Source organism: uncultured Amphritea sp. (assembly GCF_937127095.1).
GTDB lineage: Bacteria > Pseudomonadota > Gammaproteobacteria > Pseudomonadales > Balneatricaceae > Amphritea.
The window spans coordinates 1-56,297 of the sequence record NZ_CAKZLP010000041.1 but is presented as its reverse complement, the minus strand read 5'-3'; the positions used below and the strand labels follow the sequence as shown (position 1 = coordinate 56,297).

Sequence of the window (56,297 nt, the reverse complement as noted above, 5' to 3'; positions counted from 1 at the left end):
CGTAGAATCTCTCGCCAATCAGCATTTCAATACCGTACTGATTAACTATTACCGCGACGGCAAAGACAGTATGGGCTGGCACAGCGACGACGAGCCCGAGCTGGGCAGAAACCCGGTGATCGCCTCCCTGAGCCTGGGCCAACCACGCCGTTTTCTGCTGCGCCACCGCGTTGATAAAGCGATTCCGCAACAGGAACTCTTGCTCAATAGCGGCTCCCTGCTGATAATGGCAGGCCAGTTACAACATTACTGGCACCACAGCGTGCCCAAAACCAGTCGGCCACTGGAGGGACGGATCAACCTGACCTTCCGGCATACACTCACCACCGATACTTAGATGGAATAACCGATGAACGCCGTTATAGAGCTACTCAACAGCCACCGATCAATCCGCAAATTCACCGATCAGCCGATTCCACAAGAAACTGTGAATACCCTGGTGCAAGCCGGACAGGCTGCCGCCACTTCCAGCTTCATTCAGGCCTGTACCGTTATTCAGGTGAATGATCAGGACAAGCGTAATCAACTGGTCGAGTGCTCCGGTGGTCAGGCTTATGTTGGCGAAGCACCCGTATTTCTAGTGTTCTGTGCCGATATGCAGCGCAACAAGCTCGCCTGCGAAATGAACGACGCCGAGATCAACTCTGGCTTCACAGAACAGTTTATCACCGCTACCGTTGATGTCGGACTGTTCGCTCAAAACCTGACTATCGCCGCTGAATCGCTCGGCTTAGGCATCGTCTATATCGGCGGCATCCGCAACCAGATCGCCCGGGTATCAGAACTGCTGGAGCTGCCAGAACTGGTCTACCCGGTCTTCGGTCTCTGTCTCGGCTATCCGGATCAGAACCCGGAAGTGAAACCCCGTCTGCCGGTCGAAGTCATCCTGAAACAGGACAGCTATAGCGACAGTGGCGATAAAGAAACCATCGCTGAATACGATAAATCTGTGCGTGAATACTACCAAAGCCGTACCGGCGGCAATAAAGAGATGACCTGGAGCGAACAGATGTCCGGCATGCTGGTAAAAGAAGCGCGGCCGCATATGTTGTCTTTTCTTCAAGAGCGGGGGTTTTTATTGAAGTAATGAGGGGCGGGTAGGACTTAGTTTTTAAGCGGCCAGTGGCTAGAACGCGGCTGCGCCGCTCGCTAGACGTCACTTCGTGACTTGCTAGAAAAAGCATGGGCATGGGGGTCGGGTGTACGTTTAGGTACGGTCCTAAAATAACGCTTCAATAACGGGCCGGAAAAACGCGTAGCGTTTTGGAGGTCCAAGTCAGCTTGTTGGCGGTCATTGATTGATTTGTTATCTGCTCATTCTCCTTCAGTGAGAATTACATTTACGTCTGCGCAAGACTGACGTAACTCCTTCCATGGGCGGTATTCTTCCGAGTTATACCACTCTTTAAATTGTTCGATGCTTGGAAACTCATGAACAACCATAAGGTTACTTTCCCAGCAGCCTTCCAATATTTCTCCAGAGTCACCTTTGACTAAGAACTTGCCACCAAATTTTTCAATAGTTGGAATATGACCAGCGACATACTCATTGAATTTCTCATGGTCTCTAATGCGTAAAATGTTAACTATGTTGTAAGCTTTCTTCATGTCTAAACCTGCTTAAACTATTGACATAGTCGTGGTAGAGCGCCCCGTTACCGAGGCGACCCCACACAGATCCGAACGTACAGAATTACCGCATCCGGCTCTTCAATAATATCCTTGCCCGTGTAAAACACAGACCCTCAGTACCAGTCCACGGCTATCAATCTTTTACTCACTCGCATGGGCTGGATTCCAAAATATCTAAACATCTCGTTCATCCCTGACCACCTGTAACTTTTTGGCCACTTCGCCTGTTTAACCACAGAGGACATGAAGCACGCAGTGAAAAAACTGGTCCAGTTAAGCTAGCTGGATCAATGACTCTGACCCCGTTGATTTCACCGTTGATTTCAGTCCAGCACAAGTGCTCTCATTCGAGCTCACCTCGCTCTTTACTAATAGCATTTGCTAGCATTTTGTCTGGCGGAGGAAGCATTCGTTGATACTCAAGTGCTTTGAGAACCCCGTACATTAATTGTGGATGAAGATAGTTAACTTGATAGATACGACCTTTTTCTGCCTTCGGTTTGATCAGTCCCTTTTCAAGCATAGCGCTAAGCAATCTTGATCTGTATGCAGAGGCAAGCTTGAGGTCTGAGGTATCGCCCGTTTTGAAACTTTCCAGATGATAGACACATTTCAGAATCTTATGATCATTCTGCTCAATTTTCCCTTGTTCATAGGCACCGTTGATTGCCGCTAGTAGGATATTTTTTTTCACAAATTCAAAATCCATAAGATTTGTAACTTTTTTGAATTCTTTAACAATTCCACCCAAGACGTATACAAGCCACTCCTCTTTAGCAGGATCGTTTGATAGATCGTCACAGGCAGACAATCGAGCATTGTATGCTGATCTATCTCCACAAAAGATGGAAGATGGAGTTAGTAACCCTGCGACGCTAAAGTTAGCTTTGATTAACATAGCATGAGTAAGTAATCGTCCAACTCGACCATTTCCGTTATTGAATGGATGAATCCAAGCAAAAAGTTGATGCGCCTGTCCGATCTTTATCGCATCATATTTTTTACCATGGTCAGCTTCGATAAACTCAAATAGACGCAGCATGTATTTGGCATTATCTGGAAAAACTGGCGGGTAGTGATATTTCCCTGCTGTTTCGCTCCCTACGCGTCTGATCCCTTCTTCCTTGATGAATGAGTATTGCCCTGGATGCATATCGCCGTCACCGCCAGCTTGTACGGGCGTCAGTCCATCCACAACAATTTCATGAAGTTGGCAGATGAGATCACCGTCTATATCTCCTTCATTCTCAAGATGCTTCATCGTATGCGTCAAGGCCTTCTCATAATTGAAAATTTCCTTGATAGGCTCTTTCACGAAATCACCGGATTGCCTGGCTTGTGCATACTCAACTATCTCGGTTGTGTTTCCCTCTAGTCTAAGTGACATCAAGCTTTCTGCAGAATGAAGAATGTCTTTCAGCTGGAAAAAAAGCCAGTCAGGTGTAGTGCTATGAGGCCTATAAGCCCTAAGCTCTTCAAGCTCGAAGCACAAATCAACAACAGGGCTATCGTAAGAAACAGGCCAAAGGCTGAATGAATTGATATTGGAACTCATAAAAAAAACCACTAAATGACATTATCTGAATCAGGAAAGTGACATAGGAATGCGATAAAATCAATGTTTTCGGTATATTAAGGCCTGTTATCTCTTTGAATTATATGTAACGGGGATGATGATATAGCTTGCTATTATATGACATTGGCGTGGAGGGTTAATTGATATAGAAGATCCTTCCATGAGGAAATAAATCCTTTAGGAAGAGAAATCTACAGAGCTACACTATGGGATACCCTTCTCGCTACGCTATGAAGGTATGTTACAGCTAATTATAGAGACCTTTGGCACTATATCTCCAGACACTATAATTCTGGGGATTCGATAGGCCAATATTCACATTCATTCTATATATCAGCAGGTTAACAAGAATTACGAGAGACATATTACAGAATTATAGTGCCTGTAAAGGCTGCGTCCCTGCCATAAACTTGCCTCAATCATAATATCCACATTCTGTTAAATCAAAGCGTTAGTTCAATGTTTACCTTGTTCAAGGGAAAGGGGGCCCCTGAATGGGAGAATTGAGATATAACAACCCCAGTACTGTTGTATATAAAGGCCAAAAATCTGAGGGAATTCTCCACAGCGAATAACGGGAATATGTGCGGCTATCAAAGAAGCACTTTCTCTGTGACCCCGGTGTTCTTAGCATGCCCTTTGGGTACTGTGGTGAATATTTAATGGTTCGAGCGAGGTTGAACGCTGAGAAGAGATAGCAGTAATCCAATCCCCAGAGGGCATGCTAACGCCACTCCCACATAAGAAACTGTCATTTGCTTTTTCGAGCTACGAGCTACGAGAAACCTTAATTCAACTTCCTTTTTTCCGCCCGGTTGCTGATGTAGTTGCCGATTAACATCACTAATGCGCCGATTAAAACAGCCCACTCCAGCGGTTCGCCATAAAACAGAAAGCCCACCGCGGCGATCAGGGGCAGTCTTAGAAAATCCATCGAGACGACAACGGTGGCATCAATCAATTTCATGGCTCGGGTTAAGCAGTAATGGGCGCTCATGGCGGTTAATCCGACCAACAGAATCCAGGGCCAGGCGTCAAGGGATGGCGTTTTCCAATCATACAATGCCGGGATCAGCCCTAACGGTAGTTGGATTACCGTCATGTAAAACAGGATGCAAAGCGGAGTGTCGATATGGGCCAGCTGTTTGGTTTTAATATGGGAGATCGCGTAACAGATCGCACCGCCTAACACCGCCAGAGCGGCGGGGTTCATCACTTCCAGACCCGGACGCAAGATGATCAACATACCGACAATGCCCAATCCAATAGCGATCATCCGGGGGACGGTTAATTTCTCACCTAAAAAGAACACGGCCAGTAAAGCGGTCCACACCGGCACGGTAAACTCAATCGCAAATACCTGCGCCAGCGGAATGAATGCCAGGCCGTAAAACCAACCAAACTGACCGCCATAATGCGCCAGATTTCTAAACAAATGCTTTGATATCGCCGGGGTACGGACTTGCTGCCAGCCATTGCGCTGTAATAAACAGGCGATCACGAATAAACCGATAACACTGCGAAAGAACAGGATCTGAAAGGTGTTGAGTTCGTCTGATAGTTCACGCCCGGCGATGGCCATGGTCATAAATGAAAGAAGAGCTCCGACCATCCATAATGCGGCTATTGATGCAGGATTTTTATTATTGTCCAACGTCTGCGATCCTTGATCGATGCTTATTTACCCGCGTAGTGGATCACGAAGGTTCACTCACGGTCAACAGCTACCAATCAGCGAAGGCTCACCAGAATGCCTCTTGGCAGCTCACTGGTGCTACCTGGTGGCTCAGGCCAGAATCCATTAGTAAAAGTCTCAACGCCTGACGCAAAAAAGAGATAGGTAAAGGTTTCACCACAGAGGTCACAGAGTAGAGATATTCATCAGATTGTCTCTATGCTCTTCGTGTACCCGGTGGTAAGTCTGTTTTAGATTGTGAAAGAAGCTTCAGAATAGAACTAAACCAATAGCTATCATGAGGAATCCTTGCCCAGTAAAACGCGATAAACCTTAAAGCCAGCAGGAATATCACAAGAGTTCCACGGTTTAGGCAGCCTGATCAATCATTGGTGCAGGTATCCAAAGCCCATGGATAGCATTCCAATACCAGTTATTGAGAGATGAGATCTCTTCAACGCTATCGCAGGATGACAGGATTTCATAGTAGCTATCAGCCAGCGACTGTGTTCTTTCCAATAATTCAGTTAAGTTCATGCTAGTGGGTATGCTCATAGTTACCTCCAGCGCAGTACTATTGCGCAACAAAAAATCAAGAAACCTACTTTGCTAAAAACTAAACCCGAATAGCCAAAACACCATTCGATTATTATCTTTGGTAAAACCTTGAGAGATCTATATGGCCTGCTCATTAGCATCATACAAACAACCAGACTGTATAATTTATATACAACAACGCAAACAAAGTCACGACCTTTATGCTGCAGTGCAGCATAAATATCAAATGTAAAGGCTATCTATTTGAAATATAGATACTTTAATTATTTTGATAGAAATTCAGCGCTACACTCATGTTCTTCATCATTGAAAAAACAACTATAGATACGCCCCGAAAACGGCTTTAGAGGCGCATTAGGCTCAGGTGGATAAGCCATAAATAACAAGGAGATAGGGGGAATTAAAAAGGAGGAAACCTTAATAAATTATCAGGCTTTGCCTGACCCTGCGGGCCGTCGCTACGCTCCGTTGTATCGCTTTGTTCGGCTCGAACCCCCAGCTAACAGGATCTGAACCGACCCTTGCCCCCCATTTTAACCATTTGGGTATCAATATCCGCGTTTGCCACAAAGCTGACAGGAAAGAAGAACGGCTAATCGTTTTATGCTTTTTCCAGCAAGGAAAACAAAGTTTTCCGTCTAGTAACTAACGAGTAGTGCAGCTGCGGTTTGCTTTTGTCGAGCAGCGGTCTGAGCTCATTGCGGCCCCTCCTTCCCCATTGTGGTTAGTATGATCCAGACTCAGCCTGCTGTTTTTGGTAACTTTAAGTTTTCACAGATTAAATTTTCGCGCCATCACCCCCGATTCCAAGAAATAACAGGGTGTACAGGTCTCTGTACAAGGGTACGCGCGTCTTTTGCTGATTTTTCAAAGGGTGGTAACAATTATGAAGTTTGCATACGTCAACCCGTTTTTAAAATCCATGGTGAATGTTCTGTCGACCATGGCCAATATCGAGTGTTCAGCGGGAAAAGCCTATCTTAAAAGCTCCACCAGTGCCGAGGGACATGTGACCGGTATTATGGGGTTAGCCGGGCCTCATGCAAAAGGCTCTTTTGCCGTCTCTTTCACTCAGTCAGTGATTCTGGATATTACCGAGCGGATGCTGGGAGAAACCCTGACGACCATCGATGAGACCGTCACCGATATGGTGGGGGAGTTAACCAATATGTCGGCTGGGGGAGCTGTAGCACAGCTGTCACAAAACGGCCATGAACTGAATATGGCAACCCCGGTGGTTGTCAGCGGCGAATCGCACCATATCAATCATTCCTCTTCAGGACCGATTATTGTGGTTCCATTTTCGACGAATGCAGGGGATTTTTTTGTGGAAATATCCTTTGTAACGACTGAATAGCTCAACAAAAGAGCTCATCAGACAGTCACATCAAAAGAGTAGCGCAGCAACTGGCTAATAAAGAGTTAGCGCTGTCGCGATCTCCTGTCTCGAATGGATATTTGTGAGAAATCTTTCAGAGCTTTTCTGACCAGCTATCAATCCATTCAGCGGCCGCTTCTTCCGCGTCCGGCGTTTCACAACTATCAATAAACAGTGCCTGACCAACGGGTTTCGCGCCCAGGTCATGCATCAGTTCGTTCATCTGCTTCCCCCCTTCGGCAAACGACTCATAGGAGCTGTCTCCCAGAGCGATCAGACCGAAACGAACGGCGGAAAAATCCGGGCTACGATCTCTGAGCTGGTCATACAGGGGTTGAAGATTCGCGGGAATTTCGCCCTGCCCGATGGTCGCGGTACAGATCAGAATCACTTCAGGATTATCGGTCACCTGCGCGTAAGTGGGTTCATTCAGTAATGTTGCACGATGGCCCAGTCGGCTCAGTTGGTCGGTACAATCATCCGCTATCAGACTGGCATTACCATAGGTCGAACCCACTACCACTAAAATATCAGCCATCTATCCCCACCCTGTTTTTCTACAAATTCAGCTTAAAGTCACAAACCGGCAGTATAGTAATGAAAACTAACCAGCGGTTGAACGTTAATTTTTCTAAATTCACCGTTTACCCAACTATTTCTGTCAACTATCTTTAATAGGACAGTACCAAAAGGGGAATAGAACATGCCAAACAACCATATGGCTCTGCTGCTAAAAAAGCTGGAAGAGCAATCGACGGAAAAATGTAAGTTGGTTGAGTGCAACTTTGCGATCACCGAAGAGGATCAGTCTAAAGTACAGGCACTCGCAGAGCTGTTTCATATGTCTGAAGAGGAGCTGGTTGCAGACCTGTTGCACTCGGCCCTGCTCGAGATTGAAGAGAGGATGCCCTACCGTGAAGGCCCGAAGGTGATTCGTGTTGAAGAGGGAGACCCGGTGTATGAAGATATAGGCCCGATGCCCCGCTACATGGCGATTAAAAACCGCCTTAGCCAGACCACTAAATGCGCCTGACAAAGGGGTTGATCATCTCTGCTGTTAATCTCTGCTGAGAAGCTAAAAACCGGGGAATCTGTGAAAAAACAGCGGGACGGTTATCCCGCTGCGGTTACGATTCAGTTGCGGCTATGTTCCAGCGCATTGGAACTCTCAGACGGATTATAACGTCTTCAGATAAGCGATCAGGTAATCCTGCTCTGCGACGTCGCTAATGGCAACGTGACGCATCCGGGTGCCGGGCACCAGTTTGGTGTTATCTGCAACCCACTGACGCAGGTTATCTTCTGTCCAGGTGATACCGGACTTTTGCAGCGCTTCAGAATAGGCAAAACGAGGCAAAGAGGCTGCTTCACGACCCACCACCCCGGTCAGGCTAGGGCCAAAAGCGTTTTTGCTACTGTCAACAGAGTGACACGCCTGGCAGCGTTTAAACACTTCTGCACCGGCTGCAGCCATGGCAGCTTCATCTGCCTGTACAGGCGCGGCCATCACGCCAGCCAGTGCGGCTGCCGATAGCAACTTCAACATTACTTTTTTCATTATCAGGTACTCTCATCGTAATTTATACGGGTCTCGAAAGTATACTGACTGACAGGCTTGGGGAATTTACTACTTGAGTACCCTTTTATATCGACTGATGACCTAAATCAATACAGCAGATAGAAGCAAAAAAACGCGGCAAGCCGCGTTTTTTTTATGCAGACAACAAGATCATCAAACCTGTTCGGCGATGATCTGCTTCCACTTGGCAGGGCCGGTGTTATGCACAGAGATGCCGTTGCTATCAACCGCAACGGTGACCGGCATATCCTTCACTTCAAACTCGTAGATCGCTTCCATACCCATCTCCGGGAATGCCAGCACCTTCGCGTTAGTAATTGCTTTGGATACCAGATACGCAGCACCACCGACAGCCATCAGGTAAACCGCTTTGTTATCACGGATAGCATCGATAGCGATAGGACCACGTTCTGACTTACCGATCATACCGAGCAGGCCGGTACTTTCGATAACCTGACGGGTGAATTTATCCATCCGGGTTGCAGTGGTCGGACCGGCAGGCCCGACAACTTCGTCACGCACCGGGTCAACCGGGCCAACGTAATAGATAAAGCGGCCTTTCAGATCAACCGGCAGTGTTTCACCGTTATCCAGCATCTCAACCATCTTCTTATGGGCGGCATCACGGCCGGTAAGCACCTTACCGCTCAGCAGGACTGTTTCACCCGGCTCCCAGCTCAACACATCTTCAGGTGTCACGGTATCCAGATCAACACGACGGGTATTTGAACCCACTTCGAAGGTCACCTCTGGCCACTGATCCAGGCTTGGTGGTGTCAGTACAGCAGGACCGTTACCATTCAGCTTGAAATGAGTGTGACGGGTTGCCGCGCAATTAGGGATCATACACACGGGCAGTGATGCCGCGTGCGTCGGGTAATCCATAATCTTCACATCCAGCACGGTGGTCAGACCACCCAAACCCTGTGCGCCGATACCCAGTGCGTTAACCGCATCCATAATTTCCAGACGCAGCTCTTCAACACGGTTCTGTGGGCCACGCTCACGCAGTTCATGAATATCGATCGGGTCCATCAGGGACTCTTTTGCCATCACCGCTGCTTTTTCAGCCGTACCACCAATACCTATACCCAGCATACCCGGTGGACACCAGCCAGCACCCATCGTGGGTACCGTCTTCACAACCCAGTCAACAATGCTGTCGGACGGGTTGAGCATCACCATCTTCGATTTGTTCTCAGAACCGCCGCCTTTCGCAGCAACATGTACTTCGACTTCATCACCTTCAACGATTTCGTAGTGAATCACCGCCGGAGTATTGTCTTTGGTGTTCTGACGTTTACCCGCAGGGTCTGCCAGAATAGAGGCGCGCAGTACGTTGTCCGGATGGGTGTAAGCCCGGCGAACACCTTCGTTCACCATATCGGTAACGCTCATCTTCGCGTCCCAGGTGACGTTCATACCGACTTTCAGAAATACCGTGACAATACCGGTATCCTGACAGATTGGACGCTTGCCTTCGGCACACATACGGGAGTTAATCAGGATCTGAGCCATAGCGTCTTTTGCCGCTGGGTTCTGTTCCTTCAGATAGGCTTCATGCACACCCTGGATAAAATCGATCGGGTGGTAGTAGGAGATAAACTGCAGCGAATCTGCAATGCTGCTGATCAAATCGTCTTGGCGAATTACGCTCATTATTGACTCCGCAATGTCAGGCTTTTGTCATCGGTTGAGGGCTATCTGCGAAACCCTTAACGTTACTCAGTAAAGCTTTATGAATAGCTGTTCGGTAAAGTTGCTGCAGAATTATACACTAATTTAATCCCCAGGCGTTGTCCGGCATTAGTATAAAGAACAGCACCAGCGCCACTGTGCAGCACCGCTACAGCGCAGTGAATTTAATCCCATCAGAGGCTCAGGCAGTACAGCAGCCCAAACAGCATGAAAAACCGACCACTGGCCGGGGGTAGTGATGCCCTGCCCGCAGCGCCCTGCTGCTGTTTATACAGCCACCAGATCAGCGGCATACTCGCCAACCACCAGCCCCCGGAGATAACCCCGGTAAACCAGAGAGCCGCAGCAACCGCCATCACCAATAACAGTAACAGGAGATACAGTTTGCGGGCCTTGTCGAGACCGATACGCACGGTCAGGGTGCGTATCCCGGCATCCCGGTCGCTATCAATATCGCGTATCTCATTCGCCAGCAATAGCAAAGAGCTGATCAGACTGACCGGCACCGCACGCCAGAAGACCGGCCAGCTCAGCTCACCCACCAGAATATAATAACTACCGCAGACCATCAGCACGCCCATCAACCAGAACACCAGCACCACCGCCAGCCCCCGGCGCTTGAAGTTGACCGGCTCGACGGTGTAACCCAGTGCCCCGGCCAGCCCCACCATCAATAACACCAACAGCCCCAGCCCGGCATGACTGATCAGATAGATGCCGATCGCCGCCGCCAATAAAAAACAGCACAACCCGAGTCTGAAGTTACGAATCACCCGATCCCGCACAACAGGGCTTTTAAGGCGTTGCAGATCCGCATGATCATTAATCAGATTGACTCCGGCCTGCAGCAGCACTGCCGCAACAATAATCATCAACGCGATGCTATAACTAAAGCCCGGTAGCTCAAATGCACTGACAATACCCACCAGACAGGTGATCAGCGCCACCGCAAAGGAGAAAGGGCGCAGTGCCCGGCCAAGGGAATATTTATCCTGTTGCATCAGCACCCACTGTACTCATCTACCAAAAACTCTTTATCGAGATAAAAAAGACATAAAAAAAGGTATCTCAGGATACCTTTTTCTCAATTATTATCAATTAGTTACCACTTTCAAACGCCGGAGCATTTGGCAGATCGCGCATCAGCAGGGCATATTCCAGATCAACATCAATATCCAGCGGCAGGCGAACTTTATGGCCTGACCCGGGGGCACAGTCTTTGGTTTCGCCCTGGAGGTTTTCCAGATGCTCCAGCTTAAACTTGCGGTTGCCGGAAGGTGTCATCAGCTCAAGGGTATCACCTACCATAAAACGGTTTTTCACTTCGATATCGAGGGTGCCTCTTTGCGTATCGCGGCCAATCACCTCACCGACAAACTGCTGGTGCACGCCGACGGAGTTGCCGGTCTCATAGTTCTGGTACTCGTCATGTACATGACGGCGATAGAACCCTTCGGTATAGCCACGGTTGGCCAGATTTTCCAGCGTGTCCATCAGTTGCATATCAAACGGACGCCCCGCCACCGCATCATCAATCGCCTTACGATAGGCCTGAGCGGTACGCGCTACATAGTAGTGTGACTTCGTCCGTCCTTCGATCTTCAGTGAGTGAATGCCCATCTCTGTAAGACGGTGAACATGCTGAATCGCCCGCAGGTCTTTCGAGTTCATGATATAGGTGCCATGCTCATCTTCGTAAGCCGGCATATATTCGCCCGGACGGGTTTCCTCCTGCAGCAGATACATCCTGCTGGTCGGTTCACCCTCGCCCAGTGCGGGCTGAACAGGCTCTTCATTCAGGTCAAAATTCTCATTCGGATCAAAGTTCTGTACCGGAATCAGATCCCCATTGTCGCCCTGAGTCGCTTCATGGGCGTCATATTTCCAGCGACAGGAATTGGTGCAGGTTCCCTGATTCGGATCACGGTGATTGATATAGCCGGATAGCAGGCAGCGGCCAGAGTATGCAATACACAGCGAACCATGAACAAACACTTCCAGTTCAATTTCCGGACACTTCTCACGGATCTCGGCAATCTCGTCCAGTGACAACTCACGGGACATAATAATCCGTTCAATACCCGCCTGATGCCAGAATTTAACGCTGGCCCAGTTCATCGTATTGGACTGTACCGACAGATGGATCGGCACATCCGGCCAGTTCTCTTTAACCATCAGGATAAGCCCGGGGTCCGACATAATCAGCGCATCAGGCCCCATCTCAATAACCGGTCGAAGATCATCAATATAGGTTTTCAGTTTACTGTTGTGGGGCATGATATTGCTCGCCACATACAGCTTTTTACCCTGCGCATGGGCGATGTTGATCCCCTCATGCAGATTTTCCAGATTAAAGTCGTTGTTACGCACCCGCAGGCTATAACGTGGCTGACCGGCGTATACGGCATCGGCACCATAGGCAAATGCGTATTTCATATTGCGCAGCGTTCCCGCTGGTGAAAGAAGTTCTGGTTTAAACATTATTCACAACATTGAAAAGTTAGGTTCTGCAGTTGGCTCAGGCCATATCCTGCAAGGGAATGTTAAACAGCGGCGTATAGATAGAGCCACGCTCGCCTGGTTTACTCTGGAACAGGATCACCGAATCAGCCAGGCTGAAGAGATCCAGCGTCGGCCACTCATCGGGGGGGACAAACTGATTTCTGACAGGCAGCCGTCCCAGCGTAATATGCGGTTGAAAATTTTCCTCTTTAAACTCAATACCCGCTTCCAAAGCGATCTCCATCATCGCCCGGTTGAGACTGTTCAGCTCTTCATCTTCCTGGCTCATCGCCGCAACTACCGAGAATTTTTTACTCACCGGGTAATATTGAGCCGTATTGATCCGCACCTGAAATGAACGCACTTCAGCCAACTTATTGCGGGCGATCTCTTCCAGCTGGTCAACCTGCTCCAGTGAAATATCGCCCAGAAAGCAGAGCGTCAAATGATAAGATTCTGCATCAACCCAATCGACCTCTATCTGCTTATCATACTGACACAGGGTATCAGCGTAATCAGCCAACCATCGAGCCACAGAACCCGGCAGGGCCAGCGCAAAAAACGCACGAATATCCATTAAAGCGTTGTCTACCTCGTCAAAAAAGACTGACTATTCTGCCCGTCCGGGGGTTTGATCGCAATCACTAACCTGTATAAAAAAGCGGCAATTTTCCACTCAGGCATGCTGACGCACTTTTTCCTGCACCGGTAACGCCTGGATGCGACCAACCCAGCGGTCTATCGCCGGATAGTCAGAATAGTCGAAACCGGCCACTTTAGGCCAGGAGATAACCGTCGCACCATGTAGATCAGCGACCGTCAGCTTACCACCTACCAGGTAGTCTTTATCCTGCAGATGGGTTTCAAGTACCGGTAAGAAGCGATTCAGAAGCTGGCGCTGCGCATCAATCAGCTGCTGATCAGGTTTACCTTCGGCGTACTTGACCGCCAGCAGCATATCCAGAGCAGGCACTTCGATCTGATTACTGATAAACAGACTCCAGCGATACAGGTCAGCCTCCTGTTCGAGCGTATCCACCCACAACAGACCATCACCATATTTACGCGCCAGATAAAACAGAATCGCCTGACTCTCCCACAGCACCAAATCGCCATCCACCAAGGTGGGTAACTTACCGGTTGGGTTCAACTCCCGGTATTCAGACGTCTGAGTTGGCTCGCTTCGCGGCGCCATCGGGATATTTTCATACGCCACCCCCAGTGCCTCAAGGGCACACATCACCATGTTGGCACGGGAATAGACACCGCCATAAACTTTTATCATCGCACGTTCCTTCAGGTTGCGTTTTTATCTTGGCTGAAGCTGCTCTACTTTCAACTGCAGGTTATTCAGTTTCTGACGTATCTGTAACAACTCATTATTCATCAGCAAACGAGAGCCATCGATCGCCTTAACCGCCTGCTCGTTCACCTTGACCCGACGCTCCAGTCCTGCGGCCAGACCCTGATCCCCTTTCAGCGAGATCACCTGTTCAGCCAGTAACGCCATTTTCTTTTTCTGGTCTGCCTGCTGCAGCTCAACCGATTCGGTTAACGCCTGAAATTCCGTACTCAGTGCTGAGGCGCTCTGGCGAATAGCGGCCACCTGTTTGCTGTTATCGCTGCCTTTCGCCTCAGCCGTTTTCAACTGTTTATCCAGTTTAGCCAGATCCCCGGTCATCCCCTCAAGGGCCTTAGCCTGCGTATCGAGCCGGGCTGAAGCATCGCTCAACAGTTTTTCCAACTCAGCAATTCTCGGTGTATTACGCTGATGTGCGACCACCCAAAGCTTGCCATTCTCGGTATTTAATTTAGTGACTTCAGCATCAAGCCGGGTAATGGCTGAATCAAACTTACCCACATCAGCATCCAGCTTTTCAAATTTCTGCAGGGCTGCGGAGGCCTGCCGTTGCACCTGATTTTGCAACGTTTCACCTGTCTGAGCAGCGCTGTTACCGGCCACCAGAAACAGTTTCTGCAGTTCAACAATCTTCTCATCAACCGTCTGCCGCTCAACTTCGAGGGCTTGCAACTGCTGATGCTGCATAAAGTTCCAGTACGCCAGCCCCGCCACTGCTGCCGCCAATAACAATATGATCAGATAGCTCAACCCATTCCCACCAGAACGTTTCGTTTGCTCTGCGACAACCTGAGGGCGACTGGCAGCAGCGTTCTTGGGTGGCTCAGGCTGCGCCTTATCACCGGGAAGTTTGATGTTCGGCTCCCGCTCTGCCGGACCAAAGCTCGGAAGCTCCAGATCTTTATCCTGATCACGCATTTAAATTTCTCTGTCAGTTCAATATTTCAGTTCAGAACTGCCGATATTACACCATCTGACAGTTTTTTTGCCAAAAGAAAAGCCCCGTGCAGAACACGGGGCTTTCCAGGTAGCATATAGCTTAAGAGCAGATGATTACATCATGCCGCCCATACCACCCATACCACCCATACCACCCATGCCGCCCATATCAGGGCCGCCTTCAGATGGAAGGTCAGCAATCATCGCTTCAGTGGTGATCATCAGACCAGCAACAGAAGCCGCAGCCTGCAGCGCAGAACGGGTTACTTTAGCCGGATCAAGAATACCCATCTCGATCATGTCGCCGTATTCACCGGTCGCAGCGTTGTAGCCAAAGTTACCTTCACCTTTTTCACGGATGTTAGCAACGATAACGGAACCCTCTTCACCGGCATTACCGACGATCTGACGCAGAGGCGCTTCAAGGGCACGGAATGCCAACTCGATACCGACAGTCTGATCATGGTTGTCGCCTTGCAGCGCGCCCACTTTGTCCATGGCGCGGATCAGTGCAACACCACCGCCAGGAACCACACCCTCTTCAACCGCAGCACGGGTTGCATGCAGGGCGTCTTCAACGCGGGCTTTTTTCTCTTTCATCTCAACTTCGGTAGCAGCACCGACTTTGATCACTGCAACACCGCCTGCCAGCTTAGCAACGCGCTCCTGCAGTTTCTCACGGTCGTAATCAGATGAAGTCTCTTCAATCTGCGCACGAATCTGAGATACGCGGGATTCAATCGCCGTGTGTTCACCAATACCATCCACAACAGTGGTGTTTTCTTTGGTGATAGTGACACGCTTAGCCTGACCCAGCTGATCCAGAGTAGCGGTCTCCAGACTCAGACCCACCTCTTCAGAGATAACCGTACCGCCAGTCAAGATAGCCAGGTCTTCCAGCATCGCCTTACGACGATCACCAAAACCAGGTGCCTTAACCGCAGCAACCTTAACGATACCGCGCATGTTGTTCACTACCAGCGTCGCCAGGGCTTCGCCTTCAACATCTTCAGCAATGATCAACAGTGGGCGGGAAGTTTTAGCAACCTGTTCCAGAATCGGCAGAAGATCACGGATGCTGGAAACTTTTTTATCAACGATCAGCATGTACGGAGTTTCAAGCTCAACGCTCATGTTTTCCTGGTTGTTGATGAAGTAAGGAGACAGGTAGCCGCGATCAAACTGCATACCTTCAACCACGTCCAGTTCATTTTCCAGACCTGAACCTTCTTCAACCGTGATAACACCCTCTTTACCCACTTTCTCCATCGCTTCAGCGATGATGTCACCGATCTGAGTGTCAGAGTTAGCAGAGATAGTACCTACCTGAGCGATCGCCTTGCTATCTGCACAAGGAACGGCCATCAGCTTAAGCTGCTCGACAACAGCCGCAGCGGCTTTATCAATACCGCGCTTCAGGTCCATTGGATTCATACCCGCAGCAACAGACTTCAGGCCTTCATTCACAATAGCCTGCGCCAGAACAGTTGCAGTGGTAGTACCGTCACCGGCGACATCATTGGCCTGGGAAGCAACTTCCTTAACCATCTGTGCGCCCATGTTTTCGAACTTATCTTTCAGTTCAATCTCTTTTGCAACTGATACACCGTCTTTAGTGACAGTAGGAGCGCCGAATGCTTTATCCAGCACAACGTTACGACCTTTTGGTCCCAGCGTTGTCTTAACTGCATCAGCCAGAATATTTACACCTGCCAGCATACGTACGCGGGCATCGTTACCAAACAATACTTCTTTAGCCATTTTTAAAAATCCTGTGTCTAAAAAAATTCAATCAGAAATTCTTACCAGAGAGTCTTACTCAGCTCTCCAGCACACCGTAAATATCGCTTTCATTCATGATCAGTAGCTCTTCACCATCAATTTTAATGGTATTAGAACCGGCATACTGACCAAACAGTACAGTGTCGCCAACCTTAACAGCCAGAGCCAGAACGTCACCGGTGCTGGTAATACGACCAGTACCTACAGCAAGCACTTCACCCTGGTTAGGCTTTTCAGCAGCAGAACCTGGCAGCAAAATACCACTGGCAGTAGCGGCTTCTTCTTCTTTACGGCGAACAACGACACGGTCGTGAAGCGGACGAATTTTCATTGAATCTCTCTCCTGATCCGTTGATCAAAAAAAGTCAGTTTTGTTTTATAAAGTGCAGTCACTGACAGCGACTGCAAATCCTTGGATGACACACTAAGTGGGGGCGCTGAAAGACATTTCAACACCCGGACAAAATTATTTTTTAATCTTCCCGGCGGAAATCACCGTCAATAATATCGCCACTGTGTTTAGGATCGCCGTGGCGGGGGGGCTGCTGATGATTCAGCGTATCATCACTTTCCGCACCGCCCTGGCGCTGCGACATAGCCACTATTGTAAAGCGACTCATCAGCAACCGGGCAAAACGTTGGCGGGTAAAGGGAATAAGGCAGAGAAATCCGATCACATCGGTGACAAACCCGGGCGTCAGCAGCAAAGCGCCACCCACCGCCAGCACGATCCCCTCAACCATCTCATTGCCGGGAATCTGGCCTTCATTCATCCGTTGCTGAGCCCTGGCCAGAGTCGATAGCCCCTGATAGCGCAGCATATTCACACCAATAAACGCCGATAACAGCACCAGCCCAACGGTATACCAGGCCCCTATCGCCTGACCCACGTTAATCAAAACGGTTATCTCAATAACCGGGATGACAATAAATAGCAGTAAGAGAAAGCGCATAATGCTCCAATCCTGTGTCAGACACCTACATCCGTCAGCACAGCTAAAAAATAGTCACTCACGACGAAGTTTCTCGACACAATGAGCAAAACAGAAAAAACACTGAACATTCAACATAGTTAGGGACTCTTTCTCTTTTTTCAACCCCACAAAAACAACTCGCTATCGCAGCATTACGACTAAATAACTATAAAAAATCACCAATAACAGCGCACAATTTATTACTTAACAATCATACACTTAAGCAAAAAAGGACACAGCATTGACATTATAAGTCATTGTTTATTATGAATATTAAGCAATAGCCCTATTAGGCAGTAGACTTTTACGCAGAAGCGTTATAAGTTCTTACGCACAGCATTTTGCAATGCACAAATACGGCTATAATAAGAACGAAAATAAAATATAGAAGATAAGGTAGTAAAAACTGATGGAACTGAAAGATAAAGTAATCGTTATTACCGGCGGCGGTCGTGGTCTGGGTCGTGCTATGGCACTTGAACTGGCTGAAAAAGGCGCAAAACTGGCACTGGCTGATCTGGATCAGGAAGGCCTGGATGAAACCATTGGCATGTGCATGGAGTTTGGCGTCGAAGCCCGTGGCTACATCGCTAACGTTTCTGATGAAGACTCTGTGGTTAAACTGTTCAACGATGTTGCATCAGATTTTGGTGCCCTGCATGGCCTGGTAAACAACGCGGGTATCACTCGTGACGGTCTGTTCATCAAAGTCAAAGATGGCGAAGTCGTCAGCAAGATGAGCCTGGACAACTGGAACCTGGTTATCGATGTTAACCTGACCGGTACATTCCTCTGTGGTCGTGAAGCGGCTATTAAGATGATCGAACTGGGCAACGAAGGCTGCATCATCAACATCTCCTCTATCTCTCGTCACGGCAACATGGGTCAGACCAACTACACCGCAACTAAAGCAGGCGTAGAAGCGATGGCAGTTACCTGGGCAAAAGAACTGGCCCGTTACGGTATCCGTGCAGCCTCAATCGCACCGGGTTATATCGGTACTGAGATGGTAATGAGCATGAAACCTGAAGCGCTGGAAAAAATCGCTGCGGGCATCCCGGCTAAGCGCCTGGGCAAGCCACAGGAAATCGCCAACACTGTCGCGTTTATCCTGCAAAACGACTACGTAAACGGTCGTTGCATCGAAGTAGACGGCGCACTGCGGGTGTAATATCCCACACGTTACGCCTAAAAAAGCCAGCAGCGATGCTGGCTTTTTTTGTTTTCTGCACTCTAGCTACACAGCACCAACTTATCTGCTTGCTTGAAAAACCACTAAAACACCCCTCAATCACTTTTACAGTAACCTTCAACGTCATTCCCCTGTAAGCTGAAGAACAAACCAACACCGGCAAACTACCATGGATCTGCAATGACGATATACAAATCAGCTGAGGGTGAACAGGCCGTTCAGGAATATTACCAAACGTTCATCGATCACTGGCCGGTGGCCTGTCAGCAGTTAACACTAACCACCCGGTTTGGTGAAACCCATGTGCTGACCTGCGGTGATGAAACGCTGCCACCTCTGCTGCTGATGCATGGTGCCATGGCGAACGCCACCGCCTGGTTTATGGATATCGAGGCGTGGTCAAAGCATTTTCGCATCTATGCTATCGATATGATCGGCGAACCCGGCCTGAGTGCACAGAAACGCCTGCCGCTGGACACTGATGCCTACACCCTGTGGCTGGATGACGTGATGCAGGAAACGGGGCTTTCTAATGCCGCAGTGGTCGGCGAATCACTGGGCGGCTGGCTGGCACTCGACTACGCCAGCCGACGGCCGGAAAGAATCACAAAACTCGCCCTGCTGGTGCCGGGCGGTGTCGGGCCACAACGTAAATTTCTGTTCAAAGCACTGCCGCTGATGTTGTTAGGCAAATGGGGCAAACGCAAAGTGCGTGAAATGATCTTTGGTCCCGAAGAGAAAAACCCATCCCCTACTATCCTGAAATTCAGGGAGTTCTTCGCGCTGATCACCCAGCACGTTAGGCCCAGAATGGATAAGCTGCCGATCTTCAGCGATAAAGCCCTGCAAAACATCCGCACTCCGATGCTGGCCATTGTCGCAGGCAAAGATGTCCTGCTCGATTCCAAAGCAACGCAAGACAGGCTCGAAGCCAATGTCGCCAATGTTAAGGTAATCTACCAGCCGGAAGCCCGACACCTGATTCGGCATAGGGAAGCGATCTTAGAATTCTTGATGAATTCTAAGAGCAGTGGCTAATAAAAGCAGTGGCTAGAACGAAAAGCTTCGCTTTCCTGCTAGACGCGGCTTCGCCGCTTGCTCGTGGCTAGGAGAGCCTTCTTTATGACTATAGGGAGGCTTTTAAAAGGATGAGCTTTGTAAGGAGGTTACTATTAAAAGAATAAGAACCTTCGCGCCGATTATTTCGCACCATCCAATTCCATTGGCTGAAATGAGATACCGTCTTTTGAGCCTACAGGACCTGACTCAACGAAACCAAACCGTTTATAGACTGGCACAGCATAAAGAGATGAGCGTAAAGAAAAGCTTTTGCTTTGACTGCGTTCTTTAGCATGAAGCCATAATAGACGAGAGATCCCTCTTCCCTGAAACGCTTCCGCTACAAACAGATGATAAAGATGGTTACCGCCTTTGATAGAGATGTAGCCAATGAGTACTCCTGCTTCTTCAAAAACGAAATTGAGATATTCAGGACTGGAAACCCTGGCAGCAAATGCCGCCTCTGTAATCGACTCCCTAAACCAGAACGGCAGCTCCTGCCCTGGCTCATCGAGGTAAAAATGCGACAATGAAGCAACCAAATCTGCGATCTGGAGCACATCACTTTCAACTGCTATCCGAATACTCATCTATTATGTAAATTCAGGGTTATTTTCATGAATACCGCACCAATGCTTTACGCTTTTTCTAACAACTAGCAAGCGACGAAGTCGCGTCTGGGAGCCGCGAAGCGGCGTTCTAGCGAGCCACGCAGTGGCGGTCTAAAAGAGCGAAAAGCTCTTCTTTGCGCTCTTTTTTAGCAAAGCTGTATTCAAAGCTATTGCGGGCCAGTTCCACTGCCTGTTCTTGTGTCATCCCCAGTCCCTTTTCAAGGGCGATGAAGTTTTCCGTCAGGTAGCCGCCGAAGTAGGCCGGGTCGTCGGAGTTTACGGTGACTTTTACGCCCTGCTCCAGCATCTGCAGGATGTTGTGCTGGCTCATATCGTCAAAGACTTTCAGCCGGGTGTTGGACAGAGGACATACCGTCAGAGCCACTTTTTCCTCTGCCAGCCGTTTTATCAGTTGCGGATCATCGATCGCCCGCACACCGTGATCAATCCGATCAACTTTGAGAATATCCAGTGCGTCAATCACGTTTTGTGCCGGACCCTCTTCGCCTGCGTGGGCAACGGTCAGGAGTCCCATATTGCGGACTTTGGCAAATACCCGTTCAAACTTAGCTGGAGGATGCCCTTTTTCTGAGCTATCCAGGCCGATGCCAATAATCTGATCCAGATAGGGCTCCGCCTGTTGCAGAGTCTCGAACGCGGCATCTTCACTAAGGTGGCGCAGGAAGCACATAATCAGACCAGAGCTGATGCCATATTCGGTTTCAGCTTGTTGCAGGGCCCGGCTGATACCACTGATTACGGTGGCAAAAGGGATACCCCGGTCAGTGTGAGTCTGGGGATCGAAGAAGGGTTCAATATGGAGAATATTCTGCGCCTTGCAGCGCTCGACATAGGCCCAGGTCAGGTCATAGAAATCCTGCTCGGTCAGAAGCACCGCTGCGCCCTGATAGTAGAGGTCAAGAAATTCCTGCAGGTTTGCGAAATTGTAGGCCTGGCGCAGCTGGTCAACCGCGCTATACGGCAACGCAATCCCGTTGCGTTCAGCCAGCGCGAACATCAGTTCTGGTTCCAGTGAACCTTCCAGGTGAAGGTGTAGTTCCGCCTTAGGCAGGTCATTCAGAAATTGATCCATCAAACACCCCAATCTATCTGTTTCGTTTTAGTGTAGTAAAAATGAAACGCTGTTTCTTATCAATTGTTTATCTATTTTTTCTAACGGCTTAAGTGGACTGGTTATTGCAACTAACCATTGTGATAGCCGTTATTGTCATGAACAGATCAATTTTGCGCTCGCCACACTCCGCCACCGATGAGCTGAAATATCAGCAACGGGCCGCATAGTTCCACTGGGGTTACCGCAACTCAGTTTCTGACTCACTACTGAGCCATCCATTTAGCGCAGCCCCCGGGTTGGCTTTATTACAAGAGATTCTCATGACCGATAAACCCGACACTGCGCTACAGGCTCACTCAGATGCCCTCCCGGCAGCCAATACCGACAAACGGCAGGATAACCTGCTGTGGTTACAGATGTGGACAGATAAGCAAACCGAGTTTCACCAGCTGCTGGTCAATCCATTACTCGCACGGTTCTGGGGCGGGCAGTCATTGCCCAAAGGTAGCCGGGTGCTGGTGCCCCTGTGTGGCAAGAGCCAGGATATGATCTGGCTTGCAGCCCAGGGGCACCGGGTGGTTGGTGTCGAGTTAAGTCCTGTTGCCGTGAAAGCCTTTTTCACGGAGAACGGTTTAAAGGTTAAAAAAACACGCGAAGGCAATTTCACCTGTTGGCAATCGGGATTGATTACTATCTGGTGTGGCGATTTTTTCTCATTACAAAAACATCATCTGGGCAAGATTGATATCGTTTTTGACCGTGCTGCACTGACGGCGCTGCCCGAAACCGTCCGGGGTCAGTATATCGCCCAGCTACAAACACTTATCGAGCACAGCAGTCAGATTTTTCTGCTTACCGTTGAGGATATCGATAATGGCAGCCTTCAGACGACCGATATGATTGATGAAGAAATTACCGCGTTATACGCAACACACTTTGAGATCAGTCTGATGCACACGGAGAGCGCTAGTGACGGTGAAACGCACCAACCCGCAGCATTTCATAGCGAAAGCAAAGTGTATCAACTGACCTACAGGCCCATTTCAGTTTGAAGTCGATGCCGGCCTGTCGATTGTCACTCTGCGACTTGATCGCCATTCCAGGGAGCCACTTTCAGTAACAACAACATCCCCGGTATCGCCAATACCGCACAGATATAAAAGAACAGATGCCAGCCGACCGCATCGACAACATAACCGGTGAAGGCATTGACGAAAGTACGGGGCAACGCGGCCAACGCGGTAAACAGCGCAAACTGGGTGGCGGCAAAGGTGATACTGGTAGAACGGGCAATAAACGCGGTGAAGGCTGCTGTCCCCAACCCGACTCCGAGATACTCGAGACTGATGACCACCGCCAGTACTAGTTTGTCAGGCCCCGCCTGGGCCAGCAGCGCGAATCCCAGAATAGTCACCACCTGCACCACACCAAAGATCCACAGTGCACGGTTAATACCCAGTTTAATCATCCACAGGCCGCCGAGAATACCACCCACCACCGATGCCCAGAGTGCCGAGGCTTTCGCTATCACTCCGATCTCTGTCAGACTGAAGCCCATATCGATATAGAAGGGTGTGGACAACGCGGTGGCCATATTGTCACCCAGTTTATAGAGAAACATAAAACAGAGGATCTGCAGCGCCCCGGTCCACCCCAGCCGGGTAATAAATTCGCGGAACGGTTCGACAACCGCTTCTTTAAGGGTTTTCGGCGCCCGGGGTTCCATGATCGGCTCGTTAACCACCAGCGTCATGATCACGCCCAGCAACATAAACGCCGCAACGATAATAAAGACACTGCTCCAGGGCAGGATATCCGCGAGAATCAACCCCAGAGCGCCCGGCACTAAACCGGAGATACGATAAGCCTGCACGTGTACGGAGTTACCCCAACCCAGCTCCTGTTCTGGCAGCAGTTCACGACGATAGGCATCCAGGACGATATCCTGACTGGCGCTGAACAGGGCAACGGCGGTCGCCAGGTAGGCAATACTCATAATCGACAAGGTCGGATCAAACAGACCTAAGCCAGCGATTGAGCCCAGCAAAGCCAGCTGCATAATCATCATCCAGCCACGCCTGCGCCCCAAGAATGGAGGAATATAGCGGTCCATCAGCGGCGCCCACATAAACTTCCAGGTGTAGGGGAAGGTAACCAGGGCAAACAGGCCGATCTCCTTCAGCCCTACTCCTTCCGCCCGCAGATAAGCGGGTAACAGCTGAAACAGCACATAGAGCGGCATACCCGAGGAGAAGCCGGTAAAGATGCAGATCAGTGTCCGCCGGTTAAATACCGCGTCTAACCAGTTTTGTTTGTTGTCCGGAGTTTTTACCGCGTCCACTTAAAATCCTTTCTGGGTAACGTTTAGCCGATCTTAGCTAAGCAACAGGAACGGCAGCTGAATACTGCCGTACCAGAACCAGAATCAATCGCGGAAGTTGGTATATTGCAGTGGCAGTTCCAGATCTTCTCCGCGCAGCATCGCCATCACTTCCTGAAGATCGTCCCGCTTTTTACCGGTCACCCTCACCTGATCGCCCTGCACCTGAGACTGAACCTTGAGTTTTTTATCTTTAATCATTTTGACAATTTTCTTACTAAACAGCTGATCCAGTCCCTGCTTCAGGGTTACCAGCTGACGCGCCCGCATATTAGCTTTATGGGGTTCGCCGACATCAAGACTCTTAATATCGATCTTACGCCCCACCAGCTTGTTGCGCAGAATATCCATCATCTGTTGTAACTGGAAATCCACTTCCGCGTGCAGGGTAATAACCTCTCCTGCAAGTTCAAATTTCGCATCAACCTTATTAAAGTCATAGCGCGTACCCAGTTCCCGGTTAGCCTGGTCAACCGCATTACTGACTTCATGCATGTCCAGCTCAGAAACAATATCAAAAGATGGCATCGAAATTACTCCTTAAAACACTACTGCCGCTCGCCCGGCGGTCTAATTCGTTTGATCCTGCCTATCATACCGTTATGATGATCATACACATACCCCATTCAGCATAGGATTCTGAACATATGCACTGGCATATTCTGGGCGCGGGCGCGATCGGCCTGCTCTGGGCAGCAAAATTACAAAAGGCGGGTCACCAGGTCACTCTGATTCTGCGTACACCTGAAAAACTGGCGCAGTACATCGACACCGGCCACTTTCAGATCAGCCATGACGCAAACACCGAGCGTTTTGTGGCCGAAGCGGAACTGGCCAACAGCGATACGCCCATCAGTCATCTGCTGCTGACAACAAAATCATTTGCTGTCACTGACGCCTTTAGGTCAGTAAAACAGCGATTAACTGAAAATGCCCGGGTCTTGTTGCTTCATAATGGCATGGGACCACAGCAACAGCTGACAGAAGAACACCCTCAGCTGGAAATCTGGGCAGGCAGCACAACTGACGGTGCCTACTTTGATCATCCTTTTAGCCTTATCAGGGCGGGCATTGGTGAAACCCATATCGGCCGATTGTCTGCTTGTGGCAGCGATCTGCTGTTTCAGGAGCTGCAAGGGGTTGATGATCAGCTCCACCATACAGCCGATATTGAAACCGTGCTCTGGCGCAAACTGGCGATTAATTGTGCCATCAATCCACTCACGGCGCTGTTTAACTGCCGTAATGGCGAGCTGTTGAAATATGACGACCGTCGGGCAGCGATGGCGCAGATCTGTAAAGAGGTAGATGATGTAACCAGAGCCCTGGGCATCACCCTGTTTGAGCGTAAGCTGATGGAAGAAGCCTGGGATGTGGCAGAGCTGACCGGCAGCAACCACTCATCCATGCAACAGGATGTCAGCCACAAGCGCCCCACCGAGATTGAAACCATCACCGGTTATCTCTGCGGGGTCGCTGACCAGGCCAACATAGCCACCCCGGCTAACCATCTGGTGTTAGACGCTATACGGGGTTTTGACGCGCGATAGCAGGGCTGTTTGTCTGCGCAAAAACAGTTCTGTAACATGTTTATAGGTAATAACAAGGATCTTTAAATGGCTAAGAAACATGCACAGATGAGCCCTTCCGATCGACGCCAGTCGCAAGGACTGGGGGAGGATTACCCTTACGACAGCAAGCTGTCGAAGAAAAAGTATAAGAAAGAGAAGCAAAAACTACAGATCGAACTGCTGAAAATGCAGAACTGGATCAAAGAGACCGGCCAGAAAGTCATCATCATATTTGAAGGCCGGGACGCAGCAGGCAAAGGCGGTGCGATTCAGCGTTTTACTGAGCACCTCAACCCCCGGGGCGCCCGTATCGTGGCACTGGATAAGCCCTCCAGTACCGAACAGGGACAGTGGTACTACGAGCGCTACCTGCAACACCTGCCAAACGCCGGAGAAATTGTGCTTTTTGACCGCTCCTGGTACAACCGGGCCGGTGTCGAACGGGTGATGGAGTTCTGTTCAGAGGAGGAATATAAGCTATTCCTCAAGCATACGCCGATGCTGGAACAGATGCTGGTGGAGAGTGGTTTCCGCCTGTTCAAATTCTGGTTCTCTGTCAATCAGCGTGAGCAACAACGACGCTTCGACGAACGCCGTGAAGACCCGCTAAAACACTGGAAACTAAGCCCGATGGATCTGGCATCGGTAGAGCGCTGGAAGGAGTACACCAAAGCCAAGGAGGCGATGTACCACTATACCCATACCGAATTCGCGCCCTGGAAAACCATCATGTCGGATGACAAGAAGCGCGCCCGACTTAATGTGATGAGGATAGTGCTGGACGCCCTGCCCTATGAAAACAAAGACCCTAAGGTTGACCTGGTGCCGGACAGCAACATCGTTGCTGAGGCAATGGATCGCACCCCACAGTTCAGCAAAAAACATATACCTGAGATTAACTAAAAAAATAGATTAGAACGCTTCATAGACAGCTGACTCATTTTCATTTGACCAGAGCGCAACTGCAACTTAGAGTAGCGCCTCGCTCTACTGGTGCCCGACGCTGATTCTACAGCCAGGGTTAATCGGGAAGTCTGGTGCGCTCCTTAATCGAGCAAGTCCAGCGCTGCCCCCGCAACGGTAAGTAACCGCAAAACTGACATATGCCACTGTCATGGGAAGGCGTCAGTTGTTGTCTGACGATCAGCTAATCACTGATCAGGTTACAAGCCCGGAGACCGGCCAGTAGTCAGTTCACTCTTTAAGTGCACGGTGGGTGCGCTAAACAGGAAACACAATGAAACGATCCAGTCTCTATCAGGCTGTGCTTTTAGGCACTTCGCTGATCTTTGCTACGGCCGCAGCACAATCCAGTAACACCGAAGCAAACTATCCCGCAGACAACAACACTCTGAAAACCATTGTCGTATCAGCAAACCTGATCGAACAACCGATTACCGAAACCATTGCCTCTGTTTCAGTCGTCACCGCTGAGGAGATACAGCGCTCCCAGGTGGACTCCGCCAAAGCAGCGATCAACCTGTTGCCGGGGGTAAACTTCACCAGCAGCGGTGCACGCGGCCAGGCTGCTGCACTCTATACCCGGGGGACAGAGTCAGATCACACCCTGATTCTTCTGAATGGTATCCGCATAGGCACGCCCACCGCAGCCGGTACGCGACTGGAACTGATTCCGGTTGATCAGATTGAAAAAATTGAGTTTGTCAGAGGCCCACGCTCGGCGCTCTATGGCTCTGATGCGATTGGCGGGATTATTCAGATCTTCACCAAAAATGGTGACAAAAAGGCCTCAGGTTCGGTTGCCCTTACTCTGGGTGATCAGGGCACACAAAAGCTATCCGGCAGCTATTCTCAGCCCTATAGCGACAACGGAAGCCTCTCTGTTGCATTATCGGCCGATCATCATGATGGTATAGATGTCAAAGATGATGCAGAGTTTGATAAAGATGGATACCGCAACCTGTCCGCTAATATTGGGGTGGACCAACAGTTAACTGACCGCATTAGTCTTAACCTGCAAGCGAGTAAGTGGCAGGGCAACAGTGAGTTCGACACCACCTGGGGCGGTAACGAGTCCGATTTTGAAAACGAACTATACTCTGCTCGTCTCAGTTACTCGGGTGATCGCTTCGATAGCGCCCTGAGCACCGCATATGTTAAAGATGATAACCTGACTTACGGCAACGGTATCAGTCGTAAGAATGGCTCCCGCTATGTCACTGAACGCCAACAGATTAACTGGCTTAACACTGTCTATATTAACAACAGCACCCTTTCTGCCGGGCTTGATTATCTGAATGATGATCTGAGTGAGAGTACCGAAAGCTACACGGTGACCAGCCGTGAAACAAAAGCAGCCTTTATCGGCCTGCTGCACGAGGGGGAGAATTACCAGGCGGAGCTCAGTGGACGTTTCACTGACGACGAGCAGTTTGGCGAAAACACCACCTACAGTGCCGGGTATGCCTATCAGTTCAAGCCAGTAAAAGTAGCGCTCAGCCACGGCACGGCGTTTAAAGCCCCCACCTTTGATGACCTGTATTACCCCCTGAGCTTCGGTTATCAGGGTAACCCTGACCTGAAACCTGAAGAATCTGAAACCACAGAGCTAAGTTTTTCAGGCAACGGTTCGGCCCTGTGGCAGATCAGCTTCTACAAAACAGATGTCCGCAACCTGATCAGCACAAATGATACGTTTACCACCGTAGAAAACACCAACAAAGCGGAAATCGAAGGCGTCGATGCCAGTTATCAGATAGGTTATGGCCACTGGAACCATACACTGGCATATCAGTACGTTAACGCCAAAGACGCTGAGACGGGTAAAAAACTGCGTTTCCGGCCGCAGGACACCATCAAGTGGCAGATTAACTACGCTGCCAGCCAATGGTCTGCCGGTAGTGAAATCATCTGGGAGGGTAAGCGCTATACCAACTTGGACAACAGCAGTTCACTGCCCGCTTTTACCCTGGTAAACCTCTATACTACCTATCAGGCAACCCCTGAATGGTCACTCGGCGGTCGAATTGAAAACCTGTTCGACAAGGAGTATCGAACCAATCCCGGCTATACTACTCAGAACCGTTTGCTAACTTTTTCGGCGCGATATAGCTTTTAATTCAGCGTCTGGAAAAAGACCCAAAGGCTGAATGATTTTATTCAGCCTTTTTTATGTCAAGGATAAACCTATGGCCAACCGCCTCACCAAAATCTACACCCGTACCGGCGACAAGGGCACTACCTCTTTGGCCAACGGCAGCAAGGTAAACAAATACCATCCCCGCATCGAAGCGCTGGGGGATACCGATGAACTGAACTGCCTGCTGGGGGTATTGATTGCTGAACTTCCCGCTCAGCAACCGTTAAGGAAACTGTTGCTACAGTGCCAGAACGATCTGTTTGATCTGGGGGGTGAACTGGCAGTCGCCGATCCGGGCTACACCGTTATCAACAGTGAAGTGATCACGCAGATGGAGCAACAGATCGATACGATCAACAGTGATCTGCCGCCGCTCAGGGAGTTTATCCTTCCCGGCGGCAACCGGGCAGCCGCCCTGTGCCATCAGGCACGCAGTGTGTGCCGCCGTACAGAAAGACGGTTTGTGGAACTGGCAGACCAGGAAACGGTCAATCAGATAAGTGCCACCTATCTGAACCGGCTGTCCGATCTGTTGTTTGTTGCAGCCCGGGTGCTGGCCCGACAGAACGGTGGCGATGAAGTATTATGGCAGCCGCGTAAGCCTGCTGAATAAAAAATATAGACCCAGAGCGTGATTAGCAGCGATGCTATTAACTTAGCTTTTAAGCGGCTCTGAATACGGCACTTAAATAAGCCTTTAGTAAACATTGAGAGAAACACTATGTTGCGTTTAATCGCCCCACTGACCCTTGCTCTTTCAGCCACTTTTTTAGCACCGCTGGCGCAGGCAGACTGCTCCGATGAGCAAAACTGGTGTGAAACTAAGTGCGAAGTTAAACATATGACGGATGACGCAGCCGCAACAGGCTGTAAGTCAAAGTGTGTCGCTGAACGCGCTGCCTGCAGCACTCAGGCAGGTGCAGAAACCGCCTGGGATGCCACCAAGAAAGCCGCAGAGAACACCAAATCATTCATTAAAGGGCTGACAGAGTAACCCCCATCAGCCACGCCTAAGGATCAACCCTATCCCGGGCCTGTTGCATCGCCTCACACATCTGTTGTGCGCCATCCAACAGGCGTAGGGTAGGACGGTACAACCGATCTTCATTCAGACGATAAAACTGACCGTAACGACTGGCCGTCAGTTCTGGCCAGGCCTGCCACTGCCGTTCCCAACCTTCAGGCACATTCTCTCCGGTCAGAATGATCTGCGGGTCGGTCAGCAGCACCGACTCTACCCCTAAACGGGGAATCGCTTCCCGGTGTCCACTAAACGGGTTTTCACCGCCACACAACCGGATTACCTGATCGATCATCTGACTGTGATTAACCGTCATCAGCGGCTGATACCAGAGCTGATAAAATACCCGTAGCTTTGTTCTGTCTGAGTAACGCCGCTGTAGTGTGGCTAATCGCTGTTCAAATAACACCGCCTGAGCCTCTGCCTGTGGCAGTTGCAACAACTGTCCCAGCGCCCGCAGGTTGTATGGGATATCACTGAACACTTTAGGGTCTGAGTAGTACACCGGAATCCCCATCTGCTCCAACCGCTGCAGGGGCAGTTGAGGGTTTCCCCCGGCCCATGCCACCACAAGATCGGGTTTCATGGCAATAATCGCTTCCAGATTAAAGCTCTGAGAATCGCCGATGACGGGGATATTCAGCGCCTCAGAAGGGTAATCACTATGACTGACAACCCCAATAACGTAATCACCCGCTCCGATAGCAAACAGGTTTTCAGTGATGTGCGGTGATAGCGCGATAACCCGCCGGGCCGGTTGAGCAATATCAATCACCCGGCCCCGGTTATCTGTCACACTGATCCCCGCTTCGGTCACCGAAGCAGATAATAACTGGCTGCATACAAGCAGGATAAAAGCGGGTAATGTCAAACGCATAACTAATCGCCGGGTCCCTGATTTTGAAATAGTTCGGAGAGGGTTCTGATAAAGTTGAGATTTTACTCTACTCCGCTACGAAAAGTGCCGCTGCCGTCACAGATAGTATAGAAACCGTTATTTTTAGTCGTCTTTCATCAGGAAAGACAGGGTGAACCTTTTATGCAGATTCAGGAACCACACCAGGGCAAGCGTTTTGCCCTGTTTAATCTGGGCTTTCGTCCCTTCTTCCTCTTCGCCGCGCTATCCAGTTTGCTGCTGATGACCCACTGGATGATGTTGCTGGGATCAACTCAGCCGACCTACAGCTATTATCAGATTAGTCAGGTCTGGCATGGTCACGAGATGCTGTTTGGTTATGCTGTCGCCGTTATCACCGGCTTTCTGCTGACAGCGGTGCGCAACTGGACCTCAATACAAACGCCCTATGGCGCAAAACTGGCTGCGCTGTTTCTGCTCTGGCTGGCCGCCCGTCTGCTGCCGGTGTTTTCTGAATATATCATGCCACTTCCGGCGCCATTGATAGCGATCACTGATCTTCTGTTTTTACCCCTGGTGGCACTGTCGATAGCGCTGCCCATTATCCGTTCTGGCAATTACCGCAACCTGATCTTCACCGTCATTCTATTGGCGATGACACTCGCTAACCTGCTGATTCATCTTCAACTGCTGGGTATCACTGAGTCCACGCTTGCCCGAGGGTTACAGCTAGAAGTGGGACTAATTGTAGTGGTGATGGTGATGATGGGCGGCCGGGTGATCCCGTTTTTTACCGAGCGGGCGCTGGCCTTTGACGCGAAACGCTATAGCTGGATAGAAAAATCGATTATCCCACTGGCATTTGGCTGGCTCGTTGCAGATCTGCTGCAGTTTAGCCTTATAGCCACTATTCTCGCCGCAGTGAACGCAACGCTTAACCTGATTCGTCTAGCGGGCTGGTTTAAACTGCGCATGATTCGCAATCCACTGATCTGGATTCTGCATGTGGCGTATCTGTTTATTGTACTGGGTTTTGCCTTGAAAGCGCTCAATGGTCTGACTTCCTTCTCCCCTTATATAGCAACCCATGCCTTCGCCGCTGGTGCGATAGGGTCGATGACTCTGGGCATGATGGCCCGGGTGGCGCTGGGCCATACTGCGCGGCCGCTGAAACTGGCAAAAATAACGGTAGTGGCTTTTGTACTGATGATCGTCGCGGGTGTCATCCGGGTATTTCTACCGATGATTCCTGAGCTGTATACAATGGCGATCCATCTTTCCGGCGGACTCTGGATACTCGCCTGGCTGCTGTTCCTGATTCCCTATACGCCGATTCTGCTAAAACCCAGGATAGATGGACAGTTTGGCTGATCACAACGGCTCCAATACCCGAACAGGTAAACCCTGCACAATTATGTGCCAGTGGAGGGGTCAGCTTGGTGCACAACAACGCTCAAATAAGCGATCTGTTATTGTTTCTCCGTATTTCTGGCCCATCGATGTTCTGAACCGCAGTGTCAGAAATACTGGCTCTGAGGTCAGGAAGCCCCGTTAGATCTGTATTTTAAGAGCTGTATATTAAGCCCTGTATTTTATTCCTGTTATGAATTATATATTCCCTATGGAACAGTAATTGCTTGTGAATAGTGCTTCTTTGGTCCTCTGATGGAATCAGTAATGACACTATTTTCTAAACTATTTGGCACTTCAAACGGCACTGCGGCGGATAAGAGCGGTTCCGTTGCCAACACCCTGGCCACCGAAACCCTGGACTATCAATACTTTTCCGACGAGGAAAAGCGTTTCTATCGTGCCTTACAGTTGATTAGTGGACAAACCGCCCAACTCTCCCGCCAGGTTTTCAGAGCACTGGAAGCCCAGGAAAACTTTCTCTCTGAGATTAGTCAGCGCGCGACTAAACTCGATACGGAACTGCAAGTCGCTAATAACTACCTCAGCAGTTCCAACTCAACGGTGGGGGCATTACAGCAACAGATTGAGGTTGAAGTGCAGGAAGTGAACACCTCTATTAATCAGTCTCTGGAAGAGATCAGCAATGCTCTCTCGGAAAAATCCGTTAATGTAAATGAAGTGCTCGACGGTATTCTCAAAATCGGTAAAGGGGTCAACCTGCTGGCACTCAACGCTTCAATAGAAGCCGCCCGCGCCGGCGAACATGGCCGCGGGTTTGCGGTTGTCGCCGATGAAGTCAGGCGTCTGGCTAACGTGACCACTGAACAAGCGCATCAGGCCGCCAAGCAACTCGACTTCACTCAGGTTAACGCAGATCTGCATAATATTAGTCGTGCCAATACGGAAAAACTGTCTAATTTTGTTGACGTGATTCAATCAGCCACGGGGCAGTTAACGGAACTGTTTAACTCCATTGGTGAACAGCTCAGTGCGGTCATGGACAATACCGCAGTGATCTTTGAAACCCTAGATATGAGCAGTGGAACCATGCAAAGGATCGGCGGGAAAAGCCAGCTCATTAATAAAGTCGTCGAAGAGATGTCCCTTGGATTAGATAAAGTCGATATCCACAGCGCCGATATCAATTCAGCCTCCCAGTCGATTAACACAACGCTCAAAAAATTACATCTGGTCGCCGATGCCGGACACGACCAACTGGATGATGTGCTCAGCAGAGGCAAACTGCGCGTGGCGATAGAACCTAACTTTGTTGGCTTATCATTCCGGGAAAAACTGGGCGAACCGTTAAAAGGTCTGGATGTTGATTATGCCACCGCATTTGCCCGCTACCTCGGAGTTGAGTGCGAGTTTATCGAAACCCCCTGGGACATGTGTACAGAGTTGCTGACATCGGGCCAAAAATTCGGCCAGCCGCCGGCCGATATCATCATCAGTGCACTGCCACCCTCGGCTGAGTATGACAATGTTGCCTACTCCGAAGCCTATACCTATCTGCCCTGGATTTTAGCGCGGCGCAAAGGTGACGCCCGAATTAACTCGATCAACGATCTGCAGGACAAAGTGGTCGGCGTGGTAAATGACCCAGCAGGTTTAATGATTCTGGAAGACCTTGGCATCCGCTGGAGCAGTAACGAAAAGAAACCCGGTGGCACCATCATGCTGAACAACCTGATCGCATACTCAGACCAGTCACGCATCCATCACTGTCTTGCTGATGGCATTGTAGACGCCTTCGGTATCGATCTGCCGATCTATTACTGGGCGTGCAAAAACCCGGCAAGCCCCTGGTTTGATAAAATTGAGATTATTCCCGGCAACCTGGCAGCCAGGCCTTTCTTCTATACGATGGTCGTCAATGGCGATGCCTCTGGCTATCGTCTGCTGGCTCAGGCAAACCAATTTATCCGTTGGTTTAAACAGCAGAGCGAACGCACCGCAATCGAACAGAAATGGCAGGGGACTCCTCTGGACGGAACCGGTTCCTATCGTGATGAGCCCGGAAACCTGATGGGTGAAGCTGAACTGAAAAAGAGTTATGAAGCCCATTGCCACAAATTTAATCTCGAACCTAAAGACATAATAAATGTTGTTTAACAAAGCGATACACGTCACCTAATCTATCCACCTTTCAGAACACTGTTGCGACCGGTATCCTTACTCTGCCGATAAAACGTAAGCGGATATATTAAGATGGTTAAGTTAAGAGATCTGCCAGGATTAGGGCCAAAATCTGAGGCATGGCTGATGGAAGTAGGAATTACCAGCCCCGATGAACTCAGAGAGATCGGAGCAGTCAGAGCGTTCACCAGACTCCAAAAGAAGTGCAGCACTAAACCCAGCCTCAACTTTCTCTATGCGATGGTCGGCGCAATAGAGGGTAAAAACTGGCTTAAAATCGCCAAACATGAAAAGAGTCGTTTACTAACAGAGTTGGAAGGTTACCAGGAGCTGGAAGCCCTGTTCAACGCCGAAGAGGGAACGATAGCCCCGCAGTGAACTCAGTTATGAATAAAAAAGGGGACTTTCCAGCCCCCTTTTTGCTTTTTCTAACACGTCGCACAGCGACCTCTAACCACTGGCAAGGCGCTGCGGCGTTATTATTTCTTACCGGTTAGGATCAACCAGGGTACGGCCCTGAATCTTACCGGCAACAATATCAGCCGCGGCCTGAGGCAGTTCGGCAAGCCCGATGACACTGGAGATCTCTCCCAGCGCATTATCCGGCAGATCGGTCAACAGACGATTCCAGGCCTGAGTACGGATATCTACCGGACACATCACCGAATCCACGCCCTGCAGACGAACGTTACGCAGAATAAATGGCATCACCGTGGTAGGTAGTTTATAACCTCCGGCCAGACCACAGGCTGCCACCGTGCCACGATAATCGGTTTCTGCCAGCACCCGGGCCAGCATCGTATCTCCAACGGTATCAATACCTCCGGCCCAGCGCTGCTTTTCAAGCGGTCGGCACGGCTCAGCCATCTCTGCACGGGACAGCAGCTCGCTGGCCCCAAGGCCCCGCAGATATTCATGGGTTGACTCACGCCCGGTCACCGCGGCAACGGTATATCCCAGTTGACTCAGAATCGCCACCGCCACACTACCGACGCCACCAGCGGCCCCAGTAACGACCACGGTACCACGCTCGGGCGTAATGCCTCCCTCTTCCAGCGCCATCACACAGAGCATTGCTGTCAGACCGGCGGTACCGATAGACATCGCTTTAGCGGCATCCATCCCTTCAGGCATCTTCACCAGCCACTCCGGCTTCATCCGCGCGAACTGGCTATATCCGCCCCAGTATCGCTCACCCACGCTCCAGCCAGTCATAATAACGTTATCGCCGGGCTGGAATTCAGGACTGTGGGACTCAGTAACAACTCCCGCAAGATCGATGCCGGGCACCATGGGGAAACTATGCACAATTTTACCGCTGCCGGTAATCGCCAGACCGTCTTTGTAGTTTAGTGAGGAATACGTTACCTCAACCAGCACATCCTCATCCGGCAGATCACTCAGTTGCAGCTGTTTGACTGCGGCCAGTGTTTTCCCCTCTTCCTGTTCCAGTACCAGAGCATTAAACATACTTCACCTCACCTTAACCTTTTGACGGTTTATCAATTAGAGTTTTGAACATTGAACAACAACGAGTGCTGGTTCAACATGATAATCAGGCATACGTCTCCGTAACTTACTATCACTTACCTGCTATTCCTTACGTGCAATTCCTTACGTGCATCTCATTCCTGCAGCCCCTTAGCTGATTCAAAGAGCTGACCTGACTTATTTGCCTTACAAATTAACATAAAACAAATCTACACCAGTTTTATTCATCTTACAAATTAACAATTGGTCGTTTATATGAAATAATCGTACTACCACTGTAGGAGAGATTCTGTGAGTTTAGAAATAGAACCGGTTGCCCAACGCAGCCTGCCAAGCCAGATTGCAGATCAGATCCGCCAGGCCATCATTGATGGGTCGCTGAAAGCCGATGACCGATTACCCACTGAGGGAGAGTTGGCGCTGCGCTATCAGGTGTCCAGACCGACCATCCGTGAAGCACTTAAACGGTTAGGAGCACAAAACCTGATCCGCTCCCGTCGCGGGCCGACCGGCGGCACCTTTATCAATCGCCCGTCAGCTCACGACCTCAGCGATGCCCTCACCAGCGCAACCACCCTGCTGGTGGGCATGGATGCATTCTCCATGGATGATATCCACCAGACTCGTCTTCTGATGGAAAGTAATTGTCTGCAGCTGGCCGCAATACATATCAGCCAGCAACAACTCCAGCAACTCAACCTGGAGCTGCAAGTACAGCGAGATAAAAACCTTACACCGGAACAGTTTTGTGCCGCCGATGTTCGTTTTCACCGTCTGATCGCTGAAGCATCCGGCAATCCCCTGCTGAGTTTTATTATGTTCAGCGTGATTGAAGCGCTGCAACCGGTTAGTAACATGGTCTCTTTTCGCTTTCGCGAGCGCTCGGTAGTCATTGACCAGCACCAGCGAATCGTGCAGGCGCTGGAACAAAAAAATGCTGACCTCGCCTGCAATGTGTTAGCTGAGCAGGTTAGCTATCTGAGTGAAACAACCCAACAAGCACAACAGTGGAAAGCGGATACAGCACCTAAATCCCCATAAACCGCTCACCAAAATAACATAGGCTTTGTCCGGTAATTACGGTATTCTTCAGCTCTGAATCAGAGCATTTAAGGAGTTAGCGTGGAAGAGAACAGCGTCTGGATTATTGGTATTGTCACTCTGATAGCAGGAGCGTTAATCGGCTACCTGATGGGCCGTTCCGGCGATACATCCAGCCAGAAGAAACTGGTTGATCAGCTAAATGATGCCCAGCGTGATCTGAGTGAATACAAAGAAAAGGTCAACGGCCATTTTGAAAAAACCGCCGAACTGGTGAATAACCTGACAGAAAGCTATAAACAGGTTCACCAGCATCTGGCGCAGGGATCAGAAACCCTGTGCATGGGTGAACACTCTCCTGCACAGCTTAACAGCAATACTCAATCAAAAATCTCCGAACCGGTTAAAGATGAAGCGGCAGAAGAGGAAGAGATTCCTACGGTGACGGAACAGATTACGCCTGTTGCAGATGAGCCTGAGGTCGTTGAGCCTCCCCGGGATTACGCCGTCAAGGGGCCTGATGAGGAGGGCACGCTGTCTGAAAAATACGGGCTGAAGAAAAAACCTGAATCTGATGAAGATGAAGAGATTCCCACGTTGCTGAAGGATCATGTCCCGGGCAACAGCCTGCGTGACAGCGAAGAGAAGCAGAAAGCCTGACAGCAGATAGATTTGAGCTGATCAGAGTGTAACGAACGTTAGAAAAACCGGCCGGATGCCGGTTTTTTTTCGTCTATAGCTTTGCGTTCTTTACAAGAGCTCCTCACAAGAGCTCCTCACAAGAGCTCTTCACAAAAGTCCGACATAAGAGCACTGATAATCACACCGGATTATTGATATCAACAAACTGGTGTTCCAGATCAAACTGCTCCGCTAGCCTCTCTGCCAGTGCCTGCACACCATAGCGTTCGGTCGCATGATGACCCGCTGCAAAATAGTGAATACCCAGTTCTCTGGCGCTATGTACCGTAGGTTCGGAGATCTCGCCCGAAATGAACGCATCCAGTCCCAGCGCTGCAGCCTTGTCGATATACCCCTGAGCGGCACCGGTGCACCAGCCAACGGTTTCAATCTGATCAGGGCCACCGTCAATATGCAGTACCTCGCGCCCCAAGGCGGTGGCGATCTGCTGGCTGAATTCGGTTGCACTCAGCGGGCGCTCTAAACGTCCGACCAGACCGATACTGAAGGGGTTATCCGGCTCAAGCCCTCCGGTAATCTGCAATCCCAGCTTATCCGCCAACCGGGCATTATTCCCCAGCTGCGGATGGCCATCCAATGGCAGGTGATACGCCAACAGGCTGATATCATGGGTCAGCAGGGTTTGCAGGCGGCGCTTTTTCATGCCGGTGACCACTTCAGGCTCGCCCTTCCAGAAATAGCCATGATGCACCAGAACAAGATCTGCACCCAATTCTACGGCGCGGTCAAGCAGCGCCTGACTAGCGGTGACCCCGGAAATGATACGGCGCACCTCTCTACTTCCTTCAACCTGCAAGCCGTTGGGACAATAATCTCTATACTTTTCAGGCGTTAGCAGAGAATCGCAGTAATTAACCAATTGTTTCAGTGATACAGCCATAATCTTTTCTTTATATTCCCAAATACAGTTTTTTATCCGTATAATTCTAAAACAGCTGATTAACTTTACCACTGTTTATAAGGCGTCATTAATTGATTCAACGCTTGGCTTTTCTCGTCTGGCCCATTCTATCCGGGATTCTCGCCGCGGTTGCGCTGCTAATCTACCTGCCGGATATGTTTACCCAGCAGGCAAATACCGTTCAGATCCATGAGGCAGGCTCCCCCCCTGCTGATCGACGCGGGCCATATTCTTATGCTGATGCGGTCGAACATGCGGCCTCAAGTGTAGTAAACATCTATACCCGTACCGTTATCCCCAACAATAACCCACCGCTGTATAACGACCCCAACATTCAAAAGCACTACAACAAAAACAGTAACAAAGAACGGATTCAATCGAGCCTGGGCTCCGGAGTAATTCTCAGCAAAGAAGGCTATATAGCGACCAACAATCATGTTATTTCAGGTGCAGACAGCATTGTAGTGGCACTGAAAGACGGCCGGGAAGCTACCGCCAAAGTGGTGGGTAACGACCCTGATACCGATCTGGCCGTCCTTAAAATCGATCTCCCTGACCTGCCCAGCATCACCGTCAGCTCATCGGCTAATCTGCGTGTCGGGGACGTTGCCCTGGCAATCGGTAATCCGTTCGGCGTCGGCCAGACCGTGACCATGGGTATTATCAGTGCCACTGGCCGTAACCAGCTGGGCCTGAATACCTATGAAGATTTCATCCAAACCGATGCCGCGATCAATCCCGGCAACTCCGGCGGCGCTCTGATCAATGCAGAAGGCAATCTGATCGGCATCAATACTGCGATATTCAGCCGTTCCGGTGGTTCTCAGGGAATCGGCTTCGCCATCCCTTCAGACCAGGCAAAACAGGTCATGCAGGATCTGATTGAACATGGCCGGGTGGTGCGCGGCTGGGTGGGTGTTGAAGCTCAGGAAATTACCCCACAGCTGGCCGAGTCTTTCGGACTGAAAGATACCAAAGGATTAATCATTGCCGGTATTTTCCGGGATGGCCCGGCGCACAAAGGCGGCCTGCTGCCCGGCGACATTCTGCTGGAGATCGGCGGCAAGAAGATCATCAACAGCTACAACTCAATGTACAGCGTCGCCCGGATGCCCCCTGGCACTGTTCTGCCACTGAAAGTATGGCGCAACGGCGAAGCACTGGAGCTTGAAATTACCGTCGCGGAGCGTCCGGCAGTTGATGAAGCAGTCAGTGAAAGCCCCGCTACTAACGAAAGCCCTGCAATCGATGAAACGGCTAAATAAAACGCTTTAATCAAACACCGCGACAGGGTGCAATAAAAAAAAGCCCGATCAGGGCTTTTTTATAACGCTCTTTGCTTACACAGCAACCGCTGACGTTACTTTTTTATCCGGTATTCCGCTGAACGGGCATGCGCCGTAAGACTTTCTCCCCGGGCCAATACCGAAGCAACCCGGCCCATCTCCGATGCGCCGTCTTCAGAGAACATGATCAGTGAAGAACGTTTCTGAAAGTCATAGACACCCAGTGGAGAGGAAAAACGCGCGGTTCCTGAAGTCGGTAACACGTGATTCGGCCCGGCACAGTAGTCCCCCAGAGCTTCAGCAGTGTAGCGTCCCATGAAGATAGCCCCGGCATGTTTAATCAGCGGTAACAGCGCCTGAGGATCTTCTATCGAGAGTTCCAGGTGCTCCGGCGCAACGCGGTTACTCACCCGGGCAGCTTCCTCCAGGTCAGCCACTTTAATCAGTGCAGCACGATCCGCCAGTGAGCGGCTGATAATCGTTTGCCGCTCCATGGTTGGTAACAGTTTATCGATACTGGCGCTCACCCGGTCAAGGAAGTCAGCATCCGGGCTGACCAGAATCGGCTGAGCATCTTCATCGTGTTCCGCCTGAGAGAACAGGTCCATAGCGATCCAGTCAGGATCGGTATGACCATCGCAGATAACCAGAATCTCGGAGGGGCCGGCGATCATATCAATACCGACAGTGCCATATACCGCACGTTTAGCGGTGGCAACAAAGATATTACCCGGGCCAACGATCTTATCCACTTTAGGGATAGTCTCAGTACCATATGCCAGTGCCGCAATCGCCTGTGCTCCACCGATGGCAAATGCCCGGCTGACACCGGCAAGGGCTGCCGCCGCCAGCACCAGTTGGTTGACTTCACCATCCGGCGTTGGCACCACCATAATCAGCTCTTCAACACCCGCTACGTGTGCCGGAATCGCATTCATCAGCACCGAAGAGGGGTAAGACGCTTTACCACCGGGCACATAAAGACCGGCTTTATCCATAGGTGTAACTTTCTGTCCCAGCAAAGTGCCATCGGCTTCCTGATACTGCCAGGACTCACCTTTCTGACGCTCATGATAATCACGCACCCGATGAGCGGCGATAGTCAGGGCTTTATGCTGATCCTCTGGCAGGTTATCCAACGCCCGCTGCAGATCGTCCTGAGAGAATTCCAGCTCAGCCATAGAGCTGACGCTGAGACGGTCAAAGCGGTTGGTAAACTCAACCACTGCACTGTCGCCCTCGGCTTTAACCCGCTCAAGAATATCTTCGACAGTTCGGTTTATCTCTTTATTAGATACCGACTCCCACGCCAGCAATCTGTCCAGCTGTTCGCTGAAATCAGCCTGCTGGCTGTCTAACCTTAATATCTCTGGTTTGGACATGTTATTCCGACCTTTCTTTACGTGCTTCAACGGCAGCGGCCAATTGCTCAATAATCGGTTGTATCTGGCGGTGCTTCATCTTTAAAGCGGCCTTACCGACAACCAGCCGTGAACTGACATAGCAGATATCTTCCATCGGCACTAAGCCATTGGCGCGCAGGGTATTACCGGTATCAACGATATCAACAATGCGGTCAGCAAGCCCCATGATCGGCGCCAGTTCCATCGCGCCATAGAGCTTGATGATATCAACCTGACGTCCCTGACGGGCAAAAAACTCTTTGGTGATATTGACGAATTTGGTCGCCACTTTCATCCGCCCTTCAACTTCTCCGGCGTCTTTCATGCCGGCAACCATCAGCTTGCACTTGGCTATATCAAGATCCAGAGGCTCATACAGCCCTTTAGCGCCGTACTCCAGCAACACATCTTTACCCGCCACACCCATGTCAGCGCCACCATGTTCAACATAGGTAGGCACATCGGTAGCGCGGATAACCACCAGTTTGATGTTGTCATGGTTGGTATCGAAAATCAGCTTGCGGCTGCTAAAAATATCTTCAGCCGGAATGATGTTAGCCGCCTCTAACAGGGGCAGCGTATCTTTCAGAATACGCCCTTTGGATAGCGCAATGGTCAGGTTCTGTTTCATATTTGCTGTTTCGTTACCACTTGAATATTCAGTACAGACACACAGCCTATCCTGGTAATGCTAAGTTCTTGTTAAACTAAGTTCTTGTTAAGCTGAGCTTTTGTTAAACCGAGTTCTTGTAAACAGAGCTCATGTTAACAAAAGTTCCTGTCAACCAAAGTTCCCGTTAACCCTTTTAGCCCGGAACCCGTCTGATCTTAGCACCCAGCAGCTGCATCTTCTCTTCGATACACTCATAGCCACGGTCAATATGGTAGATACGGTCAATCACCGTATCCCCTGTCGCCACCATTGCCGCGATCACCAGACTTGCAGACGCTCGCAGATCGGTTGCCATCACCGGTGCGCCGGTGAGAACTTCTCGTCCTTCGATAATCGCCGTATTGCCATCAATGGTGATCTTGGCCCCCATACGCAGCATCTCCTGCATATGCATGAAGCGATTCTCAAACACCGTCTCTTTAATCACACTGACGCCATCGGCGATAATATTCAGCGCTGCAAACTGTGCCTGCATATCCGTAGGAAACGCTGGATAGGGTGCGGTTGTCACACTGACGGCTTTAGGACGCTTGCCTTTCATATCCAGACTAATCCAGTCCGGACCACACTCGATCTCAGCACCCGCTTCTTCCAGTTTCTGCAGCACCGCATCGAGAATATCGGGGCGGGTATTCTTAACTTTAATCTTACCCCGGGTCGCCGCCGCAGCAACCAGATAAGTGCCGGTTTCAATCCGGTCAGCAACCACCGAGTAAGTACAGTTTTTCAGTGATTGAACACCGTTAACGATAATAGTATCGGTACCATGACCTTTTATGTCGGCGCCCATGGCGATGAGAAACTCAGCCAGGTCAACGATTTCCGGTTCACGAGCCGCATTCTCAATAATGGACTGACCTTCTGCCAGCGCCGCCGCCATGAGAATATTTTCTGTCCCGGTCACCGTGACGATATCAAAGAACACCCGACCGCCTTTCAGACGCCCATCGCAGGTCGCACGAATAAAACCTTCCTCAACAGTGATCTGCGCACCCAGTGCCTCAAGACCTTTAAGGTGCAGGTCGACAGGCCGGCTACCAATGGCACAACCGCCGGGCAGAGAGACCTCAGCATGGCCAAAATGCGCCAGCAGAGGACCGAGCACCAGAATCGACGCGCGCATGGTTTTCACCAACTCATACGGCGCGATAGTCGACGTCAGCGTGCGGGGGTCGATCTCAACATTGAGTTTTTCATCGACAGTCAGTTCCACACCCATCTGCCGCAGCAACTCGAGCATAGTAGTGATATCGTGCAGATGAGGCAGATTACTGACAGTAACCGGTTCATCGGCTAACAGAGTCGCAGCCAGAATAGGCAGCGCTGAGTTCTTCGCTCCGGAAATGCGTACTTCACCTTCCAGGCGATTACCACCGGTAATAATCAGTTTATCCATTGATATTGGGTCTCTAAGCGCTTCAGTTCTGTTCTGCCCACTGGGCACGGGTAAAGGTTCTGATGGTCAGCGCATGGATACTTCCATCAGCAATCTGATCAGCAAGACAGGCATAGACCATCTGTTGCTTTTTAACTGGCCGCAGACCTTCAAATATATCCCCGACGACAGTGACCTGAAAATTACAACCTTCGCCTTCAGGCAATACTTCACATCCTTCCAGTTTTTCTTCCAGAATCTGTTTTACGTCTTCGATTTGCATACGTGATACCAATGAGAATTGGGGAAAATAATAGGCCGCGTATAATAGCGGAAAATGTAACAAAAGGCGATGACTGCGGCCAAGCAGCCATCGTTCCCTGATGCGTCGTCTAGCGTTGCCTCAGGGATTCAGACCTGTATGTTCAAGCCCGACCAGACTGACGATTGAGCTCAACTCCGCCGGAATATTAACCGCCTTCAGCGTGAGTTGACGCGCCCGGGTTTTACGTTCCAGGCAGAGCCAGAGTGACACAGCAGAGCTATCCACCCGGCCAACCCCGGCAAAATCGATGACACAGCCCTTATCAGTCTGGGCAACCGCTTTTGCAAGCGCTTCGCGTACCGACATTATCGTGCTGAACAGCAGGTCGCCCTTCAGCAGAATAACATCCCCGCTAACCTCAACCTGAGATGTCATCAACTATCCTTGCTACCGTTGCTGGCGACAGCCGCTTTCCAGTCAGTAATGACCTGTTCAACATTCCCATTGGTACGCGAGACCATATCAGAAAACTGATTTTTGAAGTTGAGTCGCAGGTTAATCCCGTCCACCAGCACATTCACCAGCTTCCAGCCGCTATCCTGCTTCAGCATGTAGTACACCAGCGTATAACCATCACCTTTGGCGGAGTATACATTGACACTGACCACCTGCTTATCCGCTTCAGGACTTGGCGGACCTTCCGGAGCCACTTCATATCTGACGATATCAAAACCGGTCAGCGACTTCGCATAAGTCCGCACCATGGTATCTTTAAAAACAACCGCGAAAATCTGCTGCTGCTTTTCGTCCACCCGGTTATAAAATTTACCCATAACCCGTTTGGAAACATACTCAAAATCCACTACCGGATTAAGAATGGCTTCAATCTCAGCGATCAGTTGCTCACTCTGTTCCGGAGCTTTCAGGGCTTCATTTTCAAGCACCTTCATCATTTCAGCTGAAGCATGCTCGACTGAAGCACGCGCTTCATCCCATGAAGCCTGCGCAGTTACAGACACCAAAACCAGCGTCAGCAATACCATCCAACGATTCAAAATTCTCATATTTACAACTCCCATACCGATACAACGCGATCTTACAAATTTTATTCAGAGGCCTGATTGAAAAGAAACTTACCAATCAACTCTTCCAGCACCAGAGAGGACTGGGTATCTTCAATAAAGTCACCCTCTTTCAATATCTCATCATCGGCAGCGCCACTGGTAACACCGATATACTTCTCACCCAGCAAACCCGCAGTAAGAATGGACGCGGAGCTATCAGATGTCAGATAGTTCACATCCGCGTTAATCTCCATCTCCACCAGCGCCATCAGTTTTTTACGATCGATGGTGATACTGCTAACATTGCCGATAGTTACACCAGACATAGTCACTTTTGAGCGAGCGGTGAGCCCCCCAACATTTTCAAACCGGGCATATATTTTATATGTACCCTGCTGATTAGACAGACTCAGGCCGCTCACATTTATCGCCAGCATGGCAAGTGCGAGAGCCCCTACCAACATAAAAATACCGACGCCTAACTCAACTCCACGGTTACGCATGTATTAAAGATCTCCAAACATCAAAGCGGTCAAAATAAAGTCCAGCCCCAGGATTGCAAGGGATGAGTAGACCACCGTTTTTGTGGTCGCCTGACTGATACCCTCTGAAGTCGGCACCGAATCATACCCCTGAAACACAGCGACCCAGGTCACCACCAGACCAAACACCAGGGACTTAATCAGCCCGTTGCCTATGTCATCAAAAAAATCGACTGAGTTTTGCATATTTGACCAGAAAGACCCCTCATAGATCCCCAGCCATTCAACGCCCACCAACAATCCGCCCCAGATACCCACGGCACTGAAGATCATGGTCAGAATCGGCAAACTGATCAGTCCGGCCCAGAAGCGCGGTGCAATAATACGCCGCAGCGGATCAACACCGATCATCTCCATACTGGAAAGCTGCTCAGTGGTCTTCATCAGACCAATCTCAGCGGTCAGCGCAGATCCCGCCCGACCGGCAAACAGCAGCGCGGTAACCACAGGCGCCAGTTCGCGCACCAGACTGAGCGCAACCATCTGCCCGACCGCCTGTTCAGTACCGTAATCCACTAAAATGGTATAGCCCTGCAGCGCCAGCACCATACCAATAAACAGGCCGGAGACAACGATAATTATCATTGACAGTACGCCCACCGAGTAAAGCTGGCGCACCAACAAAGGAAAAGAGGTCGCCGGGTCAGGTCTGGCAATTACTGCATGCATCAGAATCATGCCTGAACGGCCAATCGCTGCAATTCTTTCGAGCACAAAACGACCGAGAAGGATTAAATTATCAGCTACTGCTTGCATCAACATCCCTCCATCAATTCAGTTTCATAATCGGCGGCCGGAAAATGGAACGGCACCGGGCCGTCCGGCAAGCCCTGCATAAATTGCCGGACCTGCTCAGAATCATTCCGTTTCAATTGTTCTGGCGTGCCGTGCGCAATCACACTGGCATCCGCAAGAATATAAATATAGTCCGCGATGCTCAGGGTCTCTTTAATATCGTGGGAGACGATAATACTGCTGTGCCCCAGAGCCTGATTAAGTTTCTTGATCAGGTTAACCAGCACCCCCATCGCAATCGGATCCTGTCCCGTAAAGGGCTCATCATACATCACCAGTGCCGGGTCCAGCACAATCGCCCTGGCCAGCGCCACACGGCGCCCCATTCCACCGGAAAGCTCACTGGGCATCAGTTCAGCTGCACCACGCAGGCCTACAGCATGCAGTTTCATCAAGACGATATCGCGAACCATATCCTGCGGTAGTTTAGTATGCACCCGCAACGGAAAAGCCACATTTTCAAACACAGTCATATCGGTAAACAGTGCGCCGCTCTGAAACAACATGCCCATTTTTTCACGCACATCGAACAGATCAGAACGCCCCAGACGGGGTATATCGTCACCATCGAGGAAGATAGAACCGGAATCCGGTTTAAGTTGACCGCCAATCAGTTTCAACAGTGTCGTTTTACCGGTACCGCTGGGCCCCATGATCGCCGTCACTTTACCTCGGGGTATACGTATATCTATATTTTTACAGATATATCGTTCACCCCTGCTGAAGGTAAGTTGTTTAATATCAATGATGATATCGTCAAAAAAATCCATAGTAACGATGACTCAATCCAAAACGGTAAAGGGTTTCAGGTTAATACTGCGTTAACGACAACGAGGCGAACCTGAAACGGCTAAGCAAGCGATAACCGGCTCAGAACCGCCGTATTCCTATAAAAAATGCGTGCAGACTATACCACTCTTGCTCTTAAACTTGAATAAAATCAGCGACAGGTGCAGCTACCTCTTGCACATGTATCAGATTATTCATTAAATAGGCCTCCGTTTTAACCAGAGCTGAACAAACAACCCAATGTTATACCCCATTATCGCACTGTTATTAGGTTTCATCATTCTTGTCTGGAGTGCCGACCGGTTCGTCGCCGGTGCCGCAGGAACCGCTAAAAACTTTGGCATGTCTCCTATGCTGATCGGGCTGACCGTGGTCTCTTTTGGCACATCCGCGCCGGAGATTCTGGTCTCAATCATGGCGGCCACCACCGGTGCAGGCGACCTTGCTGTCGGTAACGCACTGGGGTCTAACATCGCCAATATTGGCCTGGTCTTAGGCATAACTGCTCTGATTGCGCCACTTCCGGTACGCTCCAAAGTGCTCAAACAAGAGATTCCTCTACTGCTGGCAATCACCCTGCTGGCGGGCGGCGTACTTTACGACCTTTATCTCGGCCGGGTTGACGCGATCATCCTCTGCCTGTCCCTGGCCGGCTGTCTGTTCCTGTTTACCCGGTTCCAGCGCAACTCTGAAGGAGATGAGATCCACGATGAAGAGGACGAACTGCCTGAGCTGCCGATTGGCCGGGCTATTTTCTGGCTAATTACCGGATTGGTGCTGCTCGCGGCCAGTTCACGACTACTCGTCTGGGGTGCAACTGAGGTGGCCCTCACCCTCGGTGTAAGCGATCTGGTCATCGGCCTGACAATCGTTGCCATTGGCACCAGCCTGCCGGAACTCGCTGCATCGGTTGTCAGTGCCCTGAAAGGCCATACCGATATTGCGCTGGGAAATGTCGTCGGCTCAAACATCTTCAACATTGCCGCCGTTATGGCGGTGCCTGGCCTGCTGGCACCGATTGACCTGGTACCAGTGGTCTTTTGGCGTGATTACGGTGCAACCCTGGGTCTGACGCTGTTACTCACTGCACTGGCGCTGTATCAGCGGCCACCGAAGATCTCAAGATTCGAAGGCGGATTACTCCTGGTAGCCTATGCAGGTTATCTCGCTCTGCTATACAATATGAGCGTTTAATGAATTGATCGGGCACGGCCCGCTCTACCCTGGCACTTTAAGCTAAACACTTGCCAGTTAAGTGCGATGAACAAAGAGCAAACAATATAGAATGATGAATAACAAACTCGACTTTCTGGCCTCCGCCAGACGTACAATTGAGTTGGAGCGGGATGCCGTTAATGACCTGCTAACCTATCTCGATCCGGACTTTGAAAAAGCCTGCAAACTGGCGTTGGAATGCAAAGGCCGGGTTATTGTTACCGGGATGGGAAAAAGTGGCCATATCGGCAACAAAATCGCCGCTACTCTGGCATCCACCGGCACCCCATCATTCTTTGTACATCCGGGTGAAGCAAGCCATGGCGACCTGGGCATGATCACCCGGGCAGACGTTGTTATCGCGTTGTCTAATTCCGGCGAAACCAGCGAGGTGCTATCAATCCTGCCGCTAATCAAGCGAATGAAAGCGCCACTGATCAGCATTACCGGCAACCCCGACTCAACCCTTTCCCGCTGTGCTGATGCCAACCTGAATGTCACTATCAGTCAGGAGGCCTGCCCTCTCGGACTGGCACCAACCTCCAGCACAACAGCAACCCTGGTGATCGGTGACGCACTGGCCATCGCCTTGCTGGAAGCCCGTGGCTTCAGTGCCGAAGATTTTGCCTTTTCCCACCCGGGCGGCAGCTTAGGGCGACGCCTGCTGCTAAAAGTTTCAGACATCATGCATAGCGGCGATGATATCCCGATGGTCAGTGACTCAACCATGCTGCGTGAAGCACTGATGGAAGTGACCCATAAGCGTCTGGGAATGACCACCGTCGTCAATGACCAGGGTATTCTGCAAGGGATCTTTACCGACGGCGACCTGCGTCGCACCCTGGATCATGACGTGGATATGAAAAGCACCCCGATTACCGAAGTCATGACCACCCAATGCACCACCGTTACCAGCGAGATTCTGGCAGCAGAAGCACTACAGATCATGCAGGACAAACAGATCAACGCATTGATCGTTTTGGATGAAGAACGCCGCCCGGTTGGCGCACTAAATATGCATGACATGCTCAAAGCGGGAGTAATTTGATGCCTGCGCTGTTTACTGAAAAGCTAATCCAGGATCTGAGTGCGATACAGGTCAGCAAGATTCAACAGGTAAAGCTGGCTGTATTTGATGTCGACGGCGTACTCACTGATGGCAAGCTGAATTTTCTGGCGGACGGCAGTGAAGTAAAAAACTTCAATACCCTCGACGGACTGGGCATCAAACTGCTTGCTCAGGCCGGAATCAAAACCGCCATCATTACCGGACGCCGTTCACCGCAGGTAGAACGGCGGGCTGAAGCACTGGGTATCGACTATCTGCATCAGGGTCGTGAAGATAAACTCATCGCGCTGCAGGAACTCTGGCTCGACACTGGTTTCACCGCAGAGCAAACCGCCTACATCGGTGATGATCTGCCGGACCTCGCAGCCATTCGCGCCGTGGCATTTGGTGCTACCGTCAACGGAGGTCATCAGTTCGTCGCGTCCCACGCCGACTGGTGCACTCACCGAACCGCAGGCAATGGCGCCGGTCGCGAATTTTGTGAAACCATTCTGGCAGCTCAGGGAAAACTTGAATCCCTGTTAAGCGAGTATCTCTGAATGCTAACCGGGCGAGCGCGACTGGCGGCAGCGGCAGCAATTCTGATCCCCGCAGTCATCTATCTGGGGATGGACAGTGAACGCCGCCCAATCCAGGTAAAGCAGGAACCCAATCCTGCCTATCAGCAGGCTGATTATTATATAGTCAACGGTAAGATAAGAGACTTTGACAGCACCGGCTTGCTAAAACAGCAACTCAGCTCAACTCAACTGGAACACCAGCCCGCTCTGCAGCAAACCGTGGTCACCAACCCCGAGATGCAGATTTTTAACGCTGACCAGCCCAACCGCAGAGTCAGCAGCCTGAAGGGCATCATCAGCGACAACAATGATGAAGTAACTCTCGAAGGCAAGGTCTTGTTTCAGGATAACAGCGATGCCAGTATAGCAACCACGTTGCGAACAGACTCATTAACCATTCTGCCGCAACAGAGCATCGCCAGAACCGATGACCGGGTGGTCATCTCAAACAGTTCCGGCACAACCACCAGTGTTGGCATGACAATAGACACCGACAGTGGCATTCTTAACCTCCTGTCTGATGTAACCGGAGTTTACAATGTTAATTAACAGCGTAACCAAGGCCTTGTGCGCAATGCTGCTAAGCTGGCACCCCATGGCTATGGCGATGCCTGATGATGCCCGGCAGGCCATTCACATCACAGCTGACAGCGCGACCCGCAATGACCAGACAGGCATAACCCTCTACAAAGGTGACGTTTTACTCACCCAGGGCAGCATGAAAGTCACCGGTGACAGTATCGAACTAAGACAGACGGGCGCAAGCGTCTCAACCATTATCGCTAAAGGCCGCCCTGCCGAGTTCCAGCAACGTCCGGCCGCCAATAAAGAAGTAACTCATGCATACGGTGAGGTTCTGGATTACAATATCCGTACCAAAGAGCTGGAAATAACCGGTCAGGCTAAAATATCCCAGGGCAGTGACAGTTTTAGCGGCAATCGAATTATCTATGATATGAATAAAAGTACCGTCAACGCGTTTGGCGACACCAGCGCTGACGGACAGCGGGTGCAGATGATTATCCAGCCAAAAGCAGCTGAGCAAACAACACCTGTCGAAGATAAAACCACTACCGGAAAGTCTGCTTCTGACGCAGCCGCTGGAGAAATCAGCAACCAATGAGTCGTTTAGAAGCACTGAATCTGGCAAAAAGTTATAAAGGCCGGGCTGTCGTTAAAGATGTATCAATGAGTGTCGACAGCGGACAGATTGTAGGTTTACTGGGGCCTAACGGAGCGGGTAAAACAACCTGTTTCTACATGATTGTCGGGCTAGTCGACGCGGATCAGGGGCGGATCAAAATTGATCATCAGGACCTGACCAACGAACCGATGCATGGCCGAGCCCGTAAAGGCATTGGCTATCTGCCGCAGGAAGCGTCCATCTTCCGCAAGCTCAGCGTACACGACAATCTGATGGCGATTCTGGAAACCCGCAAAGAACTGGGCCGCCATCAACGCAAACAGAAAATAGAAGAACTGCTGGAAGAGTTTCATATTACTCATCTGAGCAAAAGCCTGGGTATGAGCCTGTCCGGTGGTGAACGACGCCGGGTCGAGATCGCCCGGGCGCTGGCAACTGAGCCAACATTTATTTTGCTTGATGAACCCTTTGCCGGAGTCGATCCAATCTCCGTCAGTGATATCAAGCAAACTGTGAAACACCTGCAAAGCAAAGGCATCGGGGTACTGATCACCGATCACAATGTTCGCGAAACACTGGATATTTGCGAGCAGGCATACATCGTCAGTGAAGGTTATATTCTTGCCGAAGGAGCGCCAGAGGATATACTTGCGAACCAACAGGTCAGGGAAGCCTATCTGGGTGAGCAATTCAGGCTGTAACAGGTATAAAAGCGACTCTTTATGAAACAAGCGTTACAACTAAAAATGGGTCAGCATCTGACCATGACCCCACAACTACAGCAGGCGATCCGCTTGCTGCAGTTATCTACGCTTGATCTGCAACAGGAGATACAGGAAGCACTTGAATCGAATCCGATGCTGGAAGTCAGCGAGGACGAAGGGGCATCTGACGGCAGCGCCGAGCGCGATGCATCGGACTCTGAAATCAGCAACCATGAATCGGTATCCGCGTCTGCTCAAACCACCGAATCCGAAGAGATTCAGGCACCTGACAGCGATTGGAACGACGATATTCCCAATGAACTTTCAACAGACAGCAACTGGGAAGACACTTTTCAAACCGCATCCGGATCTTCATCGTCGTCATCCCATGACTTCTCCGATATGGAGATGGAGTCCAATGACACCGCCGATGAAACCTTGCAGGACCATCTATACTGGCAGCTGAACCTCACCCCCATGAGCCATGTTGATCAGTTGATTGCCACCAATATCATCGACGGTATCGATGTGGATGGCTATCTCACCGTGGACCTGGACTCAATACTCGAATATTTCAACAGTCAGGATGATGAACAGCTCAACAGTATTGAGCTGGATGAGATAGAAGCGGTGCTCCGCCGGGTACAGCAGTTTGACCCACCCGGCGTTGCTGCACGGGACCTGAGCGAGTGTTTGGCGATCCAATTACAGCAACTGCCAGAGAAAACTGAGTATCGGGCTGAAGCACTGAAAGTTGTCACGCAGTATATCCACCTGCTGGGCAACCATGATTACAAACAGCTGATGCGTAAAGCACGCATCCGCGAACCGCAGCTACTGCAAGCGATCAACCTGATTAAAACGCTGAACCCGAAACCGGGTTCCATGATTACCAGCTCGCAATCAGAATATGTCATCCCTGATGTTCTGGTACACAAAGAGAAAGGTGTCTGGCAGGTTAACCTTAACCCTGAAGTGGCACCTAAACTGCGTATTAATGACGGCTATGCCGACCTCATCAGACGGGCAGACAATAGCCCGGACAATACCTACCTGAAGAACCATCTGCAGGAAGCACGCTGGTTTATCAAAAGCCTGCTGAGTCGTAACGATACCCTGATGAAGGTTGCCCGTGAGATTGTCACGCGCCAGGAAGCCTTTCTGGAACACGGTGATGAGGCGATGCGGCCAATGGTGCTGCACGATATCGCTGAAGCGGTAGAGATGCATGAATCAACCATCTCCCGGGTGACAACACAAAAATATATGCATACCCCACGGGGTATTTTTGAGTTGAAGTATTTCTTCTCCAGTCATGTTACAACAGTAACAGGCGGGACCTGCTCATCTACTGCGATCAGAGCACTGATTAAGAAGCTGGTTTTGGCTGAGAGTCCGGTCAAACCGTTGAGTGATAACAAAATAGCCCAGCTCCTTGAGGACCAAGGCATCAACGTTGCAAGAAGAACCATTGCAAAATACCGGGAATCACTTAGCATTCCACCTTCTAATGAACGCAAGCGTCTGGTTTAATGACTTTATATTCATGGGAACCGGGTATACCCCCGGTACAATAACACTAGGAGATTACCATGCAGATCAATATTACTGGTCACCACGTTGAATTGACTGATTCCCTGAATGACTATGTTCAGAATAAATTTGAGAAACTTGAGCGTCATTTCGATAACATCACCAATGCACAGGTTACTTTAAGTGTTGAGAAAAACCGCCAGAAAGCGGAAGGCGATGTACATATAGCCGGAGGCCAGCTGTTTGCTTCCGATGAACAGGATGATATGTACGCAGCGATTGATGGACTGATCGACAAGCTTGACCGTCAGGTCATTAAACATAAAGAAAAGATCAAAACTCACAAGTAAATAACAGACAATGCTAATTTCAGAACTACTATCCCCCTCCGGAGTGCTCTGTGCTCTGGAGGGGGGTAGCAAAAAACGTATCCTCGAAATTGCCAGTCAGCAGATCGCTGAACTGCATCCCGGACTTGAAGCTGAAACCATCTTCGCTGGCCTGTTAGGCCGGGAGAGACTCGGCAGCACAGGTATCGGTGATGGTGTAGCAATCCCTCATTGCCGTCTTGATGAGTGCGAGAAAGCAACCGCCCTGCTGATCCAGCTTATCGAACCGATTGATTTTGATGCCGTGGATGGCAAGCCTGTCGATCTGTTGTTTGCCCTGCTGGTGCCCTCCGAAGCCTGCGATCAGCATCTGCAAACACTGGGCAAGCTCGCCGAACTATTCAGCCAGGCAGACTTTCGCGAACAACTTCGCAGCGCCACCTCCGCCGAAGCGCTCTTCACCGTCATGACTGAATCCAGTCGGGAATAATACAGATGAAGCTGATTATCATCAGTGGACGCTCAGGTTCAGGTAAATCTACCGCCTTGCAGGCACTCGAAGATGTTGGCTTCTACTGTATTGATAACCTCCCGGCGCCACTGCTGCCTGATCTGGTCAATCAGATCCTCCGCGCTCCGGATCACCCCAACAAACTCGCTGTAAGTATTGATGCCCGCAACCAGCACAGCAACCTGAAACAGTTTCCGGAGATATTCAAACGTCTGTGTGAAACCGACCGTCTGGACTGCGAAGTACTCTATCTCGACAGCTCGGAAACCACCCTGCTGCAACGCTACAGTGCAACCCGCAGAAAGCACCCGCTGTCTGATGATACACAGGGACTGCAACAAGCGATCAACGCTGAAAAAAAACTACTGGAACCGGTCTCAGATCTGGCCGCTATCCGCATTGACACTACCCGCCTGTCACTCTACGAGCTGCGCGACAGCATCAAGTTGAGAGTTGCTAAACGGCAAGAACAGGAACTGTCACTGCAGTTCGAGTCTTTCGGCTATAAGCACGGCATCCCCCTCGATGTTGATTTCACCTTTGACGTTCGCTGCCTCCCCAACCCCTACTGGCTGCCTGAACTGCGCGGTTTCACCGGTCAGGAACAACCCGTTATCGAGTTTCTTGAACAACAACCAGAAATGCAGGAGATGTTGGCCGATATAACTGCTTTTCTGGAGAAATGGTTGCCGCTGTTTGAAAAAAATAACCGCAGCTATATCACTGTCGGGATAGGCTGTACCGGGGGACAACACCGCTCTGTATTTCTCAGTGAACGTCTGGCTGGTCATTTCCGGGCAACTATGGATAATGTCCAGATTAGACATCGCGAACTAAACTGACCAAGGATTTCAGACGATGCTGGAAAAACAGATCACTATTATCAACAAGCTCGGTCTGCATGCACGTGCGGCGGCCAAACTGATTAATGTGACCAGCTCATTTTCATCAGATATCAAAATTACCAAAGATGGCCGCACGGTGGATGGTAAAAGCATCATGTCAGTGATGATGCTGGCGGCCAGTAAAGGCACTGAGCTGATCATTGCCACTTCGGGAGAGGATGAACAGCAGGCGATCGATGCGATTGAACTACTGATCAATAACCGCTTTGACGAAGAAGAATAACCGTCACACCCTATTCCTTTAAAACCAATACGCTATAATGCCTCACTAACTATAAATGTCGGTGATTTCTGCCATCACCGACTGCCTGTATGGCATTCTGATTTTATCTGTCTGACCGGGGTCCGGCCATGAACGCCAGCACAAACGAGACCGAACTGGATAAGCTGAATACTGCCCTCGAAGAGGGAGCCTTCAGACAGATACGCTACACCCTGAATAAGACCCTGCGCCCCTCTGAAGTCGCTCATCTGATTGAAAAATCGCCCCCTAAAGAGCGGCGCTTGTTATGGAGTCTGATCCATAAAGATATCGAAGCCGATGTTCTGCAAGAGCTCGGCGACGATGTAAAGTCTGAAATTCTCAGCAAGATGAACGCCTCAGAAGTGCTGGCGATATCCGAATCGCTCGAGACCGATGACCTTGTCGATATGATGCAGCAGCTGCCGGAAACGGTGATGCACGAGCTGCTGCGGTCGATGGATCATCAGAACCGGGAACGGCTGGAGAAGGTTCTCTCCTATCCGGAGGATACCGCCGGCGGTCTGATGAATACCGATACCATCACCATCCGACCGGACATCACCATTGAGGCCGCGATGCGCTATCTGCGCCGCCATGATGAACTGCCGGACATGACCGACTGCCTGTTTGTTGTCAGTCGTAAAGATACTTATATCGGTAGCCTGCCGCTAACCCGGATGCTCGTAAGTGACCCCTCCAGTACCGTGCGGGAGATGATGGTCACCGATAAGCCCCCGATTCCAGCGGACATGGAAGACACCCTGGTAGCAAAACTGTTTGAACAGGAAGACCTGGTATCTGCGCCGGTGGTAGACGAAGACGGCCAGCTACTGGGGCGTATCACCATCGATGACGTGGTCGACGTAATCCGTGAAGATGCAGACCACTCCCTGATGAGCCTAGCCGGCCTCGATGAAGACGTGGATACCTTTGCGCCCGTTTTTGCCACTTGGCCTCGCCGCGCAATTTGGCTTGCCCTTGGTCGAAACGCGCGCAGGGCTTGTCCCGTTTACATTTGGCGAAGAGCGTTTCAAACCGCTTGCTGGTGTTGCCCTGCCTGCGCGGATCACAACCAACGGCACCTCTTTTGACGAAGCGCTTTTGTTCACGCATCGCGGCCTGTCTGGGCCGGCGGTGCTGCAGACGTCATCGTACTGGCACGCGGGAGATACAATTTCCGTGAACCTCGATCCACAGAATGGGTTGCTGGCCGCCCTGAGAGCCGCCCGTCAAACCCAAGGGCGTAAGGCGCTGACAACCGTGATGGGACAATATTTGCCCGCGCGCTTGGTCGACCACCCGCTCCGTCCAATCCTTCTGTTTGCTCGCGGGAACCTGCAGCTCCTCGCCCCCGAGCGCTGTGGTATCGCCATCGTCGGCAGCCGCACGCCAACTCCGTACGGTGAGGCCGCCGCGCACGATTTCGCCGGCGCGATCGCCGCGGCCGGTGTGCCGATCTGGAGTGGCCTGGCAGCCGGGGTCGATGCCCTCGCACATCGGGCGGCGCTCCGCCAAGGGAGCCCGACCGTCGCGGTACTGGCCGGCGGCCTCGACCGCGTCTACCCAGCCGGCCACGTCGCGCTCGCCGACCGCATCGTCGCCACGAACGGCCTGCTCATCAGTGAATCCCCGCCCGGCCTCCGAGCACAACGCGGCCACTTTCCGCGTCGCAATCGGATCTTGGCC

62 protein-coding genes and 1 riboswitch (1 of these 63 running past the window's edge) are annotated in these 56,297 nt (G+C 50.6%); of the genes, 31 read left to right on the top strand and 31 right to left on the bottom strand.

Going from position 1 to position 56,297, the window contains the following annotated elements; all coding sequences use genetic code 11:
- Positions 1-337: the 3' portion of an alpha-ketoglutarate-dependent dioxygenase AlkB gene (locus Q0499_RS09705; protein ID WP_299198738.1), read on the top strand. Its footprint begins 257 nt before the window's first position; only the last 337 of its 594 coding nucleotides appear in the window; its start codon lies off the left edge, out of view; its stop codon occupies positions 335-337.
- Between the two features lie 12 nt (positions 338-349).
- The gene (gene nfsA / locus Q0499_RS09700) at positions 350-1,087 is read left to right on the top strand and encodes an oxygen-insensitive NADPH nitroreductase (RefSeq protein WP_299198736.1); all 738 of its coding nucleotides are present in this window, start codon (positions 350-352) and stop codon (positions 1,085-1,087) included.
- A 227-nt stretch (positions 1,088-1,314) separates the two neighbouring features.
- Here the strand turns inward: nfsA and Q0499_RS09695 are convergent, their stop codons facing one another.
- The 4 genes from Q0499_RS09695 to Q0499_RS09680 form a co-directional block, all read right to left on the bottom strand.
- The gene (locus Q0499_RS09695; RefSeq protein WP_299198734.1) at positions 1,315-1,608 is read right to left on the bottom strand and encodes a DUF1330 domain-containing protein; all 294 of its coding nucleotides are present in this window, start codon (positions 1,606-1,608) and stop codon (positions 1,315-1,317) included.
- Between the two features lie 367 nt (positions 1,609-1,975).
- Positions 1,976-3,187: a Fic family protein gene (locus tag Q0499_RS09690; RefSeq protein ID WP_299198732.1), complete on the bottom strand. Its 1,212-nt coding sequence runs from the start codon at positions 3,185-3,187 to the stop codon at positions 1,976-1,978.
- A gap of 808 nt (positions 3,188-3,995) precedes the next feature.
- Positions 3,996-4,862, bottom strand: coding sequence for a DMT family transporter (locus Q0499_RS09685; protein ID WP_299198730.1), 867 nt, complete (start codon positions 4,860-4,862; stop codon positions 3,996-3,998).
- A gap of 390 nt (positions 4,863-5,252) precedes the next feature.
- Entirely contained in the window at positions 5,253-5,438 is a 186-nt protein-coding gene (locus Q0499_RS09680) for a hypothetical protein (RefSeq protein WP_299198729.1), read from the bottom strand.
- Positions 5,439-6,327: 889 nt separating this feature from the next.
- Here Q0499_RS09680 and Q0499_RS09675 point away from each other — a divergent pair.
- Positions 6,328-6,798 (top strand): chemotaxis protein CheX, encoded by a 471-nt coding sequence (locus Q0499_RS09675; RefSeq protein WP_299198726.1) that lies wholly within the window; start codon positions 6,328-6,330, stop codon positions 6,796-6,798.
- Positions 6,799-6,913: 115 nt separating this feature from the next.
- On the opposite strand, the gene Q0499_RS09670 is transcribed toward Q0499_RS09675, so the two are convergent.
- Entirely contained in the window at positions 6,914-7,357 is a 444-nt protein-coding gene (locus Q0499_RS09670) for a flavodoxin domain-containing protein (RefSeq protein ID WP_299198724.1), read from the bottom strand.
- 165 nt (positions 7,358-7,522) lie between these two features.
- Here Q0499_RS09670 and Q0499_RS09665 point away from each other — a divergent pair, with 165 nt between their 5' ends.
- Positions 7,523-7,852, top strand: a complete 330-nt coding sequence (locus Q0499_RS09665; RefSeq protein WP_299198722.1) for a hypothetical protein — start codon at positions 7,523-7,525, stop codon at positions 7,850-7,852.
- Between the two features lie 144 nt (positions 7,853-7,996).
- Here the strand turns inward: Q0499_RS09665 and Q0499_RS09660 are convergent, their stop codons facing one another.
- From Q0499_RS09660 to Q0499_RS09615, 10 genes are all read right to left on the bottom strand, one after another.
- On the bottom strand, positions 7,997-8,377 hold the full coding sequence (locus Q0499_RS09660; RefSeq protein ID WP_299198719.1) for a c-type cytochrome: 381 nt from the start codon (positions 8,375-8,377) through the stop codon (positions 7,997-7,999).
- A 174-nt stretch (positions 8,378-8,551) separates the two neighbouring features.
- Entirely contained in the window at positions 8,552-10,057 is a 1,506-nt protein-coding gene (locus Q0499_RS09655) for a fumarate hydratase (protein WP_299198717.1), read from the bottom strand.
- A 212-nt stretch (positions 10,058-10,269) separates the two neighbouring features.
- A complete protein-coding gene (locus tag Q0499_RS09650) occupies positions 10,270-11,097 on the bottom strand; it encodes a prenyltransferase (RefSeq protein WP_299198715.1) in 828 nt (275 codons plus the stop codon).
- Positions 11,098-11,194: 97 nt separating this feature from the next.
- The gene (gene yegQ / locus Q0499_RS09645) at positions 11,195-12,577 is read right to left on the bottom strand and encodes a tRNA 5-hydroxyuridine modification protein YegQ (protein ID WP_299198712.1); all 1,383 of its coding nucleotides are present in this window, start codon (positions 12,575-12,577) and stop codon (positions 11,195-11,197) included.
- A gap of 37 nt (positions 12,578-12,614) precedes the next feature.
- Positions 12,615-13,175, bottom strand: a complete 561-nt coding sequence (gene thpR, locus Q0499_RS09640) for an RNA 2',3'-cyclic phosphodiesterase (protein ID WP_299198710.1) — start codon at positions 13,173-13,175, stop codon at positions 12,615-12,617.
- Positions 13,176-13,274: 99 nt separating this feature from the next.
- Positions 13,275-13,883: a glutathione S-transferase family protein gene (locus tag Q0499_RS09635; RefSeq protein ID WP_299198707.1), complete on the bottom strand. Its 609-nt coding sequence runs from the start codon at positions 13,881-13,883 to the stop codon at positions 13,275-13,277.
- Between the two features lie 24 nt (positions 13,884-13,907).
- Complete coding sequence (locus tag Q0499_RS09630; protein ID WP_299198705.1) at positions 13,908-14,876, bottom strand: hypothetical protein; 969 nt, start codon at positions 14,874-14,876, stop codon at positions 13,908-13,910.
- 135 nt (positions 14,877-15,011) lie between these two features.
- Complete coding sequence (gene groL, locus Q0499_RS09625; protein WP_299198702.1) at positions 15,012-16,658, bottom strand: chaperonin GroEL; 1,647 nt, start codon at positions 16,656-16,658, stop codon at positions 15,012-15,014.
- A 58-nt stretch (positions 16,659-16,716) separates the two neighbouring features.
- On the bottom strand, positions 16,717-17,010 hold the full coding sequence (locus Q0499_RS09620; protein ID WP_299198701.1) for a co-chaperone GroES: 294 nt from the start codon (positions 17,008-17,010) through the stop codon (positions 16,717-16,719).
- Positions 17,011-17,152: 142 nt separating this feature from the next.
- A complete protein-coding gene (locus Q0499_RS09615) occupies positions 17,153-17,632 on the bottom strand; it encodes an FxsA family protein (protein WP_299198700.1) in 480 nt (159 codons plus the stop codon).
- Positions 17,633-18,062: 430 nt separating this feature from the next.
- On the opposite strand from Q0499_RS09615, the gene Q0499_RS09610 reads away from it, so the two are divergent.
- Positions 18,063-18,824, top strand: coding sequence for an SDR family oxidoreductase (locus Q0499_RS09610; RefSeq protein ID WP_299198699.1), 762 nt, complete (start codon positions 18,063-18,065; stop codon positions 18,822-18,824).
- A 201-nt stretch (positions 18,825-19,025) separates the two neighbouring features.
- Positions 19,026-19,883, top strand: a complete 858-nt coding sequence (locus Q0499_RS09605; RefSeq protein WP_299198697.1) for an alpha/beta hydrolase — start codon at positions 19,026-19,028, stop codon at positions 19,881-19,883.
- A 161-nt stretch (positions 19,884-20,044) separates the two neighbouring features.
- Here Q0499_RS09605 and Q0499_RS09600 read toward each other — a convergent pair whose 3' ends face one another.
- Entirely contained in the window at positions 20,045-20,494 is a 450-nt protein-coding gene (locus Q0499_RS09600; protein WP_299198695.1) for a GNAT family N-acetyltransferase, read from the bottom strand.
- Between the two features lie 109 nt (positions 20,495-20,603).
- A complete protein-coding gene (locus Q0499_RS09595; protein WP_299198692.1) occupies positions 20,604-21,608 on the bottom strand; it encodes an adenosine deaminase in 1,005 nt (334 codons plus the stop codon).
- A 302-nt stretch (positions 21,609-21,910) separates the two neighbouring features.
- Between Q0499_RS09595 and Q0499_RS09590 the strand changes: the two genes are divergently transcribed.
- On the top strand, positions 21,911-22,642 hold the full coding sequence (locus tag Q0499_RS09590; protein WP_299198690.1) for a thiopurine S-methyltransferase: 732 nt from the start codon (positions 21,911-21,913) through the stop codon (positions 22,640-22,642).
- Positions 22,643-22,665: 23 nt separating this feature from the next.
- Here Q0499_RS09590 and Q0499_RS09585 read toward each other — a convergent pair whose 3' ends face one another.
- The gene (locus tag Q0499_RS09585) at positions 22,666-23,931 is read right to left on the bottom strand and encodes an AmpG family muropeptide MFS transporter (RefSeq protein ID WP_299198688.1); all 1,266 of its coding nucleotides are present in this window, start codon (positions 23,929-23,931) and stop codon (positions 22,666-22,668) included.
- 84 nt (positions 23,932-24,015) lie between these two features.
- A complete protein-coding gene (locus tag Q0499_RS09580; RefSeq protein ID WP_299198686.1) occupies positions 24,016-24,498 on the bottom strand; it encodes a YajQ family cyclic di-GMP-binding protein in 483 nt (160 codons plus the stop codon).
- Positions 24,499-24,617: 119 nt separating this feature from the next.
- On the opposite strand from Q0499_RS09580, the gene Q0499_RS09575 reads away from it, so the two are divergent.
- From Q0499_RS09575 to Q0499_RS09555, 5 genes are all read left to right on the top strand, one after another.
- Positions 24,618-25,520 (top strand): 2-dehydropantoate 2-reductase, encoded by a 903-nt coding sequence (locus tag Q0499_RS09575; RefSeq protein WP_299198684.1) that lies wholly within the window; start codon positions 24,618-24,620, stop codon positions 25,518-25,520.
- A 66-nt stretch (positions 25,521-25,586) separates the two neighbouring features.
- Positions 25,587-26,444, top strand: a complete 858-nt coding sequence (gene ppk2 / locus Q0499_RS09570) for a polyphosphate kinase 2 (protein ID WP_299198682.1) — start codon at positions 25,587-25,589, stop codon at positions 26,442-26,444.
- Between the two features lie 71 nt (positions 26,445-26,515).
- Positions 26,516-26,743: riboswitch (cobalamin riboswitch) on the top strand.
- 35 nt (positions 26,744-26,778) lie between these two features.
- Positions 26,779-28,620 carry a TonB-dependent receptor gene (locus tag Q0499_RS09565; protein ID WP_299198680.1) on the top strand — a complete coding sequence of 614 codons (1,842 nt, stop codon included), beginning with the start codon at positions 26,779-26,781 and terminating at the stop codon, positions 28,618-28,620.
- A 70-nt stretch (positions 28,621-28,690) separates the two neighbouring features.
- A complete protein-coding gene (locus tag Q0499_RS09560) occupies positions 28,691-29,254 on the top strand; it encodes a cob(I)yrinic acid a,c-diamide adenosyltransferase (RefSeq protein WP_299198677.1) in 564 nt (187 codons plus the stop codon).
- A 108-nt stretch (positions 29,255-29,362) separates the two neighbouring features.
- Positions 29,363-29,635, top strand: a complete 273-nt coding sequence (locus tag Q0499_RS09555) for a hypothetical protein (protein WP_299198675.1) — start codon at positions 29,363-29,365, stop codon at positions 29,633-29,635.
- Between the two features lie 16 nt (positions 29,636-29,651).
- Here the strand turns inward: Q0499_RS09555 and Q0499_RS09550 are convergent, their stop codons facing one another.
- The gene (locus Q0499_RS09550) at positions 29,652-30,539 is read right to left on the bottom strand and encodes a cobalamin-binding protein (protein WP_299198673.1); all 888 of its coding nucleotides are present in this window, start codon (positions 30,537-30,539) and stop codon (positions 29,652-29,654) included.
- 162 nt (positions 30,540-30,701) lie between these two features.
- Between Q0499_RS09550 and Q0499_RS09545 the strand changes: the two genes are divergently transcribed.
- The 3 genes from Q0499_RS09545 to Q0499_RS09535 all read left to right on the top strand — a co-directional run bounded on the left by Q0499_RS09545 (position 30,702) and on the right by Q0499_RS09535 (position 34,448).
- Positions 30,702-31,889 (top strand): NnrS family protein, encoded by a 1,188-nt coding sequence (locus Q0499_RS09545; protein ID WP_299198671.1) that lies wholly within the window; start codon positions 30,702-30,704, stop codon positions 31,887-31,889.
- Between the two features lie 306 nt (positions 31,890-32,195).
- A complete protein-coding gene (locus Q0499_RS09540) occupies positions 32,196-34,046 on the top strand; it encodes a methyl-accepting chemotaxis protein (protein ID WP_299198669.1) in 1,851 nt (616 codons plus the stop codon).
- Positions 34,047-34,142: 96 nt separating this feature from the next.
- A complete protein-coding gene (locus tag Q0499_RS09535; RefSeq protein ID WP_299198667.1) occupies positions 34,143-34,448 on the top strand; it encodes a TfoX/Sxy family protein in 306 nt (101 codons plus the stop codon).
- Between the two features lie 108 nt (positions 34,449-34,556).
- On the opposite strand, the gene Q0499_RS09530 is transcribed toward Q0499_RS09535, so the two are convergent.
- Positions 34,557-35,540 (bottom strand): MDR family oxidoreductase, encoded by a 984-nt coding sequence (locus Q0499_RS09530; protein ID WP_299198664.1) that lies wholly within the window; start codon positions 35,538-35,540, stop codon positions 34,557-34,559.
- Positions 35,541-35,852: 312 nt separating this feature from the next.
- Between Q0499_RS09530 and Q0499_RS09525 the strand changes: the two genes are divergently transcribed.
- Both Q0499_RS09525 and Q0499_RS09520 read left to right on the top strand, forming a co-directional pair.
- Entirely contained in the window at positions 35,853-36,602 is a 750-nt protein-coding gene (locus Q0499_RS09525) for a FadR/GntR family transcriptional regulator (protein WP_299198662.1), read from the top strand.
- Positions 36,603-36,683: 81 nt separating this feature from the next.
- Positions 36,684-37,262 (top strand): DUF1043 family protein, encoded by a 579-nt coding sequence (locus tag Q0499_RS09520; RefSeq protein ID WP_299198659.1) that lies wholly within the window; start codon positions 36,684-36,686, stop codon positions 37,260-37,262.
- 160 nt (positions 37,263-37,422) lie between these two features.
- Here Q0499_RS09520 and Q0499_RS09515 read toward each other — a convergent pair whose 3' ends face one another.
- Positions 37,423-38,184 (bottom strand): Nif3-like dinuclear metal center hexameric protein, encoded by a 762-nt coding sequence (locus Q0499_RS09515; protein WP_299198657.1) that lies wholly within the window; start codon positions 38,182-38,184, stop codon positions 37,423-37,425.
- A gap of 95 nt (positions 38,185-38,279) precedes the next feature.
- Between Q0499_RS09515 and Q0499_RS09510 the strand changes: the two genes are divergently transcribed.
- Positions 38,280-39,470 carry a trypsin-like peptidase domain-containing protein gene (locus Q0499_RS09510; protein ID WP_299198777.1) on the top strand — a complete coding sequence of 397 codons (1,191 nt, stop codon included), beginning with the start codon at positions 38,280-38,282 and terminating at the stop codon, positions 39,468-39,470.
- A gap of 95 nt (positions 39,471-39,565) precedes the next feature.
- On the opposite strand, the gene hisD is transcribed toward Q0499_RS09510, so the two are convergent.
- The 9 genes from hisD to Q0499_RS09465 form a co-directional block, all read right to left on the bottom strand.
- On the bottom strand, positions 39,566-40,873 hold the full coding sequence (hisD, locus tag Q0499_RS09505) for a histidinol dehydrogenase (RefSeq protein WP_299198655.1): 1,308 nt from the start codon (positions 40,871-40,873) through the stop codon (positions 39,566-39,568).
- A 1-nt stretch (position 40,874) separates the two neighbouring features.
- A complete protein-coding gene (hisG, locus tag Q0499_RS09500) occupies positions 40,875-41,525 on the bottom strand; it encodes an ATP phosphoribosyltransferase (RefSeq protein ID WP_299198653.1) in 651 nt (216 codons plus the stop codon).
- Positions 41,526-41,700: 175 nt separating this feature from the next.
- Entirely contained in the window at positions 41,701-42,963 is a 1,263-nt protein-coding gene (murA, locus tag Q0499_RS09495) for a UDP-N-acetylglucosamine 1-carboxyvinyltransferase (protein WP_299198651.1), read from the bottom strand.
- 22 nt (positions 42,964-42,985) lie between these two features.
- Positions 42,986-43,225, bottom strand: coding sequence for a BolA family protein (locus tag Q0499_RS09490; RefSeq protein WP_299198649.1), 240 nt, complete (start codon positions 43,223-43,225; stop codon positions 42,986-42,988).
- 120 nt (positions 43,226-43,345) lie between these two features.
- Positions 43,346-43,642, bottom strand: coding sequence for an STAS domain-containing protein (locus tag Q0499_RS09485; RefSeq protein WP_299198647.1), 297 nt, complete (start codon positions 43,640-43,642; stop codon positions 43,346-43,348).
- Positions 43,642-44,271 carry an ABC transporter substrate-binding protein gene (locus Q0499_RS09480; RefSeq protein ID WP_299198646.1) on the bottom strand — a complete coding sequence of 210 codons (630 nt, stop codon included), beginning with the start codon at positions 44,269-44,271 and terminating at the stop codon, positions 43,642-43,644. Before Q0499_RS09480 ends, Q0499_RS09485 begins: the two co-directional genes overlap by 1 nt.
- 41 nt (positions 44,272-44,312) lie before the next feature.
- Positions 44,313-44,774, bottom strand: coding sequence for an outer membrane lipid asymmetry maintenance protein MlaD (gene mlaD / locus Q0499_RS09475; protein ID WP_299198644.1), 462 nt, complete (start codon positions 44,772-44,774; stop codon positions 44,313-44,315).
- Between the two features lie 3 nt (positions 44,775-44,777).
- Positions 44,778-45,569, bottom strand: a complete 792-nt coding sequence (gene mlaE, locus Q0499_RS09470; RefSeq protein WP_363317787.1) for a lipid asymmetry maintenance ABC transporter permease subunit MlaE — start codon at positions 45,567-45,569, stop codon at positions 44,778-44,780.
- The gene (locus Q0499_RS09465; RefSeq protein ID WP_299198640.1) at positions 45,569-46,378 is read right to left on the bottom strand and encodes an ATP-binding cassette domain-containing protein; all 810 of its coding nucleotides are present in this window, start codon (positions 46,376-46,378) and stop codon (positions 45,569-45,571) included. Before Q0499_RS09465 ends, mlaE begins: the two co-directional genes overlap by 1 nt.
- A 259-nt stretch (positions 46,379-46,637) precedes the next feature.
- Between Q0499_RS09465 and Q0499_RS09460 the strand changes: the two genes are divergently transcribed.
- The 13 genes from Q0499_RS09460 to Q0499_RS09400 form a co-directional block, all read left to right on the top strand.
- The gene (locus Q0499_RS09460; RefSeq protein ID WP_299198638.1) at positions 46,638-47,591 is read left to right on the top strand and encodes a calcium/sodium antiporter; all 954 of its coding nucleotides are present in this window, start codon (positions 46,638-46,640) and stop codon (positions 47,589-47,591) included.
- Positions 47,592-47,685: 94 nt separating this feature from the next.
- The gene (locus Q0499_RS09455) at positions 47,686-48,660 is read left to right on the top strand and encodes a KpsF/GutQ family sugar-phosphate isomerase (protein ID WP_299198775.1); all 975 of its coding nucleotides are present in this window, start codon (positions 47,686-47,688) and stop codon (positions 48,658-48,660) included.
- 35 nt (positions 48,661-48,695) lie between these two features.
- Positions 48,696-49,220: an HAD family hydrolase gene (locus Q0499_RS09450; protein ID WP_299198773.1), complete on the top strand. Its 525-nt coding sequence runs from the start codon at positions 48,696-48,698 to the stop codon at positions 49,218-49,220.
- On the top strand, positions 49,221-49,790 hold the full coding sequence (lptC, locus tag Q0499_RS09445) for an LPS export ABC transporter periplasmic protein LptC (RefSeq protein WP_299198635.1): 570 nt from the start codon (positions 49,221-49,223) through the stop codon (positions 49,788-49,790).
- The gene (gene lptA / locus Q0499_RS09440) at positions 49,780-50,364 is read left to right on the top strand and encodes a lipopolysaccharide transport periplasmic protein LptA (RefSeq protein WP_299198634.1); all 585 of its coding nucleotides are present in this window, start codon (positions 49,780-49,782) and stop codon (positions 50,362-50,364) included. The genes lptC and lptA overlap by 11 nt, the downstream gene beginning before the upstream one ends.
- Positions 50,361-51,086 carry an LPS export ABC transporter ATP-binding protein gene (gene lptB, locus Q0499_RS09435; RefSeq protein ID WP_299198633.1) on the top strand — a complete coding sequence of 242 codons (726 nt, stop codon included), beginning with the start codon at positions 50,361-50,363 and terminating at the stop codon, positions 51,084-51,086. Before lptA ends, lptB begins: the two co-directional genes overlap by 4 nt.
- A 21-nt stretch (positions 51,087-51,107) precedes the next feature.
- On the top strand, positions 51,108-52,622 hold the full coding sequence (locus Q0499_RS09430) for an RNA polymerase factor sigma-54 (protein ID WP_299198631.1): 1,515 nt from the start codon (positions 51,108-51,110) through the stop codon (positions 52,620-52,622).
- A 59-nt stretch (positions 52,623-52,681) separates the two neighbouring features.
- Positions 52,682-52,972: a ribosome-associated translation inhibitor RaiA gene (gene raiA / locus Q0499_RS09425; protein ID WP_299198629.1), complete on the top strand. Its 291-nt coding sequence runs from the start codon at positions 52,682-52,684 to the stop codon at positions 52,970-52,972.
- A 10-nt stretch (positions 52,973-52,982) separates the two neighbouring features.
- The gene (gene ptsN, locus Q0499_RS09420; RefSeq protein ID WP_299198627.1) at positions 52,983-53,441 is read left to right on the top strand and encodes a PTS IIA-like nitrogen regulatory protein PtsN; all 459 of its coding nucleotides are present in this window, start codon (positions 52,983-52,985) and stop codon (positions 53,439-53,441) included.
- A 5-nt stretch (positions 53,442-53,446) separates the two neighbouring features.
- A complete protein-coding gene (rapZ, locus tag Q0499_RS09415; RefSeq protein ID WP_299198624.1) occupies positions 53,447-54,304 on the top strand; it encodes an RNase adapter RapZ in 858 nt (285 codons plus the stop codon).
- A 16-nt stretch (positions 54,305-54,320) separates the two neighbouring features.
- Entirely contained in the window at positions 54,321-54,590 is a 270-nt protein-coding gene (locus Q0499_RS09410) for an HPr family phosphocarrier protein (RefSeq protein WP_299198622.1), read from the top strand.
- A 128-nt stretch (positions 54,591-54,718) separates the two neighbouring features.
- Entirely contained in the window at positions 54,719-55,702 is a 984-nt protein-coding gene (locus Q0499_RS09405) for a CBS domain-containing protein (RefSeq protein ID WP_363317786.1), read from the top strand.
- Positions 55,584-56,297 (top strand): DNA-processing protein DprA (locus tag Q0499_RS09400; protein WP_363317785.1); only part of this gene is annotated, 714 nt, incomplete at its 3' end. The genes Q0499_RS09405 and Q0499_RS09400, both read left to right, overlap by 119 nt.

What these genes read in the sequence shown, in the direction of transcription:
- Q0499_RS09675 (WP_299198726.1), top strand. Translation starts at nt 6,328, where the DNA reads ATGAAGTTTGCATACGTCAACCCGTTTTTAAAATCCATGGTGAATGTT.
- Q0499_RS09545 (WP_299198671.1), top strand. Translation starts at nt 30,702, where the DNA reads ATGCAGATTCAGGAACCACACCAGGGCAAGCGTTTTGCCCTGTTTAAT.
- thpR (WP_299198710.1), bottom strand. Translation starts at nt 13,175, where the DNA reads ATGGATATTCGTGCGTTTTTTGCGCTGGCCCTGCCGGGTTCTGTGGCT.
- Q0499_RS09655 (WP_299198717.1), bottom strand. Translation starts at nt 10,057, where the DNA reads ATGAGCGTAATTCGCCAAGACGATTTGATCAGCAGCATTGCAGATTCG.
- lptC (WP_299198635.1), top strand. Translation starts at nt 49,221, where the DNA reads ATGCTAACCGGGCGAGCGCGACTGGCGGCAGCGGCAGCAATTCTGATC.
- Q0499_RS09590 (WP_299198690.1), top strand. Translation starts at nt 21,911, where the DNA reads ATGACCGATAAACCCGACACTGCGCTACAGGCTCACTCAGATGCCCTC.
- Q0499_RS09660 (WP_299198719.1), bottom strand. Translation starts at nt 8,377, where the DNA reads ATGAAAAAAGTAATGTTGAAGTTGCTATCGGCAGCCGCACTGGCTGGC.
- Q0499_RS09635 (WP_299198707.1), bottom strand. Translation starts at nt 13,883, where the DNA reads ATGATAAAAGTTTATGGCGGTGTCTATTCCCGTGCCAACATGGTGATG.
- Q0499_RS09600 (WP_299198695.1), bottom strand. Translation starts at nt 20,494, where the DNA reads ATGAGTATTCGGATAGCAGTTGAAAGTGATGTGCTCCAGATCGCAGAT.
- Q0499_RS09630 (WP_299198705.1), bottom strand. Translation starts at nt 14,876, where the DNA reads ATGCGTGATCAGGATAAAGATCTGGAGCTTCCGAGCTTTGGTCCGGCA.
- Q0499_RS09465 (WP_299198640.1), bottom strand. Translation starts at nt 46,378, where the DNA reads ATGGATTTTTTTGACGATATCATCATTGATATTAAACAACTTACCTTC.
- ppk2 (WP_299198682.1), top strand. Translation starts at nt 25,587, where the DNA reads ATGGCTAAGAAACATGCACAGATGAGCCCTTCCGATCGACGCCAGTCG.
- Q0499_RS09410 (WP_299198622.1), top strand. Translation starts at nt 54,321, where the DNA reads ATGCTGGAAAAACAGATCACTATTATCAACAAGCTCGGTCTGCATGCA.
- mlaD (WP_299198644.1), bottom strand. Translation starts at nt 44,774, where the DNA reads ATGCGTAACCGTGGAGTTGAGTTAGGCGTCGGTATTTTTATGTTGGTA.
- yegQ (WP_299198712.1), bottom strand. Translation starts at nt 12,577, where the DNA reads ATGTTTAAACCAGAACTTCTTTCACCAGCGGGAACGCTGCGCAATATG.
- Q0499_RS09650 (WP_299198715.1), bottom strand. Translation starts at nt 11,097, where the DNA reads ATGCAACAGGATAAATATTCCCTTGGCCGGGCACTGCGCCCTTTCTCC.
- mlaE (WP_363317787.1), bottom strand. Translation starts at nt 45,569, where the DNA reads ATGCAAGCAGTAGCTGATAATTTAATCCTTCTCGGTCGTTTTGTGCTC.
- Q0499_RS09620 (WP_299198701.1), bottom strand. Translation starts at nt 17,010, where the DNA reads ATGAAAATTCGTCCGCTTCACGACCGTGTCGTTGTTCGCCGTAAAGAA.
- Q0499_RS09455 (WP_299198775.1), top strand. Translation starts at nt 47,686, where the DNA reads ATGAATAACAAACTCGACTTTCTGGCCTCCGCCAGACGTACAATTGAG.
- Q0499_RS09480 (WP_299198646.1), bottom strand. Translation starts at nt 44,271, where the DNA reads ATGAGAATTTTGAATCGTTGGATGGTATTGCTGACGCTGGTTTTGGTG.
- Q0499_RS09555 (WP_299198675.1), top strand. Translation starts at nt 29,363, where the DNA reads ATGTTGCGTTTAATCGCCCCACTGACCCTTGCTCTTTCAGCCACTTTT.
- Q0499_RS09490 (WP_299198649.1), bottom strand. Translation starts at nt 43,225, where the DNA reads ATGCAAATCGAAGACGTAAAACAGATTCTGGAAGAAAAACTGGAAGGA.
- lptA (WP_299198634.1), top strand. Translation starts at nt 49,780, where the DNA reads ATGTTAATTAACAGCGTAACCAAGGCCTTGTGCGCAATGCTGCTAAGC.
- Q0499_RS09560 (WP_299198677.1), top strand. Translation starts at nt 28,691, where the DNA reads ATGGCCAACCGCCTCACCAAAATCTACACCCGTACCGGCGACAAGGGC.
- groL (WP_299198702.1), bottom strand. Translation starts at nt 16,658, where the DNA reads ATGGCTAAAGAAGTATTGTTTGGTAACGATGCCCGCGTACGTATGCTG.
- Q0499_RS09580 (WP_299198686.1), bottom strand. Translation starts at nt 24,498, where the DNA reads ATGCCATCTTTTGATATTGTTTCTGAGCTGGACATGCATGAAGTCAGT.
- Q0499_RS09485 (WP_299198647.1), bottom strand. Translation starts at nt 43,642, where the DNA reads ATGACATCTCAGGTTGAGGTTAGCGGGGATGTTATTCTGCTGAAGGGC.
- Q0499_RS09460 (WP_299198638.1), top strand. Translation starts at nt 46,638, where the DNA reads ATGTTATACCCCATTATCGCACTGTTATTAGGTTTCATCATTCTTGTC.
- hisD (WP_299198655.1), bottom strand. Translation starts at nt 40,873, where the DNA reads ATGTCCAAACCAGAGATATTAAGGTTAGACAGCCAGCAGGCTGATTTC.
- Q0499_RS09575 (WP_299198684.1), top strand. Translation starts at nt 24,618, where the DNA reads ATGCACTGGCATATTCTGGGCGCGGGCGCGATCGGCCTGCTCTGGGCA.
- Q0499_RS09550 (WP_299198673.1), bottom strand. Translation starts at nt 30,539, where the DNA reads ATGCGTTTGACATTACCCGCTTTTATCCTGCTTGTATGCAGCCAGTTA.
- raiA (WP_299198629.1), top strand. Translation starts at nt 52,682, where the DNA reads ATGCAGATCAATATTACTGGTCACCACGTTGAATTGACTGATTCCCTG.
- Q0499_RS09430 (WP_299198631.1), top strand. Translation starts at nt 51,108, where the DNA reads ATGAAACAAGCGTTACAACTAAAAATGGGTCAGCATCTGACCATGACC.
- ptsN (WP_299198627.1), top strand. Translation starts at nt 52,983, where the DNA reads ATGCTAATTTCAGAACTACTATCCCCCTCCGGAGTGCTCTGTGCTCTG.
- Q0499_RS09535 (WP_299198667.1), top strand. Translation starts at nt 34,143, where the DNA reads ATGGTTAAGTTAAGAGATCTGCCAGGATTAGGGCCAAAATCTGAGGCA.
- Q0499_RS09405 (WP_363317786.1), top strand. Translation starts at nt 54,719, where the DNA reads ATGAACGCCAGCACAAACGAGACCGAACTGGATAAGCTGAATACTGCC.
- nfsA (WP_299198736.1), top strand. Translation starts at nt 350, where the DNA reads ATGAACGCCGTTATAGAGCTACTCAACAGCCACCGATCAATCCGCAAA.
- Q0499_RS09680 (WP_299198729.1), bottom strand. Translation starts at nt 5,438, where the DNA reads ATGAGCATACCCACTAGCATGAACTTAACTGAATTATTGGAAAGAACA.
- Q0499_RS09540 (WP_299198669.1), top strand. Translation starts at nt 32,196, where the DNA reads ATGACACTATTTTCTAAACTATTTGGCACTTCAAACGGCACTGCGGCG.
- hisG (WP_299198653.1), bottom strand. Translation starts at nt 41,525, where the DNA reads ATGAAACAGAACCTGACCATTGCGCTATCCAAAGGGCGTATTCTGAAA.
- Q0499_RS09615 (WP_299198700.1), bottom strand. Translation starts at nt 17,632, where the DNA reads ATGCGCTTTCTCTTACTGCTATTTATTGTCATCCCGGTTATTGAGATA.
- murA (WP_299198651.1), bottom strand. Translation starts at nt 42,963, where the DNA reads ATGGATAAACTGATTATTACCGGTGGTAATCGCCTGGAAGGTGAAGTA.
- rapZ (WP_299198624.1), top strand. Translation starts at nt 53,447, where the DNA reads ATGAAGCTGATTATCATCAGTGGACGCTCAGGTTCAGGTAAATCTACC.
- Q0499_RS09695 (WP_299198734.1), bottom strand. Translation starts at nt 1,608, where the DNA reads ATGAAGAAAGCTTACAACATAGTTAACATTTTACGCATTAGAGACCAT.
- Q0499_RS09665 (WP_299198722.1), top strand. Translation starts at nt 7,523, where the DNA reads ATGCCAAACAACCATATGGCTCTGCTGCTAAAAAAGCTGGAAGAGCAA.
- Q0499_RS09515 (WP_299198657.1), bottom strand. Translation starts at nt 38,184, where the DNA reads ATGGCTGTATCACTGAAACAATTGGTTAATTACTGCGATTCTCTGCTA.
- Q0499_RS09530 (WP_299198664.1), bottom strand. Translation starts at nt 35,540, where the DNA reads ATGTTTAATGCTCTGGTACTGGAACAGGAAGAGGGGAAAACACTGGCC.
- Q0499_RS09610 (WP_299198699.1), top strand. Translation starts at nt 18,063, where the DNA reads ATGGAACTGAAAGATAAAGTAATCGTTATTACCGGCGGCGGTCGTGGT.
- Q0499_RS09595 (WP_299198692.1), bottom strand. Translation starts at nt 21,608, where the DNA reads ATGGATCAATTTCTGAATGACCTGCCTAAGGCGGAACTACACCTTCAC.
- Q0499_RS09690 (WP_299198732.1), bottom strand. Translation starts at nt 3,187, where the DNA reads ATGAGTTCCAATATCAATTCATTCAGCCTTTGGCCTGTTTCTTACGAT.
- lptB (WP_299198633.1), top strand. Translation starts at nt 50,361, where the DNA reads ATGAGTCGTTTAGAAGCACTGAATCTGGCAAAAAGTTATAAAGGCCGG.
- Q0499_RS09565 (WP_299198680.1), top strand. Translation starts at nt 26,779, where the DNA reads ATGAAACGATCCAGTCTCTATCAGGCTGTGCTTTTAGGCACTTCGCTG.
- Q0499_RS09670 (WP_299198724.1), bottom strand. Translation starts at nt 7,357, where the DNA reads ATGGCTGATATTTTAGTGGTAGTGGGTTCGACCTATGGTAATGCCAGT.
- Q0499_RS09605 (WP_299198697.1), top strand. Translation starts at nt 19,026, where the DNA reads ATGACGATATACAAATCAGCTGAGGGTGAACAGGCCGTTCAGGAATAT.